A 57,671-nucleotide genomic window follows, 5' to 3' on the forward strand; every position below is an offset into this window, starting at 1 on the left:
TAAATTGGTAGCGGAAATCGGTATCGGTACCATCGCCGCTGGGGTAGCCAAAGCCAACGCTGATGTTATCCAAATTTCTGGCCATGATGGCGGTACGGGTGCATCTCCCTTAAGTTCCATCAAACACGCTGGATGTCCTTGGGAATTGGGGGTTACAGAAGTACACCGCACCCTAGTTGAAAATCAACTGCGCGATCGCGTCTTACTCCGTGCCGATGGTGGTTTAAAAACTGGTTGGGATATTATCATGGCGGCATTAATGGGCGCTGAAGAATATGGTTTCGGTAGCATTGCGATGATTGCCGAGGGTTGTATCATGGCGAGGGTTTGCCATACCAACCAATGCCCTGTGGGGGTTGCCACCCAACAAGAAAGACTACGTAAACGTTTTTCTGGAGTACCCGGAGATGTGGTTAACTTCTTTTACTTTGTAGCGGAAGAAGTGCGCTCTATCCTTGCTAAATTAGGCTATCGCACCTTAAACGAAATTATTGGACGGGGTGACTTATTAACCTATCGTCAATCTGCCCAACTGGCTAAAACCAAGGCTTTGGTATTAGACTGTTTAACCAATCTCCCTGATGTGAAAACCAACCGTGATTGGTTAAACCATGGCGATACCCACACCAACGGGAATGTTTTGGATGATGAAATCCTCGCTGATAGTGTCGTTACCGATGCCATTAGTAATCATGGCAATGTCACCAAAGAGATTAAGATCATAAATACTGATCGCTCCGTGGGTGCCAGAATTGCGGGAGTAATTGCTAAACAATACGGCGATTACGGCTTCAAAGGACAACTAAACCTTAATTTCACTGGTAGTTGTGGACAGAGTTTTGGTGCTTTCAACGTTCAAGGGATGAACATTCACCTCGAAGGGGAAGCCAACGACTATGTAGGTAAAGGTATCAACGGCGGACAAATTGTAATTGTGCCTCCTAGCAATGTCACCTTTGAGGCTTCAGAAAACGTCATCCTAGGTAATACTTGTTTATATGGTGCCACGGGGGGAGAGTTGTACGCCAATGGACGGGCAGGAGAGCGTTTTGGGGTGCGTAACTCCAACGCTACTGCCGTAATTGAGGGTGCAGGAGATCACTGTTGTGAATACATGACAGGGGGCTTAATCGTTGTCCTCGGTAGTGTTGGGCGTAATGTGGGCGCTGGTATGACTGGCGGTTTAGGTTACTTCCTCGATGAAGAAGGCAATTTTGAAGCTAAGGTTAACCCTGAAATTGTCTCTATTCAGCGCATATCTACCCCAGAAGGAGAAGCTCAATTAAAAGAGTTAGTTACTAATCATGTAGAGAAAACAGGTAGTAAAAAAGGTCAATTAATCCTTGATAATTGGTCAGAATATTTACCCAAATTCTGGCAGGTTGTACCTCCTTCGGAAGCGGAAAATCCTGAAGTAAAGGCTCAAAAAGAGTTAACTCAGGTGTAATTTAAATGGGGTGGGCAATGTCCACCCTGATTATTTTTCATTCACAAAAAGACAATCCCTCTTTAATGCCTTTGGGAAATAACTAGTTTCATTTTTTATTCTCAATATCTAATCTGTAGGGTAACAGATGCCCTCACTTCCTGTTCGCCAGCTACCACAGGAGTTGAAGGGGCGCTAGATAGTGCCGCTCTGTCGCTCATACTTTCCATCATCAAAGGACGAGGGGTATTTGCCCCATTGATATTGATTGTAATGACTTCTTGAGGGGTTAAGTTTAAGGCACCCAGGACAGCCTGAGATTGTCTTTGAGCATCATCGGTGGCTTTTTGCAATGCTCGACTTTGGGCTTGATTGATGGCGTTTTCTGTGGCGGTAAAACTAACACTATCGATACGTGTAGCACCAACATTCACGGTTTCATCTAAAATAGTACCCACTTGGTCAATACTTGTTTCAAAGCTAACTAAGTTTGTGGCAGTATAGTTAACTAACTGACGGCGATTATCGTCATATCTATAATTAGGACGTAGTTGAATACCTGTAGTCTGTAGCTTTTCTACATTGTTAGAACGTAATATTTCCAGTAAGGCGGTAGTACGTTGGGCCACTTCTTGCTGAATTTGGGCTGGATTTTGCCCTTCTATTTCTACTCCCATCTGCACTGTAGCGATGGTGGTGGGGATAGATTCGATTCCTTGCCCTGTCACTGTGATAGTTTTGACTATTTGTTCTTGAGCAATAACTGGAGATGTTAGCATTAGGGTTGAAATACCTAAAGACAAAAGAGTTTTGTTTATGGGTTGAATAAAAAACATAATGTTATGGTTTGTTTGTTATGGTGTTGGTTTAATGGCTTTTCCATTCCCCTGATAAGATTAAGATTCCTTTATAAAAGTTGATCTTATCTTGGCTCATAAAATAAGTCCATGCTTGATCTATCGGATTGTTATTATGATCATACACGGTTACTTTTTCCCTTTGATAATCATTCCAATGAGGCTCTCTATTTTCTTGGTAACCTTCTAGTTGGTCTATTTTTTCTAATGGTGATGAGTCGGGAAAGGTGAGCAAATATCCTTTTACTTTATTTTCACTTTTAATCATAGCTGGATAACCTAAAGATAAAGAATATATATCTCCATGAGTCCAGCATTTTTGTTCTTTAATGGTTTTCAGTGCACAGTATAGATAGTAATTTACTTCTTGGGGTTTGAGAGTACCGTAAACAAAAACGTTCATATTGTTTTAGTGTAATTTGTTTCCTCATATTTCATCCATTACATATTAGCCAATGATTTTTAGAAATCAACCACAAAGTTTGAAAAATACCTATATCAATAGATGCTTTGCTATATAATGATTACCTACTGATTTGCAAAGGGGATTTTTTGATGAGTCAAGGGCGGATAGTCAATGAGTCTGATTATATTTTGGAGGCTACTAATCTATCTAAAAGTTTTGGTGGTTTAAAGGCGGTTGATAAGGCTAGTATCCAAGTTGATAGGGGTACTATTACAGGGTTGATTGGGCCTAATGGCGCTGGAAAAAGCACTTTATTTAATCTTCTTTCTAATTTTTTGGTGGCTGATGAGGGAAAAATTATTTTTGATGGACAGGTTATTAATAATGTGAGTCCCCATCGCATTGCAAGAAAAGGCTTTATTCGCACTTTTCAGGTGGCAAGGGTTTTATCTCGGTTGACGGTGCTGGAGAATATGTTATTGGCAAGTCAAACTCAGAAAGGGGAAAATTTACTGCGGGTTTTTGTGCAACCTCATAAAATTAGACAACAGGAAAGGGAAAGCAAGGAAAAGGCGATCGCAATTTTGGAGTCCGTAGGCTTGTTAGAAAAAGCCCATGATTATGCGGGGGCATTATCTGGGGGGCAGCGAAAATTATTAGAAATGGCTCGAACTTTGATGACTAACCCTAAATTGATTTTATTAGATGAACCAGCAGCGGGGGTTAATCCTACTCTGATTAATCAAATTTGTGAACACATTGTGACATGGAATAAACAGGGCATTTCTTTTTTAATTATTGAGCATAATATGGATGTGATTATGTCTTTGTGTAGCCATGTTTGGGTGTTGGCAGAAGGTGCAAACTTAGCTGATGGTACCCCTGAATTTATCCAGTCTAATGAACAAGTTTTAGAAGCATATTTAGGAGGATAGGGAAAGGAATGGAGAATTTAGAATGAAGAATTTAGAATGACAAGTAATCAAAAATCATTGCCTATTCTGCATTTTCATTACTCCACTTTTTCATCAAAGTCTAATTATGTTGATATTCAATCATGGCAACAGATACTCGTTTATCCTTCAATGTGTTGATAAAGCGATGATTTTCTTGCCATCCTAGTCGATTAAACTGATTTAATTCTCCTTCGGATAAAGCCCAAGGAGGGCCGCCAGGGGCTTCTTCGGTGTCTCGAAGATGGGTCAAAATCAGGAGAGTAGCGGAGGGTTTTGCAAGGGATGAAACGGCTTCCATAACTTGATTTCGCACATCAAGGGGAAGGGCTTGAATGGTGCGACATTCCCAGACAAGGTCAAACTGTTGTTGCCAGCGAGGAGGAAGCTCAAAAATATCAGCGGTAGCATAATCAACGGGGCTATCAGGAAATCTTTGCTTACACCAATTAATAGCAGTGGAGGAAACATCAAAGGCTATTACATCATATCCTGCTTCTGTAAGGGCTTGGGCATCGTCTCCTAACCCACAACCGATGACTATTGCTTGGGGTTTTTCTTTTCCAGTGAGGGGATTATTTTCTAACCATTCTATTAACTGATGACTAGGTTTTTGGGTTGCCCAAGGAATTTGCTCTGGATTGTGATGGGCTTGGGCGTACAATTCCTCAAACCATCCTGATGGTTGATTTTTCTGGAGATGTTTTTCTACTAGGTTTTTGATTTCCATGGTTATTTGTGTTGGGTGGTGATGATGCCATGGGAACACATTTTTGTTATCCACATTTCAAGGTTTGGATCGTTTATTTCTTTGCTAATAGTATCTTTAATCTGGTTAGCCTGTTCTTGATTTTTGCAGAGGGCAAATACGGTGGGACCTGAGCCTGACATCATGGCACCAAGGACATTTTGGGTTTTAAATTTGTCAATCAGGTTTTTGACTTCGGGATATTCGGGCAAGACGCTTTTTTGTAAGTCGTTGTATAGCAGTTTGCCGATTTGTTTTGAGTCTTTATGGGCGATCGCCCGTACCAATTCCCCTGAGTGGACGGCATGGGTGCGCTGACTGACTCCATGGCTATCTTGGACATAGAGATCATGAAATTCTTCTCGGTAGGTTTTGTAAGCCCAAGGGGTAGAAACGCTGATATTACTATATTTTGCCAAAATCACCCAAATATTATCGAGGTGGGGCAACGGCTCAATTTGTTCTCCTCTCCCTGTGGCGATCGCACTTCCCCCTGCAATACAAAAAGGCACATCAGAGCCGAGATAGGTTGCCAAGTCTCTTAATTCAGGTTGGGTTAAGCCTAAACCCCATAATAAATTTATCCCCACCAAAACCGCTGCCGCATTAGTTGAACCTCCTGCCAATCCTGCACACACAGGAATGTTTTTCTCGATATGAATATCGACCCCCCCAAAGTTACTGGCTTGGGTAGGATAATTTTTTTGCATCAACTGCACTGCTTTATAAGCTAAATTGCTGTTATCGAGGGGGACTTGGGGATTTTGACAAAAAACTCGGATTTCTTCTTTTCCATTGGCTCTGATGTCGATAACGTCCCCTAGGGCAACACTTTGCATGATCATTACTAATTCATGGTAGCCATCAGGACGATCGCCTATAATTTCTAAATGAAGATTTATTTTCGCAGGGGCAAATAATGAATAAGATTGCATAACATGAACACTCGACAAAGTTAATAAATAAATTTTATCAAGTCATGGTATTTAATGTATAAAGCAAAAATCACCCCGTGAACTAATCAAGGGTGACTTTCAAGATATATTATGGGCAGAGCGAGACTCGAACTCGCACGACCGAAGCCGCCACATTTTGAGTGTGGTGCGTCTACCAATTTCGCCATCCGCCCTTGGCATGACGCTCACTATTATAACCAACTTTTTGTTCTTCTAGCAAGTTGTAATATTCAGGAGTGCTAGACCAATTTTGGATTGCCTTCGCTCTTAGTATCGGTAAAGGGTGAGTTAGTTGGGCGGTTTGCATATCCTGAAGCATTTCGCCGATGTCCGTATTACTCATCTGTTGATAGTCCTTTACTTGCTCCATAAAAGCATCTAAATTGAGCTTAGAAGCCAAAGAAGGTGAACCCCCTGTTAATTTCATTAATACCGACATGACAATTTTAGGATCTTGAGCCACCAACAACGCTGCGCGATCGCAGGTAAACTCCGCACAACGTAACCATTGCAACAACTGACTTTGCATCGACTGAGCCAAAATACTACCCCAAGTAGGCAACAACCCCGTGGCCAAAACGATTAAATTCGCAAGGGTGAGATATACCCCATGTTCACATTTCAAATGTCCCAACTCATGGGCAATTACCGCTTCCACTTCCTCATCAGTTAAAATTTCTAACAAAGATGTATGAATAACCATAAAAGGCTTTTTACCTCGGATAGCAAGGGTATAAGCATTGGGGACAGGATTTTGTTTTAAATAAAGTTGAGGGGCTTCTATATCAAGGATAGAAGAGGCATTGAGCAAAAGCTGATGGAGATGAGGGAGTTGGTTTTCACTGATTAAAATACTAGAGGCGATATTATTCATGTAAAAAAAATCTTCTGCCACCGAGCCTAAAATTCCCCTCATGGCGATGTCTAGCCCGGGTAACTGCTTTAAATTGGTAGTGGCTTGTAAGTCGAGGGGGTGTCTAAAATCATCTGCTTTTAAACCTATTAATTGAGTTTTCATAGTCATCTTGGCGGTGGGTTATTTTTCTTTTATCTTAACGAAAAGAAGCCATAAACAAGCCGTTATCAAAAGAGCTTTATTGACATTCACACCACGATATATAATAAGCAAATATATTCTGAGAAATAAAAATAGTTACTATCTCTATCCATGGCGGAATTATCACAGGCTATTTCTAGTCATTCTGAGTCTTTAAAAATTACCTTTGCACCCCTATGTGTCGAGGATGTTTATAAATTGGCTGATTCTCCCGAAAATGGAGCCGTAGTTTTAATGAGTGGCACTGTGCGCAATCAAACCGAGGGAAAAACTGTTAAATATTTAGAATATCAAGCCTATGAACCCATGGCCATTAATATTTTTTGTCTAATTTGCGATCGCATTTATAGCCAGTGGAAAGACACAAAAACCATCGTCATCCACCATCGCACGGGTAAACTAGCCATCGGAGATATAAGCGTATTAGTCGCCGTGGGATGTCCCCATCGCACAGAAGCCTTTGAAGCCTGTCGCTACGCCATCGACACCCTCAAGCATAACGCCCCCATTTGGAAAAAAGAACATTTCGCCGACGGTGCCACCAGTTGGGTAAGCATTGGGGCTTGTGAAGAATTTGCACACCAACGAAACATTATTTAATAATCACTATCCGCCACACATATTCCCTTACACTGAATACCATTGGTAGCTGTTCTCTTGCAATGAGGACAAAGAATTTCCTCCTCCTGCTCATTGTTATCTGTAGAATGAATTTCTTGATTTTCTTGGTTATCAATCATTATCAATTGTAAAGATTTGTATCTATTTTCATTCTAGGATAGAGTTTTGCGAAGACGCAACCATCACACTAGGGAAATATCCACCCCTAAAAATGATAAGGATATTCAAGGATGAAAAGTTCTATTGATTGGAAAATTTAGACTCTAACTCAGACTTATCATTAATAATTTCAAAAACCTGTTTCATGTTTGTTAACTCAAACAACATAGTAATTTGTTCACTAAGAGACATGAGAAACAAGCGTCCATTAGCACTTCGTATGCTTTTTAGTGCCTGTACCAAACCTCCCAAACCCGAACTATCCATGAAAGTTACTTTCTTAAAATCCACCAGAATATAAATTATTCCTTCATTAACGAATTGATTAATATTTTGACGAAATTCATTCGCTTTTACACCATCAAAAATTCCTTCAGGCTTTAAAACTTTGATTTTAGGTAGCATTTTTAATTTATAGACACTCTCTATGAGTATTCTAACCAAAATTAACCGCAAAAATCCTTAATTTTTCAGTCCTGTGGTGCCAATACCTTCTATAAACTGTTTCTGCCCCAAAATAAATAGGAAAATCACAGGGATGGTGCTGATAACCACCGCCGCCATTAATAGTGACCAATTACTGGTAAATTGTTCTTGGAAAGATGCAAGGGCTAACTGCACAGTTTTTAATTGAGGATTGCTGGTAAATACTAGGGGCTTAAATAAATCATTCCACTCACCGATAAAGGTGAATAAAAACAGGGTAATCACCGCCGGTTTGGCAAGGGGTAAAAGAATATGCCAAATAATTTGCAGTCGATTGGCACCGTCTAATTCTGCGGCTTGTTCGAGTTCAATGGGTATGGTACGAAAATATTGTCTCATCAAAAAAATGCCAAATCCGTTGGCGGCACTAGGTAAAATCAAAGCCCCATAGGTGTTGATTAAATGTGCATTTCTGAGGATTAAAAAGATCGGAATTACCAATAGTTGAATGGGAATAACTAAGGTGGCAATAATAAGCAGAAGAATAAAGTTTTTGCCTCGAAATTCCATTCTAGCTAAAGCATATCCAGCCAAGGCAGAAGTAACTATTTGGGAAAAAGTAACGGCGATCGCCACTAGAGCCGAATTAAAAAAAGCCAAAACAAAATCTCCCATCTCCCACGCCTGACGATAATATTCAAAAGTAAAACGAAAATCTTGATTCCCCGTCGCCCAAAAAGAAGTATATAAAACCACAAAAAGAGGAGATAAAATAACTATCGCCCCCACCGATAAAATAACAAAACTAATAACTTTAGAAAAACGATTCACCAAAAAATTAATCATCTCAAAAAATTAATCATCTCAAAAAAAATCACTACTGCCAAAAAAATTAAACAAACCTTCTGTTTTAAAATATTAATGTGCCTTGCTCTTACCAATAACCCCTAATTAATCAACACCAAACCAGCTAAAATGAAATATAATCACTGTGGACAGTCATTTTTAGATAGTAATGTTTTATAAAAAGGGTTTAAACTTTGTTCTAAGTTTTTTAATTATAGGTTTTGGATGGGCTAATAGTACATCCGCTCAAGAATCAGATAGCACCTCCGACACTAACATATCAAACTCCAGTCGTGACTTATTATTACGCCCCAGCCAACCCCAAGAAGTACGCATAGAAGGCTTAACTTCCATCACCCTAGAACAAGCCATTGATATAGCCCTAGAAAACAATAGAGACTTACAAAGAGCAAAACTAGAACTACAAAGGTCTAATGAATCTCTAAGAGCTGCCCAAGCCAGAAAAAGAGTATTCGTTGATGGTACTGCTAACGTTACAGAAGATGGTAATCAAAGCCAAGGATTTTTAGGAAATACCAATACTTTTGGAGCAGGGGCAGGGGTTGAAGTTGGCTACAGAATCTCCACCGGGGGACGTATTACCGCCACCATCAACAGAGCCCAAGAAGAAATTAGAGTTAGTGAATTAGAAGTCGATAAAATTAGCCAAGATACCGTATTTACAGTCTCCACTTCTTATTATCAATTACAAAACAGTGACGCTCAGGTAAATATTGCCCAAGCCGCCGTAGAAGATTTTACTCAAACCCTCAGAGACGCTCAACTTTTGGAAAGGGCTGGTTTAGGAACTCGTTTTGATGTATTACAAGCAGAAGTGGATCTTGCCAATGCCAATCAAGCCCTCACTAGAGCTAGGGCGGATCAAAGAAATGCCCGTAGGGAATTAGCCAGAGTTATTGGAGTACCTGAAACCGTAGAATATTCATCCGCCGACGAAGTAGAAGAAAGGGGAGAGTGGGATTTATCTTTAGAAGAAAGTATCGTTTTAGCCTATACAAATAGGGAAGAATTAGACCAAATTTTAGCATTAAGGGAAATTAATCAACAAGATAGAGAAATTGCCCTCTCGGAAAAAAGACCTCAAGTAAATCTGTTTGCTAACTATAATTTTAATACTACCTTTGCCGACAGTCGCCCCGTCAGCACCACTGGCTACAATGATGGTTATAGTATTGGTGCCAGACTACAATGGCGTTTTGTAGATGGAGGAGAAAGTAAAGCCAATGCACAACAAGAAGAAATTTCGACCATTATTGAAGAAAATAATTTTGACGATCGCAAAAGTGCCATTAGATTAGAAGTAGAAACCGCCTTTAATGATTTAATGGCAAACCAAGAAAATATCTCCACCACCGAACAAGCCGCTATCACGGCCACAGAAAGCCTTAGATTAGCTAGATTACGTTTTCAAGCAGGAGTAGGCACCCAAACCGATGTGATCAATGCCCAAAGGGCTTTAACAGAGGCTAGGGGAAATTTTTTACAAGCCATTATCGGTTACAATCAATCCCTAAACAGCCTACAAAGGGCTGTAGGAGAATATGGTTTGGATGGTATTTAGGGCTTGGTGAAAAAGTGGAGTCGTGAGGGTAATTGAGAATTAAGAATAATAAAGTTTTACAATCTCCGTATTTATAATTTTCTTTTTATTTATCCTACCCCCATCACGGATTTCCCAATACCTAACCCTTGACTCCACTACTGGCATCGCTGGGAATAATATATTTTTGTAAAAGGATAAACAAAAGCATCACAGGGGCGATGGAAATAATGGAACCTGCGGCAATTAAACGCCAGTTGAGATCAAGGGAACTAGCAAGGGTTGCCACCCCTAGAGGTAAAGTGTAGTGAGAAGGGCGATCTAGGACAATTAGGGGCCATAAAAAATCACTCCATGCCCCAATAAACACAAAGATAGCAAGGGTAACGATGGCAGGACGAATGGCGGGTAACATAATGTGCCACCAAATACCTAACTCAGTGCAACCGTCAATCCTTGAGGCTTCTTCTAATTCTTTGGGTACTCCTTCAAAGGCTTGTTTTAACAGAAAAATACCGAAAGCTGAGGCAAGGTTGGGTAAAATTACGCCTAAATAACTATTTCTTAAACCAAAGTTAACGGTCAAAATATAAAGGGGAATCATCACAATTTGAAAGGGAATCATGATGGTGGCGACTATGAGGATAAAAATAATTTTTTTTCCTTTAAAGTCTAATCTTGCGAGGGGATAGGCAGCCAATGAACAAAACAAAAGGTTAAAGGTGACTGTTAAAACGGCAACGATTATACTGTTTAAAAGATATGTTTCAAAGGGATAGTTTTGCCAGACTGAAATAAAGTTTTCGAGGGTGAATTGCTCAGGAATAAAGTTGGGGGGGAAACTGAAAATGTCTTCCCCTGCTGATTTGAAAGAAGTCCCTAACAACCATAACAAGGGGAAAAGCATGGCGATCGCAATGAGACTTAAAATCAAATAATAAATAATAATTTTAATTGTTTTCTTCATTCTTTTTAATAGATAAGGTTTCTTAACTGATAGTAAAATTTGTTATGTGTTGCCTAAAATACTCAGCCTAGCTACTATACATAAGGGCAAGAAATAGCCTTATATCTATAAGTAAGTAGGCATAATTAAATCGATTTAGGCAAGGGGTTTAAACCCCTTGTTTATAAGAGTCTTAATAAAATAAGAGCTATAATTAATTGCGCCAACCTACTTAGTAAATAGAAATTTAAGTATCTTTTTTATTTATTGTAAGCAGAATCATTGATTATTAATCCTTAGAAAATTATTACTGAAATAAGGTTACTTCCTCAAATCAATTTGATCAATTCAAGTAATCTAAATATTCTTAGCATAAAGATATTTCCTCCGCACAATAGAGGTAAAGATAAAACAAATATTAAAAATTAAGTAAATTTTGACCCAAAATAATGAATTTGAGTTAAAAGTTAAGGTGAAAAGGATTTTAATTAGGCTATAAAATTAATATGAAGTTAAAAGACAGAGTAGCAATAGTCACTGGAGGCTCTAAAGGAATTGGTAAAGGAGTCGCGGAGGTATTTTGTGATGAAGGTGCGAAAGTGGTAATTGTTGCCAATGGAGCTAAAGACGGAGAAGAAACTGTAGCTCAAATAAAAGCCAAGGGTGGAGATGCTACTTTTATGAAATGTGATGTTTCCAATGAAGAAAATGTTCAAGCAGTTGTCAATGAAACCATTGAACTATACACTCACATCGATATATTAGTAAATAACGCGGGCATTGGTACTTATAAATCAATCTTAGACTGTACCAGTGAAGAGTGGGACAGATGTTTAGCCGTTAACCTCAAAGGATATTTTCTCTTCTCAAAATATTGTATTCCCCATATGCAAGCTATTGGGAAAGGTTCTATCATTAACATGTCTTCTGTTCATGCCCACGCATCTGCTAAAGGTACAGCCCCTTATTGTGCCTCTAAAGGAGCAATTACTGCCCTAACTCGTAATATGGCTCTGGATTATGGTCCTGTTATCAGGGTAAATGCGATCGCCCCTGGATGGGTGCTAACCCCCCTTATTGAAGATTTATTCAACAGCTATGATGATCCCATCGCAGTAAAAAAAGAAATAGAAGAGCGCCAAGTAATGAAACGAATCGGCACCCCAGAAGACATTGGTCATGCCTGTACCTTCCTTGCGAGCGATCAAGCCTCTTTCATCACAGGAACCCAACTTTTCGTTGATGGAGGACTAACCGCCATCCTAGAAGATTGGTAATAACTAACACTTAGAATCTACACCACATCACTCTTCTCTCTCCATCAAATATTGAGTGAGATTAATAATAATCTCACTGTCTCCAGTTCCACTCAAGCTACCAAAAGAAAACCTATTTATATTTTCTAACCCTTAAAAAACTATCATGTACACCCACGGCAGAAAACAAGACTGTAGAATATCCCTCGACTACACTTACAAAGGAATGCGTGTCGCATTTCTAGAAAATGATTTCATTAGAGTTGGTGTTTTAATAGATAAAGGTGGTGATATTTTTGAATTTACCTACAAACCAAAAGATATAGACTTCCTTTGGCAATCCCCTATCCCCATGCGTAGCCCCTTCGTTTCTACAAGTGCCCTAGCCGAAGGAGCATATCATGACTACTACTATGGTGGGTGGCAAGAAATTTTACCCTCCGCAGGATGGTCATCAGAACCCTACAAAGGAACCTATCAAGGATTACACGGAGAAGTATCCCTATTACCCGTATCCGCTCAAATAGTTACTGATACCCCAGAGTTAATCACATTAAAAACCGAAGTTACTCTCTATAGATCACCCCTAAAATTAGAAAAGCACCTATCCTTAAAAAAAGGCATCCCGGCCCTATTCATTAAAGAAAAACTAACCAATACCTCACCCCATGACTTTGAAATTATGTGGGGACATCACCCCGTTGTCGGAGAGCCATTTCTCGACTCCAGTTGTGTCGTTCAGGCCCCCGCCAAAAAAGTAGAAGCCATGGCATATCATCCCAATGGTTTATGGGAAACAGATCAAGAATTTGATTTTCCCCAAGCTAAAAATCGCCGCACAGGAAAAATGCAAGATGTCACCAATATTTTAGGAAAAGACTCAAAATCTGTGGATGTCTTATTTTTAAAAGAGCTTGAAGAAGGCTGGTATGGTATCAATAACCATAACCTTAACCTCGGCGTAGGAATGGCATGGGACCACAACTTATTCAAATACATTTGGATGTGGCAAGTCTATGAAGGTCATGACGACTATCCTTGGTATGGTAGAACCTATAACCTAGGAATAGAACCATTCACCAGTTATCCCCCCGCAGGTATTGATACCGCTATTAAAAACGGTAGTTCCTTAAAAATGAATCCCCACCAAATAATCGAAACAGACTTAGTCACCGTTGCCTACGAGGCTACACAAATAAAAAAAATTACCCTAGACGGTGTTGTTCATGTCTAACACTCACTTGAATAATCAATGAATACCTAATAAATAATTATGAAAATAGGAATTATCGGAGCATCCAAAGGAGTTGGTTACAGTCTTCTAACCCTTGCCCTAGAAGAAAATCACCAAGTGTCAGCCCTTCTCAGAAATCCAAGCAAGATTACCATTGAAAACCATAATCTCAATATTATTAAAGGAAACATTCGTGACCCAGAAGCGGTTCAATCCATCGTCAAAAATCAAGATGCAATCTGTATTTGTATTGGTATTCCTCCCACCCAAAAACCCGTAGATGTCTTTTCTATCGGTGCAAAAAATGTCTTACAAGCTATGGCATCAGAATCATCTCATCAGAAATTAATCTCCGTCAGTGGTATAGGAGCAGGAGAAACAAAAGGACATGGAGGCTTTTTATACGATCGCATCTTAAACCCCCTACTACTCAAAACAATCTACCAAGATAAAGATCGACAAGAAGAAATCATAAAAAAAAGTAACGTAGATTGGTTAATTGTTCGCCCTGGCTTCCTCACAGACGGTCAAAGAACCCAAAAATATCAAGTAATTGAGGATTTAACAGGAATTAAAGCAGGAAACATCTCCCGTTCAGACGTAGCCGACTTTATCCTCAAACAACTAACAAACCCCACCCACTTTGGCAAAACCCCCCTAATAACCTATTAGAATATTTCGTTTTTTAAAGAAAAAATAAAAAAATATTTTGTATTAGAAAAAACACATTAAAATTTAGTATCAGCATAAATAAAAAGGAATTCAACCATATGAATCTAGAATTGTCCTTGTATGTCAGTAACGTCAACAACACCTTCGGGGTTGGACCAGTCGTTTTAATTAGTCTTGATGGAGACTTAAACATCGCCTCCGCAGCCCCAAACTTTGAAGCCGGTACATTTTATTCAAGTATCTTAGAATACGATGCTACCACGGGAGAATTTATCAGAGACTTTGTACCCCAAGGCACAGAAGTAGAGTCAGACTTTGGGGTATTTGCCCGAGCCTTTGCCCAAAGATTTCAAAATCAAGAATCGATTTTCTTTTCCTCTGGTATCACCTTCAAAGATGGCATTCTCTACGCCAACGATCAAGGCTATCAAGTGAATGCCAACGATCCCGAAAATACCCGATATGGCAGAATTGTTAAATATGACGCCACCACAGGAGAATTTTTAGGGGAATTTATTTCTGGTTTTGACCTAACTGCGAATGGTTTGAACTTCCCAGAGGACTTATTATTTGGATCTGATGGAGACTTATACATTAGCGGACTCGGTGGCGGTGGAGTTCAAAGATTTGATGGTGAAACAGGTGCTTATAAGGAGACTATTCTTGAAACAAATCCTTTTACTGACAGAGACTTAATTGCTGCTGGTTTAAATTTTGGACCTGATGGTAATTTATACATTAGTAGCGTTCTAAACGATAACAGCATCATACGTTACAATTTAGAAACAAAAGAAGTTGACCAGTTCATTTCTCCCGAATTTGCCCCTCAAATTCCTTCCGGGTCTACCTTTACCCCTGATGACAGACTATTCCTCAATGGTACTTTTGTCAGTCTTGATGGTAGTCCTGTAACCGTTCAACAGTTTGATGCACTCACTGGACAAGCAGAAGGTTTTTTTGTACCCCCTACTAATAATGGAGGGTTAACTTCTGCTTCAAGAATGGTTTTTGATGGGGAAGGAAATTTGTATGTTAGTGACTTTAATGGTAGTCAGATAGTTAAATTTGACTCCAATGGAAATCCTGTGGATGGAGGAATATTTGTTCCTTCTGGTAGCGGAGGTTTGAATAATCCAGGAGGTATTGCTTTCTCCGAGCCTTCTGTAGCCTTAGTTCCCGACAATGAAGTTTCTTTGCTTGAGACCCTCTTTAGTAGAACCTCAAGTTCTGGTGGTAGTTCATCACCATCATTAGTACCTGCTGGATTTGACAGCTCTTTTGAAGCAGAAACTACTCCTCTAGTGGCTAGTAGTAGTTTTCTTGGCTAAATCATAACTACTCAAAATAAAGGGCAAACTTTAAAAAGTTGCCCTTTATTTTTACTAATAGTGTTTGGTTTTATTAAATTACTTTTGATTAATATGTAAAACGCTATCTCTTATCATTTCCGCTTCATCAGAAGCTAACCACGAGGTAAATTGTCCGATTTGCTTTGGCGTAATCCAATTAGGTTCACTATAGGCTTCCATGACCTTAGTTTTAACCATACCTTGAATAATAACTTCATTAATTCTAACTCCGCTTCCCTTCATCTCTGCCATGACGATTTTTGCCATCATTAGTTGTCCTGCCGCCGTTATACCCACTGGACTAACATTAGGTAAGGGAACTTCTGCCGCTGTACCCCCTAAAAGAGTATAGGAACTTCCTTCAGTTTTTGCTAAAACAGGTAGAAAAGTTTTAGCACAGAGAAAATGAGAAGTTAGATTACTATTCAAGTATTGTTCCCAAGTAGCTAAATCAAGCTCTGTTAATGGTTTATTTCCTGTCCACCAACTCCCAAGAGACACTAGTACACCGTCTAAATGTCCAAATTTCTCTAATAATTCATTTTTGAGCTTTTCTGCTCCTTCCAATGTTCCGATATTGCCCACCATTGGAACAAATTTGTCTGTTGCTAAATCTCCTAATGATTGGGCTAATTTATCCAAAGATTCTTTTCTTCTCGAAGGAACAATAACTGTCGCTCCTTTTTCTAAAAATACAGGTACAACCCCCTCACCAACATTTCCTGAACCACCTGCAATTAGTATGATTTTGTTATCTAGGTTTGCCATTTTTTTTCTATTTATTCTATAGCTTTCTTTAATTATCTTATAGCTAATCACTATTTGTTACTACTAAATTTTAAAGAAATTATTAAAAATAAATTTTAAAGAAATTATTAAGATTATTGTGGTAATATATTGGCATTGAAAATGTTTTAAGTTTTAAATAAATTGAAATAAGTACGTTATGACACTTAATACTAAAAGTACTGTTGCTCAAGATATACAGAGAATTCATTTTGTCTTGACCTACGCTATAGGAAATAGTATAGATGAATGCTTAGAATTACAAGAGAATAATTGTGATATTGATGAGCAAAAAAAAGAGGGATTTATTAATTATTTGAAAAGTTTAGTTAATTTGTTTCATTCTCATCACACAGTAGAAGATGATAAGATTTTTCCCTTTTTTAAAAGTTCTAATTTTTCGATGCCCTACGAAAATTTAGCAAAGCAACATGAGGATTTAATACCTTTATTAGACAGTTTAGAAAGTTCCATTGAGCAATTAAATAGTGATTTCAGTAATGTAGAGAATATTGAATTTGTTAAGATATGTTTGCAACATATTCAGAGTGCTTGGGATGAACATTACAAATTAGAAGAGGAGTATTTGAATGATGAAAATATTGCTCAGTTAATTAGTTTAGAAGAACAAGGAAAATTATGTCTTGAGTTTGGTCAATATGCAGGAAAACATATTAATCCTGATTATTTAGTAATTCCTTTTATTTTATTTAATTTACCTACCCAGGAAAGAGAAGTTATGGCAGAGGTTTTTCCTCCAGTGATTACTCAGGAATTAATTCCTAATCAATGGAAGGATAAATGGCAATCAATGAGTCCTTTTTTACGGATTAATAAAGATTTAGGGTAGAAAAAAATTATGTCAGTTAACTTAAATCACCAAGAATGGTTAATAAAGCAACAGGTAGCAAAATTTGCGGATGCTGTTAACCTCAGAAATAAAAATTTATTTACTTCTTTATGGCTACCTGACGGAATCTGGAAATTGAATCCTCCGATGAATATGACGGTGACAGGTAAGGATAATATTGGTAATCTTTTTGCTGATTTGCTCGATAAATGGGAATTTTTTGTACAGATGGTACACACAGGAGTTGTGGAAATTCAAGGTGAAAAGGCGATCGCCCGTTGGTGTATGAGCGAAATAGGGAGAAGTCATCAAGGAAAAGGATTTCAAAACTATGGAATCTACCAAGACCAACTTATTTGGCGAGATAATCAATGGTTATTTTTAGAGCGAACCTATCATTTTTCGTACATAGAAGAACCACAACTCCTAGGAAATGCTTTCCCGTTGCCCCAAGTTTTTTAAGAACTGAAAGCATCAATACCTTGAACAGTGTCCATAAAATCTCGCATTCCTTTAATCTTTCCATTTTCTACCGTCCACACTGCAACCAAATCATTTTCATATTCCTTTCCTGTCGAAATTGCAACCCCTTTCATCTTGCCGATAACTATGACCTTATTCTTATCGGCGAGAAACTCCTGTAATTCAAAGCCTTTAACCTGCACAGTATCATGCATTACTTGAAAAAATTTCGTTACTTCTTCCTTTCCTTTCCATTTGCCACCAAAAGGAACAACATTTCGAGGATGGGGCATATCCCACTCCGCATCATCCGTAATCATACTAAGAACCGTTGGGATATCTCCTTTACCTAGAGCTCCATAAAAGTCTTGAACAACTTTCAGGTTATCATTTTTATTTTCTATTTTATTTGAATTAGTCATAATAAATAAACTTTTGAATCAGTAATACTTCAGATCTTTCTAAAAGATAACACAAAAAATATAGCTTGTTTTCACCATAAATTTTGTAAAAAATAAATAATTGGGTTCTTACTTTCAAAGTAACCAGTAAACTTTTATAAAATTGAAACCATAATAGAATATTGAGTGTATAGAATAGAATATTTATAGGTAAAGATTAATTTCAAAGGAAGTTTTTCCTTACAATGTTTTACAGATTACAACCCTACACCTAATCCTTGAGAGAGAAAACATAACTATCAAACCTATGAAATAAAGTCTTTTTTTAAAGAGTAAACTTGACCATGTTTCTTTCAATAAGTCCATAGGATTCATGCAGATCTTGCAGGTAAATCACTTGCAATAAAGTGATACAAAACTTATTTTTTCTTAACGTTTAAATAACATTGTCTTAACATTTTTTTAATGCGAAAAAAGAAAAAAACTGTTCTATCATTATAGCCAGAGTTGTAGATAACTTTCAGCATTCAATATTTATCAAAAACGAGGTTAATATGTCCGAACAAAAATCAGCAAATAGAGAAACCTGTGAAAAAATGTTTTCATCTATGTTGGCTCAAGATTGGAATTCTTTTCAAGACTGTTTAACAGATGACGTATTCTACCGTATTGGTTCAGGAGAGGAAATAAAAGGCAAAGAAAATGTCGCCAAAACTCTTCAAGGACTGTACTCTCAAGTAGAAATGCAAGCTCCAGACGTCAGACAGGTTCTTGATTTACCAGATTCTGACCAAGTTATTTTTGAATTTGAAGCACACTATAAATACTTAGCAGATAATTCAATTTTGAACTTTGCCTGTACAGACGTTCTCAGAATGAAAGACAACAAAGTGAATGAATGGCGTGTTTATGTTGATATGAAACCTTACTATGATAAACAAGCATAAAAGGTAAGTAAGTATGAATATGCTCAGATTCTTTCCTCCCCACTGAAAAGAAATCTGAGCGAAAGTCCAAGTAATATTTTGAGATAAAGTTAGAGTTTATGACATACAACAATGCAGTATTAGATGATCAAGAGCTACAAGCAGGATTAAAAAGTATTAATCCTAAATTTGGTGATTTTTGTACTCGAGTAGCAGGAGAGGCTTGGGGTTTACCGCTGATAGACCAAAAAACCAAAGCTTTAATAACCATTGCCATTGACGTCGTCAATCAAGATCAGACAGGACCAGGTAATCCCTTTGGAGCCCACGTAAACATGGCCATGAAGCAAGGAGCAACAAAAGAAGAGATAGAAGAACTACTACTTTTTATGTGTGTTTATGCTGGTTTTAATAAAGCAGCAGGTTGTTTTGGGGTACTAGAAGAAATGTTTGCTGAGTAGTTTTGATTGTCAATCATCATGATTTGAAAATGGAGTAAAAAATTAAACGATGCCGCAAAAAAAAAGAACCAATTACTATAAGGATCTATCCGCTAATTACTCTCGTCCTGGTTTAATTTCCCCTGAATTGGGAGCTAAATTAGTCGCTGAAGCTGAAAGAATAGTCAGCCTTAAAGAAAGTACCTTACCTGAAATTGATGCTGATTATACCTTAGAGCAAATTGAGCAAGAGAATAAAGATTGGTGGCCAACCCACTGTGAGGCTCTTAGACAAGGAAGGGGAGACATTCTGACGGAAGAGTACAGAGAAGATTTAATTTATTTTTGTCAAGATGGTCCTTATTATGGTTTAGATGAGCAAAAAGAGAGGGAGAAACACTGGTGGGCATTAATTGCTCAGCCAGGTGTAACCATGTGTTGGCCAATTGTGATGTTCTCGGGAGAACATACTTTCTTTGAATGGAAATGTATTGATTTAGAAACTAATGAAACCCTTGCCAAGGGCAATGTAACTTGGGTTCGTCGGGGTCATCGGGGGGCGTGTTATCTCAAAACTGAGCAGTTAACTTTTTATCGAGATGTGTTTGCCCCTGAGTCATTAATTGAGTTAATCACTACGGCTTAATTTCAGGTCAATCTAAAAAATAAAGAAGAAATAGTTTCTAGTAAATTTTGAGGATAAAATTAATGGTATCAATGGATTATTCAAGTCGAGATCAACAAGGTAAAGTTTCTTTTTATGTACTGCTTTGGAAAAGAAAGGGTATATCGGTAGAATTATTTGATAATTATTGGAAAGATGTTCATGGTCCTGTGTGCGCTCGTTTACCAGGACAGCATCAGTATTGGCAGTTTCATGTGGCTCATAATGAAGGGGGCTTCTGGTATATGCCCGATGATCCCATCAATACATCCGCTCCCGAAGAACAGTTTGATGGAATTGCAGAATTGACCTTTACTTCCCCTACCCAAAGAGAAACTTGGTTTAAGGCCGCTGGTATCTTGATGGATGATGAGCATAATATATTTAGTAAGGCGATCGGGTATAATACGAACCCAGGTAATTCCATTACTTATGTGGATAAAATTCCTGATGGTTGTCCTAATGGAGAGCAAGATATACTTAAGTATCATGTGATGATACGCAAGGCTGACGGGGTAGGGGTTGCTGAATTTAGAAGGTTTATGAAGGAACGTTTGGTTCCAGTTTTCTCTAGTAGCCCTCAAATTACTAAATGTCGCCTGCATCTATTTGAGGAAATTGATAGTTCTCGTCCTTCTGCAGGACAAGTAATTCATAGCGAAATACCCGGTCAACAATATCATGCTGCTTTAGAGATTGCTTTTGCCAATCAGCTAGATGCCGCTTTATTTTTAGAATCGAACTCCTATCAAAATTTAGCTCAAGAATCTCGTCCATATATTAAGGATTTTAAACCTTTTCCCCAAAGAACTGCGTATACTTTTGTTCATGATGACAAGATAACTTTGGCAGGACAAAGAAGTTCTTTTGTTGCTGATTTAATTACCCGTATCGGTGCTTCTAATCAGGTTAAACAAAATATTATTAGTTTGATGATGGGGGATGGAAAATCGGCGTATGGGGATGGGGGCAGTACTAGCGAAATTATCCCCGGAAAAAGAACTGAGTTAGTTCAGGCTTTATTTTCTCGGGGAGAGGCTTTTGATTCTCAAGGATTTATCGAATTTTTTACAGATGCACCAGTATATCAGTTTGGTAATTTTGAGCCTTGCCTAGATAAGGGTGCTATTTTTGAATCCGTTAAGTATTTCTTTAGCCAAGTTTCTGCTCTGTATCATGAAATCAAAATGATGTGGGAAGTGGGCAGTACGGTTTTTGTAGAAATGGACGTGACTTATTGGCGTAAGGATGGTAGTGAAGTTACTTTACCTTGTTTTGATATTTGTCGCTTTGAGGGAGAAAAGTTGGCAGAGTTGAGGATATTTATGGATGCCAATCCTGTGGGAGATTCGAGTATTCCTATTTCTGATACTTCTTCCGTGATGACTTTGGCTAACCAACAACGTTATCAACCAGCAGATATAATGAAGCGATTCTTCATTGAAAATCCTCTCGGCAAAAAAAGAGTTTTACAAGGTCATACGCCTAAGTGGGCGATCGCAGGACCTCGTTGGTCGGCAACTGACACCCGTACCCCCTTCAACAGTGGCACCAATAACCCTCCATCAGGATTATTAGAAACTATGCCAGGACGTAAAACAGAAATCGTCACCGCCTTATTTGCCCGAGGAGAGGCTTTTGACTCCCAAGGATTTACCGAGTTTTTTGTGGATAATCCTGTGTATCAATTTGGTAATTTTGAACCTTGCCTAGATAAGGGTGCTATTTTTGAATCCGTTAAGTATTTCTTTAGCCAAGTTTCCGCCCTATATCATGATATTAAAATGATGTGGGAAACGGGAAACACAGTTATTGTGGAAATGGATGTTATGTATTGGCGTAAAGACGGGAGTTTAGTGACTCTACCCTGTGCTGATATTTTCCGCTTTGAAGGGGAAAAAGTTGCTGAACTAAGGATATTTATGGACGCTAACCCTGTGGGTAATGCCAGTATTCCCGTTAGCGATACTTCTTCTATCATGACTCTCAAAGAAGGTTCTCGATATAAATCAACTGATGTGATGAAGAAGTTTTTTACCGAACATCCCCAAGGACAAGAAAGAGTCAGACAAGGGTTTGTACCAAAATGGGCGATCGCCGGTCCCCGTTGGTCTGTCACTCCCGAAAACCAATATATTCCCATTTCTAACAATAACGGTCATGATAACGGTAATAACAATTTTAATTGGCAACAACTGAGAAATTACCTTAAAGGATTAAATATAAGTGACTTAGTCCAAATGTTGTCATCAGAGGAAAACCCCTGAGAGCAACAGGAGAATCCACCACAAAATGAACCAATCTCACCTCAACCACACTCCCTCAATATGATAGAAAGAATTTTTCACTTTAATATCAACTGTAGCAACCTTGAGCGTGCTTTGGACTTCTATAAAAAATTAGGGTTTCAAGTAATTCTCGATTTTGGAGAAGGGATGGAAAGTAAAGAGATGGCTGAAGCCTTTGGTATGGAAGTCGCAGATATCAGAGGAGTTCATCTCCGACTAGGCAATAATCCTAGCGCAACCCGTATAGATCTTTTGGAATTTAAAAATCCTACTCCCACAGGACAACCATATCCCCATCTATATCACACAGGGATCGCTCGGATGTGTCTAAAAACCACTGATATTGAGGCTGACTATCAAAACTTAAAAAATCAGGGTATTGAATTTATTTCGGAACCCAAATTACTGCCCGGTACTACTGTAAAAATTGTTTGCTTTAAAGATCCTGACGGTACTTTTATCGAGCTACTAGAAGGAGATTTTTAGCATAAATGAACTCCCACGATTTTCAGAAAGGATTAAGAATTGTTAAATTCTACCCTTCAAAATATGGGAGTTCACTAGAATTCCAACAATAATACTTTTCAACCGTAAACATAAAGAGCTATTTTCTAAAAATGTCTAAAGGAAAAATTGGTGTAATTATAGAAGAACATTTCGACGCAACTGAATATAAGCGTTTTAATGAATTCTTCCCCGAGCATGGTTATGAAGTAGAATATATTTCTCATTTATGGGGTAATGAGTCTCTCAAATTTGGCTCTAACCCTGAAAATGATGTTATCGAATTTCACGCCACTGTCACCACAGAAATTAATGATGTTAAGCCTTCGGACTATAAAGGTGTTATTTGCATCGGAGCTTATGCCATGGATCGATTACGCTATCAAGTAAGCGTAAAAAAGGGTCAAAAAAATATAGCTCCAGCGGTAGAATTTTTAAGAAAAGCTGTAAATGAAAATCAGGTTAAATTAGGAACAATTTGCCATAGCCTTTGGTTATTTTGTGCAGATCCTGATTTACTAAAAGGTAAAAAAGTCACCTGCGCCCATAATATTATTTGTGATGTGGAAAATGCAGGGGGTGATGTGGTCTATGAAGGAGATGTTACTGCTGATTTAGTTATTGATGGCAACTTAATTACAGGAAAACATCCAGGAGTTGTTGATCAATTTTTAGACGCTTTTTTAGCAGAAATGGACAAGCAATAAATTTGCAAAAAAATATCCCATGAACTTAATTTTGAGATAGCCTTACTTTAAGTTAAACATAGAATTATCAACCTGAAACTAAAACGAAAAAATGACCCTTTCCATTAATTTTCCCTTCTCTGATTTAATCGCTGGCTATGTTACTAGCCATGATTCCTCCAATGACTCTTTCACCCTCAAAACCTCCGATGAAAGAGAATTTAAAGTGAAAATCAGTGCCATGGCTTATGCAAAATTAATTCAAAATTTTGATGAGGCCTATCCTGATGCCACTGGTAATATGCGTTCAATGTTAGAAGTTGGGCGCTTTTTGTTTGTTTACGGTGTTTTTTATCCTGATAGTGAGTATTTTGATGCTAAACAAATCGTTTTTGCTGGACGCAAGAAAAATGATTTTGTCTTTGAGAAACAAAATTGGTGGGTAAACCAAATCAATGCTTTGGGTAAGTTTTATCTTAAGGCTCAATTTGGGGAAGGAGAATTTAATTATCGTAATTATAGAACTTCTCTTTCCATTAGTGGGATTCAGTCAGAAACCAGTTTCCGTCAAGAAACTGATACTATCTCCCGCTTGGTATATGGTTTTGCTACCGCTTTTATGATGACAGGGAATGATAGCTTCCTCAAAGCAGCCGAAAGGGGTACTGAATATTTGCGGGAACATATGAAATTTGAGGATCTCGATGAAGGGATTGTTTATTGGTATCATGGTATTGATGTTAATGGCGATCGCGAAGAGAAAATTTTCGCCTCAGAATTTGGTGATGATTACGACGCAATCCCTGCCTATGAGCAAATCTATGCCCTAGCAGGACCCATCCAAACCTACCGTTGTACGGGCGATCCCCGCATCATGGATGACACGGAAAAAACTATCAAACTGTTTAACGAATTTTTCCTTGATAAAGGGGAACATGGCAGTTACTTTTCCCACCTAGACCCCATCATGTTAGATCCCCTCAGTGACACCCTAGGACGCAATAAGGGACGGAAAAACTGGAACTCCGTGGGGGATCACGCTCCTGCCTATCTTATCAATCTCTGGCTCGCAACGGGTAAACAAGAGTATGCAGATATGCTCGAAGACACCTTCGATACCATCACAAAATACTTCCCTGATTTTGAAAATAGCCCCTTTGTACAGGAGAAATTTTATCAAGATTGGACTCCCGACAAAACTTGGGGATGGCAACAGGATAGAGGAGTTGTAGGGCATAACTACAAAATTGCATGGAACTTGATGCGGATGCAAAGTCTCAAGTCAAAAGATGAATATGTAGAACTTGCTAAGAAAATTGCCGACTTGATGAATGAGCATGGGAGCGATCGCCAGCGGGGTGGATGCTATGATGTAGTAGAAAGAATAGTAACCAAAGGAGAAAAATACCATCGTTACGTATGGCATGATCGCAAACCTTGGTGGCAACAAGAACAAATGATCCTCGCCTACTTCATCCTTGCAGGGGTACTAGATGATCAAGACTATCACCGCCTTGCTCGTGAATCCTCCGCCTTTTATAATGCGTGGTTCCTAGATTTAGAAGACGGTGGGGTATATTTCAACGTTCTTGCCAACGGTATCCCCTTCCTCGCAGGGGGTAACGAAAGAGGCAAAGGAAGTCACTCCATGAGTGGTTATCACTCCTTTGAATTGTGCTACCTCGCCGCCGTTTATACCAATCTTTTGGTAGTTAAACAACCTATGGACTTCTACTTTAAACCTATCCCTGGCGGATTTGAAGATGATATTCTCAGAGTATCCCCCGACATTCTTCCCCCTGGTAGTATCAAAATTGCCAAAGTAGAAATTGATGGTGAACCCTATAACAACTTTGATGCCGATGCCTTGACGGTAAAATTACCCAAAACTGATAGCCGAGTCAAAGTAAAAGTAACCATAGCCCCCGCATAAATGATTTTGATGACAGGTATTTTGCCTGTCATTTTTTCTTATTATCAAAAATCTTTCTTGTCCAACAAACTATTAGACCCAGCATAATGGAAATAAATATTACCCAAAAAGATAATCTACAAATAGCCACTATAAAGGGAGATATTGATTCCTCCGTCGCCTCCGAAGTCACAGAAACCATAGTTCCTTTGGTTACCGAAAATGCCAAAATCATCCTTGACATGACAGAGGTGGAGTATATGTCCAGTGCAGGATTGAGGATTTTACTTTCTACCCACCGACAGGCTACCGCCAAAGAAGCAAAATTAATTTTGGTAGGACTATCAGAAGACATCAAAGACACTATGTCTGTCACGGGATTCCTCGACTTTTTCACTGTCAGTGATTCCATTGATGATGCCAAAAAACAACTAGAAGGTTGATGATTTACTCAAAATTATCCCCATAGCAAAAATTAATAACAAAAACAAAAATGCAAAGAATTGATGTCCACCCAACCCATACTCATGGGCAATTTAAACTAAGAAGAGGAAATCCCGCCCCTTTTGGAGCAACCTTTGTACCGGGGGGAGTAAATTTTTCTATTTTCTCTAGTCATGCCACCTCCTGCACTTTGGTTTTATTTGAAAAACACGCCCCAAAGCCCTTTGGAGAGATACCCTTTCCCGATGAGTTTAGAATAGGCAATGTTTACTCGATGATTGTCTTTGATCTCGACTATGAAGACATTGAGTATGGCTACCGTATGGATGGACCCAATAGTTTCCAAGAAGGTCAATGGTTTGATGAAAGTAAAGTATTACTAGATCCCTATGCCAAAATTATTGGCGGACGGGATGTGTGGGGTACTCCCCCTGACTGGGATGATATGTACCATCACCGAGCGCGCATAGCCTTTGATGATTTTGATTGGGAAGACGATCGCCCCTTAGAAATTGCCCCAGAGGATCAAATTATCTATGAAATGCACGTCCGTAGCTTTACCAAACATGAATCTTCAGGGTTGAAAGAAAGCCATAGAGGCACTTTTGCTGGAATTCGGGATAAAATTCCCTACCTCAAAGAATTGGGAGTAAATGCCATCGAACTGATGCCTGTCTATGAATTTGATGAATTTGAAAATAGTCGTCCTAGCCCCACCACAGGGGAAACCCTCTATAACTACTGGGGTTATAGTACCGTAGGCTTTTTTGCTCCCAAGGCAGGATATGCGGCTACGGGTAAATTTGGCATGCAGGTGGACGAACTCAAAGCCTTAGTCAAAGAATTCCATAAAAATGACATGGAAGTAATCCTTGACGTGGTCTTTAACCACACTGCTGAAGGCAACGAAAGGGGCCCGACTATCTCCTTCCGAGGCATTGATAACAAAACCTATTATATGCTCACCCCTGAAGGCTACTATTATAATTTTAGCGGTTGCGGTAATACCCTTAACTGTAATAACCCCATCGTCCGTGGTATCGTCCTCGACTGTCTCCGTTATTGGGCTTCAGAGTATCATATTGACGGGTTTAGATTTGACCTTGCCTCTATTTTAGGTAGAGATCCTTGGGGCGCCCCTTTGGCAAATCCTCCCCTCCTTGAAACCCTTGCCTTTGACCCCATTCTGGCAAAATGCAAATTGATTGCCGAGGCTTGGGACGCAGGAGGTTTATATCAAGTGGGCTCATTCCCTGCCTATGGAAGATGGGGAGAGTGGAACGGTAAATATCGAGATACCATTCGTAAGTTTATCAAAGGTGATACTACTGTAGGGGAAATGGCTCAACGGTTACAGGGTTCTCCAGACCTCTATGCGGGGGCTGGTAGGGCACCTGCTACTTCTATCAACTTTATCACTGCCCATGATGGTTTTACCCTTATGGACATGGTTTCCTATAACGGGAAGCACAACGAAGCTAACGGGGAAAATAATAATGATGGTAGTAATGATAATGATAGTTGGAACTGTGGTTGGGAAGGGGAAACTGACAACGAATATATTAACGCCCTTCGTCATCGCCAAATCAAAAATGCGATCGCCCTGTTGATGGTATCCCAAGGAGTACCCATGATATTGATGGGAGATGAAATGGGACGCACCAAATACGGTAACAATAATACCTATTGTCACGACAACGAGTTAAACTGGGTTAATTGGGATTTACTAAAGAAAAATGACGATATTTTTCAGTTTGCCAAAAACTGTATCAATTTCCGTAAAGCCCATCCCGTCTTGAGAAATACTTGGCATTTCCAAAACCGTGACTATATGGGTAGTGGCTATGCCGATATTTCTTGGCATGGTACCCAAGCATGGAACGCCGATTGGTCGGAGGATGCCAAAGCCCTCGCCTTTATGTTGTGTGGTAAACACGCTAAAGGTGGCACCGTAGAGGATAATTACATCTATGTTGCCATGAACGTTTATTGGGATGCCCTCTGGTTCGAGATTCCCCAACTTCCTCCAGGACTTCAATGGCACGTATTTGCTAATACGGCGATGCCTTCCCCCGAAGATAGTTGGACTCCCGGTTCTGAACCTGTATTACAGGATCAATACGGTATGCTTGTGGGCGATCGTTCCACGGTGATTCTGGTGGGCAAATAATTGACAAACCACCCTCTGTGACCCAAAATTAACCAAATTTTAATAATAACTACAGGAGTTTTAACCCATGGCTTTAGATTTGACTTTAACTATTGATAATGATGTAGCAAAAATTACCCTCGTGGGAGAATTAGATGGTAGCAATGCTAGTGATTTTAAAACCAAAATTGAAGAAGCTGCCGCCTCCGAACCAAAAAAATTAGTGCTTGTGATGAATGATTTAGAATTCATGGCCAGTGCTGGTTTACGAGTCTTAGTTTTTTCTAAGCAAAAAATGGGAGCTGGAGTTGATGTTTATGTAGTTGGTGCCGATGAAATGATCACCGAAACCATCGAAAAAACTGGTTTACATCACAGTTTAATTATTCAGGAAACCTTTGCATAATTAATTTATACGAAATCCGTACATTAAAGTAAAAGTTCAATTTATTGAACCATCAGCCCTTATTCATTAGACACTGGAAGATGATCAACTTTATCAACCGGATTTGCTATTATTATCCATGGGGAAAGAAAGATTTTTAATCCTACTTTCTCTATGGTTTTAACAGTTACTGACAATAGTTAATGTGGGTTGGACAGAACAACTCTTAATATAAATGGGTTTTCGGCTTTAGGTTCTTGTTTATCCCTATTTAATGAGATTTGTAAAGTAACGGAGTTTGCAGTAAAAAAACCATCTCTACTTCTATAAAAGTCATGATCGAAACATTAACCGTTCCCGCTCACTTAGATTCCCTCAAACCCATTGCAGAATATGTCATGAAAGTTGCAAAAATGGCAGGGTTAGACAAAAAATCTATGTATAAGTTACGATTAGCGGTAGATGAGTTAGCGACCAATATTGCTAATTATGCTTATGCCGATGATCATGACGACAAAAAAGATATATCATTAGAATCAAATATTTCTCAAGATTCTTTGATAATTACCATTAAAGATAATGGTATTCCTTTTAATCCCATCAATAAAATAGATGCGGAAATGGAGGTAGTGCAAAAACCCATAGAAGAACGCAAAATAGGTGGTTTAGGAATTTTTCTTGCCTTTGATGGGGTGGATGATTTTTCTTATCAGAGGGTTGCTCAACAAAATATTAACACTTTAACTGTGTATCATCACAGGGATTAAGTGTAACCTATTAAAAACAATACTTTTTTCATAATGGCTGTTAATCAAAGGATTCAAGATTTTTTTCAAGAAATTGTGTGCCAATACCCCCAGAAAATAGCACTTTTGACCCATGATGAGCAGTTAACCTATGAGCAGTTAAATATAAAGTCTAATCAGTTAGCCCATTATTTGAGAACTTTGGGTATTGGTTCTCAAGAGGATATGTTGGTGGGGGTATGTTTGGAGAGGAAAGCCAGTTTAATTATCTCCCTATGGGCTATTTTTAAAGCAGGGGCGGGGTATGTTCCCCTTGACCCCTATTATCCTCAAGATCGTTTAAGGTTTATGGTGGAAGATTCTGGGTTGTCGGCCATTATTACAGAAAGTGCCTTTACCCATTTATTCTCAGGGGATGGGGTTCATTTAGTGAATGGGGATGAAGATAATTTTTCCTCTTTTTCTGTAGAGAATCCTTCTCCTAGGTCTTTGGAGCATAATTTAGCTTATGTTATTTATACTTCAGGTTCTACGGGTATCCCCAAAGGAGTAGAAATTGAACACCGCAATACGATCGCATTTATCCAATGGGCGATCGCCTTTTTTAGCTCCGAAGAATTAGCAGGGGTATTGGCCTCTACTTCTGTTTGTTTTGATTTATCCGTATTTGAAATCTTTGTACCTTTGAGCGTGGGGGGTACCGTTATTTTGGTGGATAATATTCTTCATCTGCCTGATTCTCCCCATAGAAATAAAGTTACCCTCATTGATACCGTACCTAGTGCGATCGCCTCTTTAACTAAAATTAAAGGTATTCCTGGCTCCGTAAAAACCGTTAACTTAGCAGGGGAAGCCCTTACTAATAATATTGTTCAGGAAGTTTATAAATTTGATCATGTAGAAAGAGTTTATAATCTCTATGGACCTTCTGAGGATACGACATATTCTACCGTCTCCCTCATTCCGAAAGGTTTTGATGATGTTCCTCCCATTGGAAAACCTATTAGTCAAACCCAAGCCCACTTACTTGATAGCAACTTACAACCCGTAGAAAAAGGCATTATTGGCGAGATTTATTTAGCAGGGGCAGGAATTACTCGCGGATACCGTCATCGCCCCGATTTGACGGCCGAGAGATATTTAAGCAATCCCTTTGAGGAAGATAGTACATCAAAAATGTATAAAACAGGGGACTTAGCAGTTTATTTACATGATGGACAGTTGAAATTTATCGGACGACAGGATCAGCTAGTTAAATTTAGGGGTTTTAGGGTTGAATTGGGAGAAATTGAAGCTGTATTGACCAAGTATCCCCTTGTAGAAAGATCAGCGGTAACACTACATCATTTTACCGATGATGACCAAAGATTAATTGCTTACCTGACTTTAAAAGAAACCAGCAATCGCAAAGAAACTTTGACAGATATTCGTGAATATTTAACTCAAAAACTTCCTCCCCATGAGGTGCCAGGAGGATTTATGGTGCTAGAAAAACTACCCGAAACTCTCAACGGTAAAATAAATCGTCGTGCATTACCCACCCCAGAGCGTCACTTACTTTGGGATAATTCTCAACATTCTACTTATGCGGCTCCTCGCAATGGTATCGAAGAGAAATTAGTACAGATGTGGCAATCTGTTTTAAAAATTGACTCTATCGGCATTGAGGATGATTTTTTTGATTTAGGAGGTAGTTCTCTCAGTGCGATCGCCCTTATCCACGATATAAACACTGAATTTAATACTAATATCTCTTTAGGAGTATTCCTAGAAAGCTCAACCATTTCCTGCTTGAGCAAAAACATCGAACAGAAAAACGACTTATCCTTAACAGAACAAAGACATCAAACCCTAGAAATAGATACAATCCTTCCAGACGATATTTATCCCCAAACTCCCTTTAACTATTCCAAAACCTACCATAGCGCCCTTCTCACTGGAGCCACAGGCTTACTAGGTTCTTACTTATTAGCAGACTTACTGAACAATACCAATTATCAAATTTATTGTCTGGTTAGGGCAAAAGACCAAGAACAAGCCTTACAAAGAATTCAAGCCAAACTAGAAAAAAACGATCTTTGGCAACCTTCTTGGCAATCCAGAATTATCCCCCTAGTGGGTGACTTGGCCAAAACATCTTTGGGTTTAACTGACCAACAAGTAAAGTTTCTTGGTCAAAACCTTGACCTAATTTATCATTGCGGTGCTTGGGTAAATATTGTTTATCCATATTCCTCCATGAGAGGTGCAAACATCGAGAGTACCAAAGAAATTATTAAATTAGCTTGTCAATATCACCCAAAACCTATTTTTTATATCTCTACCACCGATGTTTTTTCTTCCCACGACATCAGGAAAATATCCTTCAATCAACAGCCAGACGGGGATGATCTGTGTGGGGGATATGCTCAAACGAAATATGTAGCCGAAGAATTATTGCAACAAGCCCAAAAAAGAGGATTGCCAGTAACAGTCTTTCGTCCTAGTAATATCATTAATCATCGTGAGTCGGATCCTAACATTGTTACAGAATTTATACCCCGAATGTTCCAAGGTTGTTTACAATTAAATTTATTCCCCCGAATAAATGCGATCGTTAATTTAGTTCCTGTTGATTATGTGAGTCGAATGATAGTACACCTATCTAAAGAATCATCATTTTTTAATCAAACATTTAATATTGTTAATCCGAAACCAGCCTATTTCTCCGATATTTTGCAGTGGTTAAAAAAGAAAAACTACCAATTTTCCATTGTTGATCATCAAGAATGGGTTGATACTTTGGAAAAGATGGTTAAAACGGGAATAAATAACTCTTTGACTCCCTTTGTTAGTTTGCTTCATTTTGAGAATTTTTTACAAAGATCCCTCGGTTCTTTTGAATTTGAAGATAATCAAACTTTACAAGAAATATACTTACAAGTACCTTGTCCCCCAGTAGATGAAAAACTTTTAGATATTTATTTCAATCACTGTATATCCCATTCTTTAACTCAAATCGATGAAATTCAAAAAAGAAGAAACTCCTAAAAAATGTACGGCTATGAAAAGGTTTAATCGCTCCCTTGGTCAAATTACCATGACTAAAACAATCATTGGCGTGGGAGCTATCACACTTATTTTTAATGGGATAGGATATTTTTATCTTCGTCATCTAATTAGGGATAGTATCCTTGGCTATGTGACCAGAAATACGGACATTGTAGTTCAAAGAGAAAGTCAAATTTTTATTGAAGCAGAAAAAAATAATCAAATATTAAAAGATAGACTGATTCAAGAGATCAACACAATTAACCCTGATAATCTCCAACTTTTCGATGAAATAGTCGAAAGAAGAGAAGACGGTACCATCAGAAATGTTCTTCCTCTAAATACATTAGATACCCCTGGAGTGTTTTTGGGTACCAATGTTGATATTGATGAGGAAATGAGAGATAGAGTTGTTAAATTTTTTGATAATGTGCGATCGTATGGTTTAGCATGGCAAAAAACTTTTGTAAATACTTATATTCACATTCCCGAAAATGGCATTGTTATTTATATGCCTAATTATCCGTGGACTGAGGAGGCAGAAGCTGAAAAAATTATCACCACCGACGAATCTTTTCAAATTAGTACTCCAGAAAATAACCCCGAAAGAGAAACTGCTTGGACAAGAATTTATTATGATGCAACTCAAGCTGACTGGATGGTTTCCAGTGTTACTCCTATCGATAACGCTCAAGGTGAACAAGTTGGTAATATCGGTCATGATATTTTAATTGGGGAATTACAAGAAAGAACCATTAATGATGCTATAGAAGGTACTTATAATGTTATTTTTGACCAAAAAGCAAGATTAATTGTTCATCCTCAACTACTAGAAAGGATTCAAGAAGCGGAAAGTCGAGATAATGTTACTGAAGCGGAATTAGATAGTATTGGTAATACCTATGATTTAGATTTTTTCCTGAAATTAATGGATGAAATTGATCCTGATCAAAAAATTAATGGCACTGTTAAAATCCATAATCAAACTAACAAGGAATATTATATTGTTAGCCAAATAGAAGGTCCTGATTGGTACTGGGTAACGGTCGTACCAGAATCTTGGGTTGGTAATCAAGTCTTTATTGTCACTAGAACTTTAATTTTGGTTGGTATATTATCTCTGACAGTAATCATTTTGATCATTTCTTCTTTAATTCGGAATGATATTGAAAAACCGATTAATGATTTAATGTATGCGACAGAAACTGTCGCCCAAGGAAATTTAAAGTATCAAATGAGTATTAACCGTCGTGATGAATTAGGTCATTTGGGTTATTTATTCAATCAGATGGCTGAAAAATTAAGAGACTCTTTTGATTCTTTAGCAAAAACCAACGAAGAGTTAGAAATTAGGGTCAAAGAGCGTACCCAAGAACTAGAAGAGGCGAAGGAGTTAGCAGAGGAAGCCAATCAGGCAAAAAGCTCTTTTCTGGCAAATATGAGCCATGAGCTACGTACCCCTCTCAATGCCATTATTGGTTATGGAGAACTTTTGCAAGAGGAAGCAGAAGAGATGGAAGAAGATGATTTTGTGGAGGATTTAAAGAAGATTCAGGGAGCAGGAAAACATTTGTTGGGCTTAATCAATGATATTTTAGATATTTCCAAGATTGAGGCAGGAAAGATGGAGCTTTATCTTGAAGAGTTTAAAGTATCTTCTGTTATTGCGGATATTATGTTGACGATTCAGCCTTTGATTGAAAAAAATAATAATACCCTTGAAGTCAATTATCCTGATGATTTGGGTTCTATGGTGGGTGATGTGACTAAAATTCGTCAAAATATGTTCAATTTATTGAGTAATGCCAGTAAGTTTACTGACCATGGAGTAATAACCATGACCATTAATAAGTATCAAATAGAGGGGCAAGATTGGATTTTCTTTGAAGTTAAGGATACTGGTATTGGTATGACCCCTAAGCAACAAGCTAAATTATTTGACGCCTTTTCTCAGGCTGATGCTTCTACGACGAGAAAATATGGTGGCACGGGTTTAGGATTAACTATTACTAAAAAATTCTGTGAAATGATGGGAGGATATATTGATTTGGACAGTGAAGAAGGAGTAGGAACGACTTTTACTATTCACTTACCTGCAGTGGTTCAAGATATTAAAAAGTCTGAGGTAAATGTGGAGGAAATTATTAATCAATCTGTAGAGGGGAACGAACATTATAAACATATCTTAATTATTGATGATGATGTTACTACCCACGATGTGATTCAGGGTTATCTCAAGAATGAAAACTTTACCATTACTGCAACTATAGATCCTGAACGGGGCTTAGAGTTAGCTAGAGAATTGATGCCTGATGTGATTATTTTAGATGTGATTATGCCTAAAATGGATGGCTGGTCTGTTTTAACAGAATTAAAAGCTGATCCTGAGTTGACTCATATACCCGTGATTATGGCTACAATTGTTAGCGATCGCAGCATAGGTTATACCTTGGGAGCGACAGACTATATTACTAAACCTTTGAATCAGGTCAAACTTAAAAATATTCTCAATAAATATCAGTCTTCCTCCGAAAATATAGTTATGGTTGTGGACGACGATGAAGGCACAAGAAGAATGATGCGTCGTTTACTAGAGAAAGAAGATTGGCAAGTCATAGAAGCTGAAGATGGTGAAGATGGTATAAAAAAAATAAAATCACAAATTCCAAAGTTAATCTTATTAGACTTGATGATGCCAAAAATCGATGGATTTCAATTTATTAATATTTTACGTGAAAATCCAGCGTGGAATGATATACCTGTTATAATTGTTACGGCAAAAGATCTTGATGATGAAGATCGCCAAAAGCTTAATTCTCACGTACAAGATATTATTCAAAAAGGTGATTATGACCGCCAAGTTTTACTTAAGGAAATGCGTCGTTTGATCAGTCATGTCACTACTAATTAACATCTCAAATATTACATAATCTTGATTTCTTAATAACCTATTTAATAAAATTTATGCACAAAATTCTATTAGTTGAAGATAATGAAATGAATAGAGATATGCTTTCCCGTCGTCTTAAACGCAAAGGCTATGAGATTATTATTGCTGTAGATGGAGGAGAGGGAATCGCAAAAGCTATTTCAGAAAAACCAGACCTAATCCTCATGGATATGAGTTTGCCTGTTATGGACGGCTGGACAGCCACAGAGCATCTCAAGCAAAAAGAGGAAACGAAAATGACTCCCATCATTGCTCTGACTGCCCATGCCATGGCAGGAGACTATGAAAGAGCGATGAAAGCAGGGTGTGATGATTATGATACAAAACCCATTGAACTACCCCGTTTATTGAGTAAAATCAAGGCTTTTTTAGATTAAAATAACAGCTTAAAATTGTGACAAAAAAATGAGTAAAATATCTAAACATATTAAAGAAATTACTGAACTTAATCCTTCCATTATTGCTAGTCTTCGTCATGATTTAAGAACCCCTATTAATGCCATTTTAGGATATAGCGAAATGTTGCTCGAAGATTTGAGCGAATTAGAAGAAGAACAAGAGATCACTCTTAATCAACCAATAATAAAGCAACTAAGCATAATTCAAAGAAATGGAAAGGAAATTTTATCCATTATCAACCAACTATTAAAACAGGAAAATCAATCCTTTACAAAAGAAGATTTTTCTCAAAAAATGTCTCTACTTAGAGCAAATACAGATCCCTTAATTGCTATTATTGAAAACAGCTGTGAACTGATAAAAGCTGACGAAAACAACAATAAAGAAGACCTTGCCAAAGACTTAGAAAGGATCTATAAATCATCCATCCGTCTAAAAAACTTTTTAATTGACTTGGAAAAGTTTGAGTTTATTATTCCTGTGGAAAATCCTGATGACATCAGTAATATTCCAGTCCAAGAATTTGTAGACACCCGACACCCAAAAATAGTAAAGATAGCCAAAAAACAACCTATTACAGGGCATATTCTCGCCGTTGACGACAACGAAAACAACCGAGAATTACTATACAGTCAATTGACCAGAGAAGGTTATGCTGTTAGTACCGCCATAAACGGTAAACAAGCTCTAGAAATGATTGCCCAAAAAGAATATGACCTCATTCTACTTGATTTATTAATGCCCGAAATAGACGGTTATCAAGTCTTAGAAACCCTCAAACAAGATCCTCAAAAAAAATATATCCCCGTCATCATGATTTCCGCTCTAGATGAAATGGATAACGTCATCCGCTGCATTGAAATAGGTGCCGAAGACTATCTACCCAAACCCTTCAACAAAGTTTTATTACGTGCTAGGATAAAAGCATCCTTGGAGAAAAAGAACCTGCGCGATAGAGAAATTCAATACTTAGAGAAATTAAACAAAGAATTGGAGAAAGGTAGGGAAGTGCAACTTAACTTTTTACCCTCCCAACCTCTAAAAATAACCAACTGGGAGATAGCCACCTTCTTTAAACCAGCCCGGCAAGTAGCAGGAGATTTTTATGATACTTTTACCTTACCCAACGGTAATAGCGTTTTAGTTTTAGCTGATGTCTGCGATAAAGGAGTTGGGGCCGCTCTATTTATGGGACTTTTCCGTAGCTTAATTCGCATTTTTACCCATCAACATCGCCTCGAAGGAGAAGCAAGAAATATTTTAGCTACTCATCAACCCTTAGAAACATCATGGATAGGAGAAGACGATGATATTAACCTCATTCATCTTAACGCTCTTCAAGCCGTGAGTATTACTAATAACTATATTGCTAACAACCACGGAGACTTGGGAATGTTTGCTACCATGTTTGTAGGTATTTTGAATCCTGAAAATGGCTTAATAACCTATATTAATGGTGGTCATGAGTCCCTCTATGTTAAAGATAGTCAGGGTAAAACTAAACTACTACTAAAATCTACTGGCCCGGCAGTAGGGATGATGCCAGGAATGAAATTTAATTTTAAACAATTTTATTTAGAGGTTGGAGATACTCTTTTCGGTAATACTGATGGTGTAACCGATGCCCGTACCATTGATAAAGAATTCTTTCGCACTAAGAGACTAGAGGATTTGCTAGATAAACCCTATGAATCCGTGGAAATATTAGTCAATACCATTAAAGACACAGTCATTAAACATATAGGAGAAGCAGATCAATTTGATGACCTTACTATGTTAGCAGTACGTCGTCTAGCTTAAGAACTTTTCACTTAGTGAAATAGATTGTAGTTTACTTTTGCTGCTAATTTTGGAGGAATTGAGTCGTTGTTTTAATACTTTTGTCAGTGACTATTAGGATTAAGCAAAAATTCTTGTAGAATATAACCTTAGATCCTCAAAATTTAATAGTAAATGGAAATAGTCAAAATTGGTATTATTGGCGGTAGTGGTTTATATAAAATGGAAGCTCTCGAAGACGTTACAGAAGTGAGTTTAGAGACTCCTTTTGGTAAACCGTCTGACAATATCATCATCGGCACATTAGACGGTACTAGAGTAGCCTTTTTAGCTCGTCATGGTACAAATCATCATCTACTACCTACCGAGTTACCTTTTCGGGCAAATATTCATGCCATGAAACAATTAGGAGTTGATTATATTATCTCCGCTTCCGCTGTTGGCTCATTACAAGCAGAAATAAAACCCCTTGATTTTGTAATACCTGACCAATTTATCGATCGCACTTCCCAACGTACTGCCACTTTTTTCGGAGAAGGCATTGTCGCCCACATTGGTTTTGGAAATCCCGTCTGTAAAAAATTAGGAGATACCCTCGCCCAAGCCATTAAAAAACTCAATTTTCCTGATGTTGACCTCCATCAAGGTGGTACTTATGTATGTATGGAAGGACCTGCTTTTTCTACCATCGCCGAATCAAATTTGTATCGTAGTTGGGGAGCGAGTATTATTGGCATGACCAATTTAACCGAAGCAAAACTTGCCAGAGAAGCAGAAATTGCCTACGCTACCCTTGCCCTTGTCACTGACTATGACTGTTGGAATCCAGACCATGACCATGTTACTGTGGAAACAGTGATTAATAACTTACATCAAAACGCCACTAATGCCCAAAAAATAATTAGGGAAACGGTGAAGTTAGTCACAGCGAATCCCTTTGAATCCGAAGCTCATTCTGCCCTCAAAACTTCTATTTTTACTCCCCTAGATAAAGCCCCAGAGGCAACGAAACAAAAGTTATTACCTATACTCAGAAAATATCTTTAGGTAATGGATAATTGAGCATTGAGAATGAAGTCTTTTTACAACTTAATCTTTTGTATTTTTGATTAAAATTATTGTTCACCTAAACCAAAAATCATATTTAAATTCAGCAATACCATGATGAGAATTTTTAAAAATTTACTTTTTGCCAAGCCCAAAACCAAAGGATTACCCCCCATGGAAAAAACAGGTAAGGGTATTCAAATTAAAAATGAAGCGGAAATTGCAATTATGCGACAATCTGCCAAAATTGTGGCAACGGTATTAAAGGAAGTTCAGGAAATTGCTCAGGCGGGAATGACGACGGCGGATTTAGATGAGTATGCGGAAAAACGCATCAGGGAAATGGGGGCAACTCCTAGTTTTAAGGGTTATCATGGTTTTCCTGCTTCTATTTGTGCTTGTATCAATGAGGAGGTTGTCCATGGTATCCCTAGCCCGAAGAAGGTAATCAAGATGGGGGATATTGTGAAGGTTGACACAGGCGCTTTTTATGATGGTTTTCACGGGGATTCTTGTGTTACTTTTCCGGTGGGTAAGGTAAAGCGTAGTACCCGTAAACTATTGGAAGTGGCGGAAACTGCTATGTATAAGGGCATTGAGCAGGTAAAAGCTGGTAATTATTTAATGGACATTGCCGAGGCGGTGCAAGATTATGTAGAAGTCCATGGTTATACGGTGGTGGAGAATTTTGTAGGCCATGGGGTAGGTAGAAAACTTCATGAAGAGCCTTCGGTATTTAATGTGCGCACTGATGATTTACCCAATGTACGGTTAAAGGCAGGGATGACTTTGGCGATTGAACCTATTATTAACACTGGATCTAAGTATACCAGATTAATGGGCGATCGCTGGACGGTGGTGACAAAGGATAATCAGTTATCGGCCCAATTTGAACATACTGTGTTGGTTACCGACACTGGTTATGAAATTTTAACCGATCGCACTTTAATATAAATAGTAAGTATGTTTTAGAGGGGTTAAGAGTTATTTACCCCACTTTAGTTATCCTTTCCTGCCCCATATTTCCACATATCTAGGTAACGATGATAATAATAAAGTTGTTGCTCATTCATGGTTGACTCTAGAGATTTAAAAGACTTAGCAAGGGGGTATAAACCGGTAAAAAGTCCTAGGTTAGTAAAATGTTTAAACCAATCGGCGAAAACAGGTAAACCCACTTGGGGTAAAAGGGGTAAAACCAGAAGGGGATTAACGAGGGGTAAGGTTTTGGCTAATCCTGAAAATTGTACAACATCTTGTAAAAATGGTTTTAAAACATCGTCTCCCATTCTATCCATCACTTTGAATACTCCACTCATTAAATCGTTGATTTGATTGGGGGAATAGTTTTTATCAATACCCACACTCATGGTTTTTTGGAATAACCAAGTAACGGATATGTTGGGTTGGTAGGGTTGAATTAGGTGTAAGTCTTTTGGGCTTAAACTGTCGGTTTTTAGGGCTTCGTTTATGGCTTCATTCAGGCGGGGAAGATGACGCATCATACTGCCAAAACCGCCAAAACTGACGGGGGATTGGCTACCGCTACTGTCTCCGATGGCTAATATTCTTTGCCATGGCATTTTCAGGGGGCTGTTACTATAGGAAGGGAAAAACCCGAATAGAAAACGTTTAAAGGCGATCGCCCCTAGGTCAATATTTTGATATTCTGGTAATAGTCTAAGATACTCTTGGGTTAAATCCGTTAAACTAATTCTATCAGGGTGGGCATCCACATAGGTAAATAAATAGGTAGTGCGTCCATCCTTGGCTGGAAAAGCCTCCCAAAAATACTGACATCTATTTTCAATGGGGGAAATCGTTGCAATTAAATCCCCTGTATCATTCTTTTCAAAACCATCACCGCAACTCCCCACCACTAAACACACCCCTTCGGGTTTTTGCCCCTGTCTAGCCTGTTTCGCAATGGGAGAAAAATGCCCCATGGCATCAATTAACAATCGACTAGATATAGTTTGATTATCTAACTCTATTTTTACTCCATCATCATAAATAGTGGCAGAAATAAAAGGTTTTTTTTCTAATAAAATTCCCCCTAATTCTAAAAATTTATCTTTAACTTTTGCTAGTAATAATCTAGGACTAACTCCTATATTTAAAACATCTTTTACCCACAACTCATAACCTTTATAAAAACTAACCCTAGCGGGATTATATTCAGTGAATATGATTTCTTCTAACTCTTTCTCAGTTAGTAAATCTAACTCCATTAAACAACTTAATTCATGGCGAGAGATATTCCATTCTTGCTCCCTACCTTGTAAAACTCCTTTTTCAACCACAGCCACTTTATAGCCTTTTAATGTGAGGGTTGTGGCTAAAAATATGCCTAAAGTACCTCCACAAATAACTACATCAAAGTCTGTTTCGTTAAGAGATTCTTTCTCCTCATAAATTACTTTATTAATAGACTCATTATTGTTACGAAAATTATGCCAAAATTGATCTGCAAAGCTAAGATTTTTTTGATTATTGCCAAGAATATTTAAGTTCATGATTGGTACAGTGAAATTTATGATAAATAATTAATTATGTAAATGCACAATAGACTAAATTTTTCTTACTTTATCAATCTTAACCATTGCCCATTACCTATTCCCCATTGCCCACCTCACTTCAACTAAATAACTTTTCCCATAAACCCTATGGATGATTGACAGGGAAGCTCATAAAAGTTGATATTAACAGTAGCATCAATTATTAAATACTTTATATGACCATTATCACTATCAACAATCAACATATTGAGAAATTAGACTTATCCCCCGTTAGTACCATGGTAGAGGAATGGGAAAAAGGAGAAGGGGTATTATCCGCCGAGCAACAAATTAAATTTAAAATTGATTATACCTTGCCTGAAAATGACCCTAGGGAGTTATCCGAAATTCCTGAAATTCGCCTTTGGTTTATAGCCCTCAATGCCCGTTACCCTTGGTTTCCTATCCTTCTCAATTGGCGTGAGGGGGAGTTAGCCCGTTATACTGCTATGGTTGTACCCCACGAGTTTAAACGGACAGAGGGCATACAATATAATCCTGAGGCGTTGGATATTTTTATAATGGGCAAAGTTTTTACTCTCCATCAATGGTTAAAATCTCAGGGAGTGACTGGTAATTCTCGTTTAAAGGCCATGGCTCAAATTTTTGGCTATGATTTAGATGATAGCTTTTTTGCCCTTCTTGGTTAAGATGAAACATTTTTTGATTTTACTAATTAGGGGGTATCGTGCTTTTATTTCCCCTTTGTTTCCTCCTAGTTGTCGGTTTCAGCCCACTTGCTCGGCCTATGCCCTGGAGGCGATCGCCCTTCATGGTACAATTAAAGGGAGCTATTTAGCTATAAAAAGGATCTTAAAATGTCATCCTTTTCACCCTGGGGGATATGACCCTGTACCATGTTCCCATGACCATGATGTAAAATGAGAAAATCTTGCTCAAAATAATAAATAGACCATAAAAGCAAGATTTTTTATAATATAAATTAAGAATAAAAATAATAGCAACCAAACTATAACAATTAACTATTTTCTCCTAGTTTCTGTAGTGAATAATTAGCAGCCTGAGATACTTGTTGATGGGCATCTTTCGCTAAATATTTTAGGGCAGAAATGCTCTTTTCTGTATTAAAATTACCTAAAGATTCAGCCAATCTTTGACGAATTAACCAGTCTTCCGATTGAGCAAAATCTAAAATGTCTCCCACACAATCTTCGGCTTTAATTTCGCCCAAAGCAGAAATAGCTGCTTGTTGTAGTACCGTTTCCCCACTTCTGAGGGCTGCCAATAATACTTGTTTTGCCCGAATATCTCCCAAATTGCCCAAGGATACCGCCGCACTAAACCTTACTAGCCATTGGGTATCTTCATAAAAAGCCCTTACCAAAGCATCAAAAGCCCTGATGTCATTCAGGTAGCCCAAAGCGCCTGCCGCATCCGCCCGAATACCGTAATCAGGATCACTTTCTAATAATTTGACTAGAATAGGGTAACATTCCTCAGTTTTCTTTACCCCCAAGGCAAATACAGCCATCGAGCGCACGGGCAACACTTCATCATCAAGGACTTTTTTAATTAAAGGTACAGCATCCTCAGCATCCACTTGTCTTAGGGAAGCCAGTGCCAATAAACGATCCTTTGAATTACTACTTTCTAGGTTATCCGATATTTCTTGTAAATTAACTATACTCATTTTTGCTCAATATTTCTTTACATTTTAATTATAGTTGAAGAAAATATGATCGTTATCGGGAAAACCGTCTAAGGGAATTGATAATGGATAATTAATAATGCTTACCACCTCTCAACACCTACCCCCCATTTATTGATATGATCTAAGTATTGTAATGGTAAAAAAATAGCTTCAATGATTAGACAAGGTGAGTTGGTAGAGATTGATATAGAAGATGTTAGTAGTGATGGTAATGGGGTAGGAAAAATTGATTCTCAGGTTGTTTTTATTCCTCATACGGTTACGGGCGATCGCATTTCGGCTAAACTGATAAAAGTAAAGAAAAAATATGCCGAAGGAAGACTAGAAAAAGTTATCACCCCTTCACAACATCGTATTCGCCCCCGTTGCATCGTGGCAGATAAATGTGGAGGTTGTAAATGGCAACATATAGATTATCAACATCAGTTAGAAATTAAAAAAAATCAAGTAAAAGAAACCCTTACTCGTATTGGCGGTTTTACTGATTTTGAAGTAGAAGACATTTTGGCAGATACAGAATTAGCCTATCGTAACAAAGCTAGTTATCCCTTTGGAGTATCCCAAAACGGCACTCTGAAAGCAGGTTATTACCGAGAAGGTAGCCATCAAATAGTTAACCTCAATCAATGCCCTATCCAAGATGAAAGACTAAACCCCCTCCTTGCAGAAATTAAACAAGATTTACAAGAGTTGGGAATCCCTGTCTATGATGAGACTACTAGAAAAGGCATCCTCCGCCATCTTTGTTTCCGCATCGGTAAAAACACAGGAGAAATTCTTATTACCATTGTCATCAGTAAACCCAGTAACTTTAAATTAGCAGAACAAGCTCCTTTATGGTTAGAGCGTTATCCTAATGTAGTAGGGGTAACATTGAATTATAATCCTAAACCTAATAATGTGATTTTTGGTGAAGAAACGGAATTATTAGCAGGGAGATTATATCTTAAAGAAGAATTTGCAGGATTAACCCTTACCCTACGCACGGAAACTTTTTTCCAAGTTAATACCACCGTGGCAGAGTCACTTTTTCAGTGGGTAATTGATACCCTTGATTTTCAGGGAAATGAGACAGTAATTGATTTATATTGTGGTATTGGTACTCTTACTTTACCCATTGCTAAAAAAGTAAATAATGTAATTGGTATTGAGTTTGATAAAGTTGCCATTGAGTTGGCTAATCACAATGCTACTATCAATGACATTGAGAATACCCGATTTGTGGTGGGTAAATCGGAGGTGATTTTTCCTGAATTAACTATTACTGCGGATGTAGTGATTTTAGATCCTCCCCGCAAGGGTTGTCAACCAGAGGTAATAGAAAGTTTAGGGAAGATGAAACCAGCCAAGATAGTTTATATTAGTTGTCATCCTGCCACCCTTGCCAGAGATTTGAAGTTGTTATGTGAAAATGGGGATTATCATATTGAGAAGGTAAAATCTGCGGACTTTTTCCCCCAAACTACCCACGTGGAAACCGCTGTTATTTTAACCCTTAAATAATGAGGGTGGGCTGAATAATACCAAATCCGTGAATCAAAATATACCTTAGTTCAATTCATTGAACGATAAACTGTTAGCCTTGTAATTTATTGCAAGGCGGGGATGGCATACTCTACCATTCGGATTTGGTATAAGGTATGAGGTGATGAGAAAATAGGGAGATAAAAATTTATTCCCCTTTGCCTCTTGTCTTCCCATCGAAATACTTTTTGAGAAACTCTAATTATTTTCTTCTTTCGTCTAGTTTTTTATAAACTTCCCTAATATCAACATTGTGATGGGCGAGGGCGACGAGGGTATGGTACAACAAATCGCTGACTTCCCCTGCTATTTCGGCGGGGTTGTCGTCTTTGAAAGCCATGACTACTTCGGCGGTTTCTTCACCAATTTTTTTGAGGATTTTATTATCTCCCCCTTGGAATAGGCTACAGGTATAGGATTTTTCTGAGGGGTTATTTTTGCGATCGCAAATTACCTTATATAATTCTGTAAGGGTATCTGCAGGAGGTGCAGATTTGCTATGATCAACTTGGTGAAAACAACTTCTTTCCCCTGTATGACAGGCTATATCGCCAATTTGTTCGATGGTGAGTAATAAAGCGTCACTATCACAGTCATAACGGATGGCTTTTATTTTTTGAATATGTCCAGAGGTTGCCCCTTTGTGCCATAATTCTTGACGAGAGCGACTCCAATACCATGCTTCCCCAGTATGGAGGGTTTTTTGTAAAGATTCTCTATTCATCCATGCCATCATCAATACTGTACCATCTAAATGATCCTGTGCGATCGCCGCTACTAATCCTTTTTCGTTGTAGGCAATTTCATCGAGGGGTATTGATTGTTGGAAAGGCATCGATAAGTTAGTTGTCATAGTCTTAAAAATATCAGCAATTAAACTATTATTATAACAGAAAATAATACCCTACTCTTTTTTTAAAATATACTTAGATAATCCTGAACAATTGTTCATTTTTTTTGTCATAAAAAAATATTTAGTAGTTTATTAATCTATGGATTTTTTATTTTTAATCAAAGAATTATATGTTGGTATATCGACAAGATAAGGAATTTTTTTATTTTTATTTTTGTTATACTCTGTATATTCTCCTAATAATTTGCCTTCATTTTCCCTAATAAAAAATAAAGCATCTCTATTATATTGGGCTTGAATAAAATTAGGATTTATTGTTAATAATTTGTCATAAAGGGCGATCGCCTTTTGTAAATAACCTAAATCAGCCTGTAAAATAGCTAAATTGAAATAAGGTTTTTCATAGTCTGGCTTCAAGCGAAGACAATTTTTATAAGCAGTAATACATTCAGAATGATTCCCCAAAGTTTGATGAATATAACCAAGATTATAATAAGCTTGATATAGATTAGGATTAAGCCCTAAAGCCTGAGAATAGTCATCTATAGCATCTTCATAATCCTTTAACTTCAGGTAAACAAACCCTCGATTATAATAGACTAAAAAAAAGCTAGGATTGATTGTTATACAAATTCGATAATCATCTAAAGCCCCTAAAAAATTTCCTAATTGTGTCTTGATAAAAGCTCGTTTATAGTAACCCAAAAAACTAACAGGATTAATTCTCACCTCCTCTTCATAATCTTGTAATGCCAAATCATATTCCTGAAAATAAGTATGAGCAAAACCACGCCAATGATGGGCTAAAAAATGATTAGAATCAAGTTTAATAACTGCCGAAAAATCATCCATTGCCCGACGATAATGCCCTTGTTTCCATAGTGCGACACCCCGTAAAAAATATAAATTAGGGGTAGCTTCCCCAAGAGTTAAGGCTTGATTATAAGCATGAATAGCCAAATCAAACTCCCCTTTTTGATCATGAAAAGTGCCTAATCTCGTATATTTACTTATTTGTTTTTTCTTTGCCCAGAGTAAATATCCTTTTAAACCCCCACCGTAAAATAAATCAGAAATGGAAATATAATCTTTTGTTATATATTTTTTTATATATTCTTGAGGCAAAAAACCAGCTAATATCAAGGGATAATCTTTTATATCAGATTGAAAATCATACACAGAAACAAAAAATACAATTAATTCATAATTATTAACTTCCTCTTGAGTTAGAAACCAGTGAATATCATCACTTTTTAAGGCAGTTTTTACTAAAATATTAAAATTATAATTATCTTGGATTACAAAACTATTATTAATTCCTTGTAAACTACTACTACGTTTTTCTGATACTATTAAATCGTGATAACGATGTTGTAAAAAATTTTCTCCTAATCTATCAAGAAAATGTTTAGACAAGACATTATGATAGTCAGAATTATTTTTTTTATCCTTAAGTAAAACTTCTAATTTATTAACAATCGTCGTAGTATGAAAACTCCTTATTGTGTCAATTTCTGTATAGCAGTTATCAGATTGACAAGCACAAAGAGAATCTATTTTTAAACGATGACAGAAATCTTTTTGTTGCTCCTGAAGAATAAAATTATTATCCATTTTTCTGTCACTACCACCCCATTTGTCAATTATTTGTTATTACCGAATATTACTTAACGTTTTTATTACCTATATAATTATAATCTGCTCAGATAATCATTAAAATAATATCCTGTATTTATCCAGATAAACTTTATTTAGATACAGTTTAAAGATTAGTGTCTTTTTTGTTCATTGATCATTAGTGTAGGCAAAATCTAATTATAATGAAAAGTGGAATTCTCCATACAAAATCTATTTTATTCCATGAATATCACCTGTTCTCGCCCTTATTGTAAACATCCGATAAATAGTTTTGGCGAATTAAAAAATGCCTCTCTACTAAAAACAGTACAACAAAAATATTGTATTAGTTGCGGTATGCCATTGATTTTGGCAGGAAGATATTTACCCACAAGATTACTTGGAAAAGGGGGATTTGGGGCGGCATATTTGGCGGTGGATAGATATAGCCCCACCATGAGAAAATGTGTGGTGAAGCAGTTTCAGCCAGAGGGAGACTTTGGAGAGGCTGAGTTGGCAGTGGCTTTGGAATTGTTTGATAGGGAAGCCCTTGTGTTAGATAATTTGGGTAATCGTCACCCCCAAATTCCTGATTTATTTGCTTATTTTCCTTTAATTGTACCGGGTACTGTTAATGGTAAGAAACAAGGGGAAGAGCAATATTTTTACTTGGTGCAGGAGTATATTGATGGGCAAGATTTGGAACAAGAATTATTACAAAAGGGTGCTTTTTCTGAACAGGAAATTACGGAAATTTTAAAAGAAGTTCTCAAAATATTAACCTTTGTCCATGAGAATGGCTCGATTCATCGTGATATAAAACCATCAAATATCATGCGTAATCGTGAAGGATTGCTTTATCTTCTTGATTTTGGGGCGGTGAAGATGGTAACAAGTCATACCCCCAATCCTCAGTCAAAATCTACTGGTATCTATTCTATGGGTTTTGCACCCCCTGAGCAAATGGCCGGGGCGCAGGTGTTTCCTTCTACGGATTTATATGCTTTGGCGGTAACTTGTGTCAGTCTTTTGACGGCGAAACCAACGACGGATTTATATGATGCTTATAGTAATACATGGCAGTGGCGCAAGTATGTTACAGTTGGCGATCGCCTCGCTCTCACCTTAGAAAAAATGTTGCAACATAACCCAGCCAAAAGGTTTCAGAGTGCCAAGGATGCTTTGAAAATTATCGACCCCCAAGGACAAAGAGCCGTGAATGTTTCTTCTGTTGCCCCTCAGCCCACCGTAAAACCCCCCGCAACCACAAATACAAGTCCCTCTACGTATGAACCCAAACCTATCAATGTTGAGCCTATAGAGCCTACAAAACAAGGTATTCAACCTGTGGAAAAACCACCAAAACCTGTAAAGGAGAAAAAATCCCGAGCTCCCTTACCTGTAGCTTCTATCCTAAGAGGAGTAGGTTTTTGGGCTTTTGAGGGGGTATTAGTGGCGATCGCCATTACCAGTGCATTAGCTACTTTTTCCATGGGAGTACAGATGGGGGTTTTAGGAGGAATAATGGGTTTATTAATTCTTTTACTCTGGAAAAAAGTTATTGAAAAATGGGATTTACTATTTGTAGCAGCAGCTAGTATGGCTTTAATTTACTTTATTCCTTTGCTTCATAGTTCGTTATTCACCCTGTTAAATTTACCCTTATTAGCTCTATTTATCTTACCCCCTATTAGTGCATTAATAAGTATATTTGTTATTAGTATATTATTATTTATTTTGTCACTTTTAAGAAAGTTTGTTTAACTCTAAAAAGTCCCCTATGGCTTTTAAATAGGTGACGCTATCTTCTAACATGGGAAAATGTCCAGTCGCTTTGATGGCATGGTATTGAATATTTTCAGGATTAAGAAGAGCGGCAGCTTTGCCCATATTAGCAGGAATTATTTGATCTTTTTCCCCTGATATTAATAGGGTAGGTACAGAAATATTTTTATATGCTTGGGGTATGGTTTCTACGGATTTTTTACTAACAGAAGTATAGATGGTATTTAGGGCAGCTTGATAGTCTGCCATCAAGAAGTCTTCTAAAAAAGCGATGCTCATTTCTTTGGGAATGGGGCGATGCAAAAATCTGGCCATGAAAAATTTTTCGGCTAGGGGAAATTTTAAAAACCAGTTGTAACGGAATTTAACTACATATCCTCCCACTTGATGAAAAATTAAGAAAGCGAGAGCATTGTAAGTAAAAATACCATTACAAGTAAGAATGGCTTTTTCTACTTTTTCAGGTGCCATGGAAAGGAAAAAGGTGGCTATAGATGCGCCCATGGAGTGAGAGTTAAGATATACTTTTTCGAGGTTAAAAACTTCGAGGAGGGCGAGTAAGTCTTGGACATATTCTTCTAACTCGTAGGATTGGGGGTTGTGGTTCGATTTTTCTCCCTGAGATTGACCAAATCCTCTCATATCATATAATAAGCAGTCAAAATAAGGTGCGATCGCCCTTGCTGTAGTACGCCAGTAACGACAAGAGCCACCCCATCCATGAATAAAAACCATTACGGGTTTAGGGTTATTATCTCCCTGTTTTATCCATTCGTAATAGTGTTCAAATTCTCTGATTTTAATAAAACCTGTTTCTATGCTGATATTCATGGTTAATAATTGATAATGGATAGAGACAAAAGAAAATAATTGTCTATGGCTTATAACGCCAACTCCCTCGATGTTTTCTAATTTACCCTCTCCCATAGGAAAAAAGGAGATTTTTTTTAGGCCAAAATCTCCTTGAGTTGATGTTGTTGCCAGAGGGTTTGATACAATCCTTTTTGGTTAAAAAGTTCTAGGTGAGTGCCTGTTTGAACGATTTTCCCCCTATCCATAACAAAAATTCGATCGGCATTTTGCACGGCAGCTAGTTGATGGGTAATGAAGATAACGGTTTTACCTTCTTCTTGTTTCAGGTTTTCGAGAATTTGGGTGGCAGTTTTGTTATCCACGCTGGAAAGGGCATCATCTAGGATTAATATTTTTGATTCAGCAAATAAAGCCCTAGCTAATGAACTTCTTTGGCGTTGCCCCCCTGAGAGGGTGATTCCCCTTTCTCCTACTAGGGTTTGGTATTGTTGCGGGAAGGTGATAATTTCGGGATGAATTTGGGCTTGTTTGGCGGCATATTCAATCTCTGGCATTTCACCAATGGGGTTACTATAGGAGATGTTGTCTTGGATGGTGCTAGAAAATAGGAAACTTTCTTGGGGTACATAGGCGATCGCCCTGCGCAAATCTGTTAAATTAATTTTAGTAATATCAACCCCATCAATAAATAACTGCCCTTCTTCAATTTCCAATAGACGAGGAATGGCATTGGCAAGGGTAGATTTTCCTGAACCTATTAAACCCACAATGGCAATGGTTTCACCCCCCTGAATTTTGAAATTGAGATTATCAAGGGCGGAAAAATTAGCCTCTGGATAGGTATAGGTGAGATTAACCGCTTCAATGTCTCCCCTCATGGTTTGCGCATCCATGGAAACAGCATCAGCATCGGTTTGAATTTTTGGTTCAGCTTGTAAAATAACTTCTAAACGCTCGATACTTACTTCACCCCTTTGATAAGTGGTAATGGTAAAACCGAGGAGGGCGGTGGGAAATACTAACCTTTCTACATAAATGATAAGGGCGATAAAGTCACCCACGGTGATTAATCCCGCATTAATATCGCTCGTACCTAACCAAAGTAACATTAATAAACTGATACTGGCGATACCTTGAATGACGGGAAATAAGATATTTCTGGTTCTCGCTAACCCCAAATTTGCTTTGAGTAAATTACGATTTTTTTCCCCAAAAGCTCTTCTTTCGTTTTCCTCTTGAGCATAAATTTTGATAAGGGCAATACCGCTCATATCCTCTTGGATTAGTTCGCTAATATCTGATAGACTTTCTTGGACGTGGAGTTGCTCTTGGGCTAATTTACGGCTAAACAGTTGTACGGTGATTAACATGAGGGGGTAAACGGCGATCGCCACTAGCGTTAATTTAACGTTAATCAACAACATAGCAGGGAGAGTCAAACCATAGGCAAAAATAGTATTAACCAAACTTAAAATAGCAAACCCTACCAAACGGCGAATATTATCTACATCGCTAGTGGCACGGCTAATCAAATCCCCTGATGTGTTGGTACTAAAATAAGAAGGCTCCAATTTGAGAAGATGTTCAAAAATTCTTTGCTTTAAATCAAACTCTACCTGTCGGCCAATACCAAATATCATCATGCGGGAATACATTCTCATACCCCACATCACACAGGCTAAAATCACTAATATAATTACATAAGTGATTAATTGATTAAAGGTAAAACTTTCTTGCAAATCATCAAAAATATTACGAATTAACCAAGGTATGGACACCCCGACTACATTCACCGCAAAAAGGGCAAACATACCCAAGTACATCATTTTACTGTAGGGTTTTAGATAAGAATATAAAATTTTCAGTCTGGGGTTTGCCATTGGGAAAGAAAAATAATAGTGTAAAGAGTCATTTACATTTTAACATTCCCCCCTGTAATTCTTCATTACTTATTGCCTCGGTTGCTATAATATGCTTACAATACTCAAGGAAGTGACTCTCCTAAAACTTAGTTTTTACCTCTAATGATGAGGAATTAAAAGGCTAAGTTCTTCGGGGTGGGCGCGAAGTCAACAGATTATATTGTGAAGGATAGATATTGTGGCGTTTAAAATCGGTTTATTAGGACTAGGTACTGTCGGAACTGGTACTGCAGAAATTATATATAATCCCCAAGGAAGACATCCCCTCCTAAATGATATTACTATTGCCAAAATAGGGGTTAAATCTTTAGACAAACAACGAACTATTGACATAGCCCCAGAAGTTCTCACCACAGATTTAGAATCTATAGTTAGCGATCCTGATATTGATCTTGTTGTGGAGTTGATTGGGGGTTTAGAACCCGCTAGGAGTCTTATTTTAAAGGCGATCGCCTCTGGAAAGCACGTTGTTACCGCCAACAAAGCAGTTATCGCTCGTTATGGTCAAGAAATTTTTGAAGCGGCGAAACAAGCCAAAGTATATGTACTATTAGAAGCGGCCGTGGGTGGTGGTATTCCCATCATTGAACCTCTCAAGCAATCCCTTGGGGCAAACCGCCTTGAAACCATTATCGGCATCATCAACGGTACAACCAACTATATCCTCACGGAAATGACCGAAAAAGGGTCAGATTTCAAAGATGTATTACAAGAAGCCCAAGCCCTCGGTTATGCAGAAGCTGATCCCACCGCCGATGTAGAGGGTTATGATGCGGCTGATAAAATATCCATCCTAGCTTCCCTTGCCTTTGATCGTCAGGTTAAAAGGGAGGATGTTTACAGCGAAGGTATTACCTCCATTACCAGCAGTGACATTGACTATGCTGATAAACTCGGTTATGTGATCAAATTATTGGCGATCGCCCAGAAATCCACAGAAAATCAAGAAAGCCTAGAACTAAGAGTCCATCCCACCCTCGTCGAAAAATCCCACCCCCTAGCCAACGTTAACGGGGTATTTAACGCCATTCTTGTAGAAGGACAACCCCTCGGACAAGTTATGTTTTACGGGCCAGGTGCAGGTTCAGGCCCTACCGCAAGCGCCGTTGTTGCCGATATTCTCAATATTGTGGGAGTCTTACAAAGTAACCACGGGGCCCACTCCTTAGATCCCCTTCTCAGTTGCTCTCCCTCCCAGTCTGCAACCATTGCACCTATCGATGATGTTTCTACCCGTTTTTATGCCCGTTTCCTCTGTGCTGATGTACCAGGGGTCATAGGTCATTTAGGTACTGTATTTGGCGATTTTGGGGTAAGTCTTGCTTCTGTGGTACAGATTGGCTTCCAAGATAATCTAGCCGAAATTGTGGTAGTTACCCATAATGTGAGGGAAGGTAATTTCCGTAGTGCTATCAAAAAGATACAAGAGTTAGAGGCGATCGAAAAAATACCCAGTATGATCAGAGTTTTATAAAAGGGTTTAATTTTTTTAACAAGGAGCTTAAGCCCCAATCCCTTGCCCCTTGCCTAACACGTTTACCGATATAGACTTTTAGGGTGGGCATTGCCCACCATTAATTATTTTTAAACCAGCAGCTGATTACCCATCGTATTATTCGCTATCCTTCTCAATAATTCCTCCCCCCAAGAGCATATTCCCATGGTATAAAACCGCTGCTTGTCCTGGAGTAATGCCAAATTGAGGCTCCGAAAATATCAATTTAACTCTGTCATTGTCCAAAGGTACTACATTCACAGGTTCAGGGGTGCTACGATAACGAATTTTGACTTCTGCTTGAATGGGTGCAGAAGGTTGGGCAATGGATACCCAATTCATGCGCGCAACGGTACATTCTTTTTTCCCCCCCTCATCACGGGTAGCCACTATCACACGATTCATTACGGTATCTAGCTTCACAACGTACAAAGGTTCAGAATAAGCGACCCCTAAGCCTTTTCTCTGCCCGATGGTATAGTGATGCACTCCATCATGTTCCCCTAATATATTACCCCTAAGATCAACTATTTCCCCTTGTTTGGGTTTGATATATTGGTCTAAAAAGTCTTTCATCGAGCCATGGGCTTCTATCAAACATAAGTCTTGACTCTCAGGTTTTTCGGCGGTACTCAGGTTAAATTTAGTCGCCATTTCCCTTGTCTGAGTTTTAGTCTGATTACCGAGGGGAAATATCAAATGGGCTAATAATTCTTGGGTTAAGTCATAAAGAAAATAGGATTGATCTTTATTACCGTCAACTGCTTTGAGGAGTTGAAAGCGATCGCCCTTACTGTCATACTGAATCCTAGCATAATGTCCCGTGGCAATCTTATCAATACCAAGAGTTTCCTTTGCATATGCCAACATGGGCGGGAATTTAACCGTGCGATTACACTGGGAACAAGGAAGGGGTGTAACACCATCTTCATAACCAGATATTACATAATCAATAATATGAGTTTGAAATAAATCACGGGTATCTACCACATGATGGGGAATTTCTAGCTGCTCACATATAGAAGCCGCATCCACCATGCCTTCGGAACAACATTGGCCCTTACCTTTCATCAACCATAGGGTTAATCCTTCCACATGATAGCCTTGATGGTGTAAGGTTGCCGCCGCAACGGAACTATCTACCCCCCCAGACAAGCCTACAACTACCTTATCCATAATAATTTTAATATAACAATACTTTCTTACTTATAATATAACGCTACTGGTAATGGCTAATGGGTAGTTAATTATTTTGTTCTAGCTATGATTCTTAATTATTCAAACTTCCTTTAAACTTCATCAACTCATAAAGTTTAACCCCAATTTGATATTCATATTGACTGAGTAAACGCCCATAAATATAACCCGCTTTGCCATCAAGGAATCCTAGTCGGATAATATAAAAGAGAATAAAACGCAATAATGGCTTAAAAGGTAGCCTTACCCATATTTTTTTGAGAAAACGCTTTCTTTGTACAGCATCACCAAATAAATTTGCTCCGATGGTGCCATCATCATTTTGCCCCGTGAGAAAGTTGTAATATACCCTTGCTTCCCAGTTGGAGTAACGATTGTGACGGGCTAACCATTCGTAAATGTCACGAAAATCGATGTGAAGCATATCATTGTGTAAATAGCCGACTTTACCGTCCAAAATAACGTGTTCGTGGACTTCGTTATCCCCTGTGTTTTTTATTTCTTCGGTATTTAGGTTTTCGTAACGTCCTAATTTGTGTCTGAATAACCGTAAATTCCAATCGGGATATTTACCACCGTGTCTAATCCATTTACCAAGGAAAAATACTTTTCTGTTTAGGTAGTAGCCTTGGTAAGTATCATCTTCAATTTTCTTGGCAATTTCTGCCCAAAGTTCGGGGGTAATTCTCTCGTCACAATCAACAATCAACACCCAATCGTTTTTGAAAGGTAAGTTTTCCAATGACCAATTTTTTTTCTTTGGGGACTTACCATTGTAATGGAACTGTACTACTTTCGCTCCTTTTTCTTCGGCAATGGCAATGGTGCGATCGCTACTTTGAGAATCAACTAAAAAAACTTCATCAGCATCAGCAACACTATCCATACACGCCTGAATGTTCTTTTCTTCATTTTTGGCAGGAATCAGAACAGATACAGGAATTTTTTTTTGTTCCACACCCATAACACCGCTTTATTTGTCTTTCAATTTGTTTTACACATCTTATCTCAATATCATCGAAAAAACTTTTTTTTTACAACTTATTCAATATTATTTGCAATAATATCCACTTTTCTTTTATACTTATTGATTATTATTCTTAAATAGTGTGTGAAGGAGATTAACTATCAATGTCAGTAAAATCTTGGCAAAAACTAAATGCGATCGCGCAGTGCCATTTTATGATCGCCCTAGCCTCTTCCCTCAGTCTTGCTGTGGCAGAAGAAGCAAGAGGTAATGAAAATATATATCAGATAAACTCATTAGAGACTAATGAAAATAGTGTTAATTTTTTATCACCAACAGATAATCAACTAGGACAAGTAACTTCTGTTAATCAACTAAGTGACGTATCCCCCACCGATTGGGCTTACGAAGCCCTTAGAAGTCTAGTAGAGCGTTACGGTTGTATTGTCGGTTATCCCGATCGCACTTTCCGTGGCAACAGAGCCTTAAGCCGTTATGAATTTGCCGCTGGTTTAAACGCCTGTATGCAATCTATTGAGCGTTTAATCGGTACTGGTGGAGTAGGTGATGAAGATATTGCCGCCCTCAGAAGACTAATAGCAGAATTTGAAACCGAACTGGCAACCCTAGGAGCAAGGGTTGACAACCTCGAAGGAAGAGTGGCTTTCCTAGAAGATCATCAATTCTCTACCACCACCAAATTAAGCGGAGAAGTAATCTTCACCCTTGCCAATGCCTTTGATAACAACTCCGATAATTTCCAAGGCACAGGAGTAGATAGAGATCAAACCATGTTTGCCAATCGAGCGCGTCTTAACTTCGATACCAGTTTTACAGGAAAAGATCGTCTCCGAGTTCGTCTGCAAGCCGCGAACTTTGAGCGTTTTGGTAATAGTAATATGTTGCGTTTAGGTCATGACACTAATACAGATAATAGCTTTGAACTTGACACATTAGCCTATCGTTTCCCCGTAGGTGATGCTATTACCGCTCATGTAGGAACTAACTCCCTAGACGTTGACGGTATCTTTGATGTTCACAATCCTTTTTTAAGTGGTGGTAGCACGGGATCATTAACCAGATTATTACGCCGAGATCCTCTCACCCTCAGAGGACCTGGGGGCGCAGGAGCGGGAGTTAATATCAAACTCAGTGACAGCTTAAAATTAAACGCTCTTTACCTTGCCAGTGATGCGAATGATCCAACGAGGGGTAATGGCTTATTCGATGGGGGATTTAGTACAGGGGCTCAGTTAAGTTATACTCCCTCTTCTAATCTAGCCCTTGCCTTCGCTTATCTAAGAACATATGAACCTGACAACTCTGTAAACCTTGCTAGTGGCACCAGTACGGGAACAACAGCGAACCCCTTTGATGGACGTGGTGCTAGTTCAGATCGCTTCGGCTTACAAGGAAATTTTCGTATTTTGCCTCGGGTAAACTTGAGTGCATCAGGTAGTTATGTATCTGCGAATAATTTAAATCGCAGTGGAATTTTAGGTGCAGCTACGAATAGAGATGATGCGGAGTTGTGGACCTGGGCGGCTAACGTTTCCTTTTTGGATGTAGGTAAAGAAGGAGCAATCCTTTCCGTTGGTGGTGGTATGCCTCCTCGCTCTCAATTTGAAACGGATACTTCTTATATGGTAGAGCTACAATATCGTTATCCCATTAACCGTAATATCATTGTTACTCCTGGGCTATATGCGGTATTTAATCCTAACCATGACAGTGCCAATGATACTGTTTATGTGGGTGCTTTACGTACTACTTTCCGTTTCTAAATTTACTTGCTGGATGGAAATAGCACCATAACATATCGATTTATCCAGAGGGCGTAATTAGTTTTTACGCCCTTTTGTTTGCGTCATCAAAGGGAAATTAATTGTTAGTGCAGAAAAAAAGGAAAATGTTTAAGCAAAAATACTCATCCCAGTGTAAAATGTATGATTTAACACCGCCAAAATTCAACATATCCGATAACCTGTAAACTAGATACAAGATTAAAAACCCTAAAATCATCATGAATAACAACCCCTCAGCAAACAAAATTCCCCACATCGTCATAGTCGGTGGTGGCTTTGCTGGTTTATACGCCGCTAAAGAGTTGGGCAAGGCTCCGGTAAAAGTTACCCTTGTGGATAAACGTAATTTCCATTTATTTCAGCCCTTGTTATATCAGGTGGCAACGGGTAGTTTATCCCCGGCTGAAATTTGCTCTCCTTTGCGCTTAGTGGTGGGTAGAAATCCTAATACCCGTGTTGTCTTGGATGAAGTGGTAGATGTTGACCCTGAGAAAAAACAGGTCATCATGAGAGAGGGAGTATTGGACTATGATAAGTTGATTATCGGTACTGGGGTAAGTCATCATTATTTTGGTAATGATCAATGGGAAGAAGAAGCCCCTGGTTTGAAAAGTATTGAAAATGCCCTTGATATTCGTCGCAAAATTTTTCTCGCTTTTGAGGAGGCAGAAAAGGTATCTTCTCCCGAAGAAAAACAGGAATGGTTAACTTTTGCCATTGTGGGTGGTGGCCCTACGGGGGTTGAGTTGGCAGGGGCGATCGCAGAAATTGCCCACAAAATTATTAAAAATGACTTCCAAGAAATTGATACTACCAAGGCAAAAATTCTCTTGATTGAGGGCATGGATAGGGTTTTACCTCCCTACTCCCCCGATTTATCCCAAAAAGCACAGGAATCTTTAGAAGAATTAGGGGTAACTGTGTTAACCAAACGCATGGTAAATAACATCGAAAATAACACCCTCACCATGCGCCATGGAGAAGAAACAGAAGAAATAAAAGCTCGTACTATCCTTTGGGCCGCAGGGGTAAAAGCATCGGGAGTGGCTAAAACCATCGCCGAAAGAACTAACGCCGAAACCGATCGCGCTGGTAGAATTATGGTAGAACCAAATCTAAGTTTGGCGGAATGTCCTGATATA

General features: G+C 38.3%; 53 protein-coding genes and 1 tRNA gene (2 of these 54 cut by a window edge). 34 read left to right on the plus strand and 20 right to left on the minus strand.

Annotated elements, in window-relative coordinates:
- Positions 1-1,447, plus strand: the end of a protein-coding gene (gene gltB, locus AA637_RS10580; RefSeq protein WP_446682724.1) for a glutamate synthase large subunit. Its footprint begins 3,188 nt before the window's first position; 1,447 of the gene's 4,635 nt are visible here — the last part of the coding sequence; its start codon lies off the left edge, out of view; the stop codon is at positions 1,445-1,447.
- 101 nt (positions 1,448-1,548) lie between these two features.
- On the opposite strand, the gene AA637_RS10585 is transcribed toward gltB, so the two are convergent.
- Both AA637_RS10585 and AA637_RS10590 read right to left on the minus strand, forming a co-directional pair.
- Positions 1,549-2,205, minus strand: coding sequence for an SIMPL domain-containing protein (locus tag AA637_RS10585; RefSeq protein ID WP_446682725.1), 657 nt, complete (start codon positions 2,203-2,205; stop codon positions 1,549-1,551).
- 88 nt (positions 2,206-2,293) lie between these two features.
- Positions 2,294-2,686, minus strand: a complete 393-nt coding sequence (locus AA637_RS10590) for a gamma-glutamylcyclotransferase family protein (RefSeq protein WP_446682726.1) — start codon at positions 2,684-2,686, stop codon at positions 2,294-2,296.
- Positions 2,687-2,838: 152 nt separating this feature from the next.
- Between AA637_RS10590 and AA637_RS10595 the strand changes: the two genes are divergently transcribed.
- Entirely contained in the window at positions 2,839-3,624 is a 786-nt protein-coding gene (locus AA637_RS10595; protein WP_446682727.1) for an ABC transporter ATP-binding protein, read from the plus strand.
- A 100-nt stretch (positions 3,625-3,724) separates the two neighbouring features.
- Here the strand turns inward: AA637_RS10595 and AA637_RS10600 are convergent, their stop codons facing one another.
- The 4 genes from AA637_RS10600 to AA637_RS10615 form a co-directional block, all read right to left on the minus strand.
- A complete protein-coding gene (locus tag AA637_RS10600; protein WP_446682728.1) occupies positions 3,725-4,372 on the minus strand; it encodes a class I SAM-dependent methyltransferase in 648 nt (215 codons plus the stop codon).
- Positions 4,373-4,374: 2 nt separating this feature from the next.
- Complete coding sequence (gene ispE, locus AA637_RS10605; protein WP_446682729.1) at positions 4,375-5,325, minus strand: 4-(cytidine 5'-diphospho)-2-C-methyl-D-erythritol kinase; 951 nt, start codon at positions 5,323-5,325, stop codon at positions 4,375-4,377.
- 112 nt (positions 5,326-5,437) lie between these two features.
- A tRNA-Leu gene (locus AA637_RS10610) sits at positions 5,438-5,519 on the minus strand.
- Positions 5,498-6,364 (minus strand): M48 family metallopeptidase, encoded by an 867-nt coding sequence (locus tag AA637_RS10615; protein ID WP_446682730.1) that lies wholly within the window; start codon positions 6,362-6,364, stop codon positions 5,498-5,500. Before AA637_RS10615 ends, AA637_RS10610 begins: the two co-directional genes overlap by 22 nt.
- A 150-nt stretch (positions 6,365-6,514) precedes the next feature.
- Here AA637_RS10615 and AA637_RS10620 point away from each other — a divergent pair, with 150 nt between their 5' ends.
- Complete coding sequence (locus AA637_RS10620; RefSeq protein ID WP_446682731.1) at positions 6,515-7,003, plus strand: molybdenum cofactor biosynthesis protein MoaE; 489 nt, start codon at positions 6,515-6,517, stop codon at positions 7,001-7,003.
- Here the strand turns inward: AA637_RS10620 and AA637_RS10625 are convergent.
- The 3 genes from AA637_RS10625 to AA637_RS10635 all read right to left on the minus strand — a co-directional run bounded on the left by AA637_RS10625 (position 7,000) and on the right by AA637_RS10635 (position 8,455).
- A complete protein-coding gene (locus AA637_RS10625) occupies positions 7,000-7,143 on the minus strand; it encodes a hypothetical protein (RefSeq protein WP_446682732.1) in 144 nt (47 codons plus the stop codon). The two genes, AA637_RS10620 and AA637_RS10625, sit on opposite strands and share 4 nt — an antisense overlap.
- Positions 7,144-7,264: 121 nt before the next feature.
- Complete coding sequence (locus AA637_RS10630) at positions 7,265-7,588, minus strand: STAS domain-containing protein (protein WP_069789841.1); 324 nt, start codon at positions 7,586-7,588, stop codon at positions 7,265-7,267.
- Positions 7,589-7,645: 57 nt separating this feature from the next.
- A complete protein-coding gene (locus tag AA637_RS10635; protein ID WP_446682733.1) occupies positions 7,646-8,455 on the minus strand; it encodes a carbohydrate ABC transporter permease in 810 nt (269 codons plus the stop codon).
- A gap of 169 nt (positions 8,456-8,624) precedes the next feature.
- On the opposite strand from AA637_RS10635, the gene AA637_RS10640 reads away from it, so the two are divergent.
- A complete protein-coding gene (locus AA637_RS10640) occupies positions 8,625-10,037 on the plus strand; it encodes a TolC family protein (protein ID WP_446682734.1) in 1,413 nt (470 codons plus the stop codon).
- 121 nt (positions 10,038-10,158) lie between these two features.
- Here the strand turns inward: AA637_RS10640 and AA637_RS10645 are convergent, their stop codons facing one another.
- Entirely contained in the window at positions 10,159-10,983 is an 825-nt protein-coding gene (locus tag AA637_RS10645) for a carbohydrate ABC transporter permease (RefSeq protein ID WP_446682735.1), read from the minus strand.
- Positions 10,984-11,468: 485 nt separating this feature from the next.
- Here AA637_RS10645 and AA637_RS10650 point away from each other — a divergent pair, with 485 nt between their 5' ends.
- The 4 genes from AA637_RS10650 to AA637_RS10665 all read left to right on the plus strand — a co-directional run bounded on the left by AA637_RS10650 (position 11,469) and on the right by AA637_RS10665 (position 15,452).
- Complete coding sequence (locus AA637_RS10650) at positions 11,469-12,239, plus strand: SDR family NAD(P)-dependent oxidoreductase (protein ID WP_446682736.1); 771 nt, start codon at positions 11,469-11,471, stop codon at positions 12,237-12,239.
- A 205-nt stretch (positions 12,240-12,444) separates the two neighbouring features.
- Positions 12,445-13,452, plus strand: a complete 1,008-nt coding sequence (locus tag AA637_RS10655) for a DUF4432 family protein (protein WP_446682737.1) — start codon at positions 12,445-12,447, stop codon at positions 13,450-13,452.
- Between the two features lie 39 nt (positions 13,453-13,491).
- Complete coding sequence (locus AA637_RS10660) at positions 13,492-14,124, plus strand: NAD(P)-dependent oxidoreductase (RefSeq protein WP_446682738.1); 633 nt, start codon at positions 13,492-13,494, stop codon at positions 14,122-14,124.
- Positions 14,125-14,222: 98 nt separating this feature from the next.
- Entirely contained in the window at positions 14,223-15,452 is a 1,230-nt protein-coding gene (locus tag AA637_RS10665; RefSeq protein WP_446682739.1) for a Vgb family protein, read from the plus strand.
- Positions 15,453-15,530: 78 nt separating this feature from the next.
- Here AA637_RS10665 and AA637_RS10670 read toward each other — a convergent pair whose 3' ends face one another.
- Positions 15,531-16,241: an SDR family NAD(P)-dependent oxidoreductase gene (locus tag AA637_RS10670; RefSeq protein ID WP_446682740.1), complete on the minus strand. Its 711-nt coding sequence runs from the start codon at positions 16,239-16,241 to the stop codon at positions 15,531-15,533.
- Positions 16,242-16,419: 178 nt separating this feature from the next.
- On the opposite strand from AA637_RS10670, the gene AA637_RS10675 reads away from it, so the two are divergent.
- Positions 16,420-17,109, plus strand: a complete 690-nt coding sequence (locus AA637_RS10675) for a hemerythrin domain-containing protein (protein ID WP_446682741.1) — start codon at positions 16,420-16,422, stop codon at positions 17,107-17,109.
- 9 nt (positions 17,110-17,118) lie between these two features.
- A complete protein-coding gene (locus tag AA637_RS10680; RefSeq protein WP_446682742.1) occupies positions 17,119-17,571 on the plus strand; it encodes a nuclear transport factor 2 family protein in 453 nt (150 codons plus the stop codon).
- Here AA637_RS10680 and AA637_RS10685 read toward each other — a convergent pair.
- Entirely contained in the window at positions 17,568-17,993 is a 426-nt protein-coding gene (locus AA637_RS10685; protein ID WP_069789851.1) for a nuclear transport factor 2 family protein, read from the minus strand. The two genes, AA637_RS10680 and AA637_RS10685, sit on opposite strands and share 4 nt — an antisense overlap.
- A 533-nt stretch (positions 17,994-18,526) precedes the next feature.
- Between AA637_RS10685 and AA637_RS10690 the strand changes: the two genes are divergently transcribed.
- The 17 genes from AA637_RS10690 to map all read left to right on the plus strand — a co-directional run bounded on the left by AA637_RS10690 (position 18,527) and on the right by map (position 39,275).
- Positions 18,527-18,919, plus strand: a complete 393-nt coding sequence (locus AA637_RS10690; protein WP_069789852.1) for a nuclear transport factor 2 family protein — start codon at positions 18,527-18,529, stop codon at positions 18,917-18,919.
- Positions 18,920-19,017: 98 nt separating this feature from the next.
- Positions 19,018-19,359: a carboxymuconolactone decarboxylase family protein gene (locus AA637_RS10695; protein WP_069789853.1), complete on the plus strand. Its 342-nt coding sequence runs from the start codon at positions 19,018-19,020 to the stop codon at positions 19,357-19,359.
- A 49-nt stretch (positions 19,360-19,408) separates the two neighbouring features.
- Complete coding sequence (locus AA637_RS10700) at positions 19,409-19,984, plus strand: hypothetical protein (protein WP_446682743.1); 576 nt, start codon at positions 19,409-19,411, stop codon at positions 19,982-19,984.
- Between the two features lie 71 nt (positions 19,985-20,055).
- Complete coding sequence (locus AA637_RS10705) at positions 20,056-22,269, plus strand: nuclear transport factor 2 family protein (protein WP_446682744.1); 2,214 nt, start codon at positions 20,056-20,058, stop codon at positions 22,267-22,269.
- Between the two features lie 60 nt (positions 22,270-22,329).
- On the plus strand, positions 22,330-22,776 hold the full coding sequence (locus AA637_RS10710; protein ID WP_446682745.1) for a VOC family protein: 447 nt from the start codon (positions 22,330-22,332) through the stop codon (positions 22,774-22,776).
- Between the two features lie 131 nt (positions 22,777-22,907).
- The gene (locus AA637_RS10715; RefSeq protein ID WP_446682746.1) at positions 22,908-23,501 is read left to right on the plus strand and encodes a DJ-1/PfpI family protein; all 594 of its coding nucleotides are present in this window, start codon (positions 22,908-22,910) and stop codon (positions 23,499-23,501) included.
- A 91-nt stretch (positions 23,502-23,592) separates the two neighbouring features.
- Positions 23,593-25,413, plus strand: coding sequence for an AGE family epimerase/isomerase (locus AA637_RS10720; RefSeq protein WP_446682747.1), 1,821 nt, complete (start codon positions 23,593-23,595; stop codon positions 25,411-25,413).
- A gap of 86 nt (positions 25,414-25,499) precedes the next feature.
- Positions 25,500-25,835 carry an STAS domain-containing protein gene (locus AA637_RS10725; RefSeq protein ID WP_446682748.1) on the plus strand — a complete coding sequence of 112 codons (336 nt, stop codon included), beginning with the start codon at positions 25,500-25,502 and terminating at the stop codon, positions 25,833-25,835.
- Positions 25,836-25,885: 50 nt separating this feature from the next.
- The gene (glgX, locus tag AA637_RS10730) at positions 25,886-28,006 is read left to right on the plus strand and encodes a glycogen debranching protein GlgX (RefSeq protein ID WP_446682749.1); all 2,121 of its coding nucleotides are present in this window, start codon (positions 25,886-25,888) and stop codon (positions 28,004-28,006) included.
- Between the two features lie 67 nt (positions 28,007-28,073).
- Positions 28,074-28,391: an anti-sigma factor antagonist gene (locus tag AA637_RS10735; protein WP_069789861.1), complete on the plus strand. Its 318-nt coding sequence runs from the start codon at positions 28,074-28,076 to the stop codon at positions 28,389-28,391.
- Between the two features lie 314 nt (positions 28,392-28,705).
- A complete protein-coding gene (locus tag AA637_RS10740) occupies positions 28,706-29,137 on the plus strand; it encodes an ATP-binding protein (RefSeq protein WP_446682750.1) in 432 nt (143 codons plus the stop codon).
- A 33-nt stretch (positions 29,138-29,170) separates the two neighbouring features.
- On the plus strand, positions 29,171-32,146 hold the full coding sequence (locus AA637_RS10745; protein WP_446682751.1) for an amino acid adenylation domain-containing protein: 2,976 nt from the start codon (positions 29,171-29,173) through the stop codon (positions 32,144-32,146).
- Positions 32,118-35,057 carry a response regulator gene (locus tag AA637_RS10750; protein ID WP_242411899.1) on the plus strand — a complete coding sequence of 980 codons (2,940 nt, stop codon included), beginning with the start codon at positions 32,118-32,120 and terminating at the stop codon, positions 35,055-35,057. The genes AA637_RS10745 and AA637_RS10750 overlap by 29 nt, the downstream gene beginning before the upstream one ends.
- 53 nt (positions 35,058-35,110) lie before the next feature.
- Positions 35,111-35,473: a response regulator gene (locus AA637_RS10755; RefSeq protein ID WP_069789864.1), complete on the plus strand. Its 363-nt coding sequence runs from the start codon at positions 35,111-35,113 to the stop codon at positions 35,471-35,473.
- A 28-nt stretch (positions 35,474-35,501) separates the two neighbouring features.
- Positions 35,502-37,295, plus strand: a complete 1,794-nt coding sequence (locus tag AA637_RS10760) for a SpoIIE family protein phosphatase (protein WP_446682752.1) — start codon at positions 35,502-35,504, stop codon at positions 37,293-37,295.
- A 153-nt stretch (positions 37,296-37,448) separates the two neighbouring features.
- Positions 37,449-38,321, plus strand: a complete 873-nt coding sequence (locus AA637_RS10765) for an S-methyl-5'-thioadenosine phosphorylase (RefSeq protein ID WP_446682753.1) — start codon at positions 37,449-37,451, stop codon at positions 38,319-38,321.
- A 117-nt stretch (positions 38,322-38,438) separates the two neighbouring features.
- On the plus strand, positions 38,439-39,275 hold the full coding sequence (gene map, locus AA637_RS10770; protein ID WP_446684573.1) for a type I methionyl aminopeptidase: 837 nt from the start codon (positions 38,439-38,441) through the stop codon (positions 39,273-39,275).
- 44 nt (positions 39,276-39,319) lie between these two features.
- Here map and AA637_RS10775 read toward each other — a convergent pair whose 3' ends face one another.
- A complete protein-coding gene (locus AA637_RS10775; RefSeq protein ID WP_446682754.1) occupies positions 39,320-40,837 on the minus strand; it encodes an NAD(P)/FAD-dependent oxidoreductase in 1,518 nt (505 codons plus the stop codon).
- Between the two features lie 218 nt (positions 40,838-41,055).
- On the opposite strand from AA637_RS10775, the gene AA637_RS10780 reads away from it, so the two are divergent.
- Together AA637_RS10780 and yidD are read left to right on the plus strand one after the other, a co-directional pair.
- Positions 41,056-41,529, plus strand: a complete 474-nt coding sequence (locus AA637_RS10780; RefSeq protein WP_446682755.1) for a CRR6 family NdhI maturation factor — start codon at positions 41,056-41,058, stop codon at positions 41,527-41,529.
- A gap of 1 nt (position 41,530) precedes the next feature.
- A complete protein-coding gene (gene yidD / locus AA637_RS10785; RefSeq protein ID WP_446682756.1) occupies positions 41,531-41,764 on the plus strand; it encodes a membrane protein insertion efficiency factor YidD in 234 nt (77 codons plus the stop codon).
- A gap of 94 nt (positions 41,765-41,858) precedes the next feature.
- Here the strand turns inward: yidD and AA637_RS10790 are convergent, their stop codons facing one another.
- Positions 41,859-42,530, minus strand: coding sequence for a HEAT repeat domain-containing protein (locus AA637_RS10790; RefSeq protein ID WP_069790392.1), 672 nt, complete (start codon positions 42,528-42,530; stop codon positions 41,859-41,861).
- A 174-nt stretch (positions 42,531-42,704) separates the two neighbouring features.
- On the opposite strand from AA637_RS10790, the gene rlmD reads away from it, so the two are divergent.
- The gene (gene rlmD, locus AA637_RS10795; RefSeq protein WP_446682757.1) at positions 42,705-44,054 is read left to right on the plus strand and encodes a 23S rRNA (uracil(1939)-C(5))-methyltransferase RlmD; all 1,350 of its coding nucleotides are present in this window, start codon (positions 42,705-42,707) and stop codon (positions 44,052-44,054) included.
- 223 nt (positions 44,055-44,277) lie between these two features.
- Here rlmD and hisIE read toward each other — a convergent pair whose 3' ends face one another.
- Together hisIE and AA637_RS10805 are read right to left on the minus strand one after the other, a co-directional pair.
- Positions 44,278-44,910 carry a bifunctional phosphoribosyl-AMP cyclohydrolase/phosphoribosyl-ATP diphosphatase HisIE gene (gene hisIE / locus AA637_RS10800; RefSeq protein WP_446684574.1) on the minus strand — a complete coding sequence of 211 codons (633 nt, stop codon included), beginning with the start codon at positions 44,908-44,910 and terminating at the stop codon, positions 44,278-44,280.
- Positions 44,911-45,060: 150 nt separating this feature from the next.
- On the minus strand, positions 45,061-46,542 hold the full coding sequence (locus AA637_RS10805; RefSeq protein ID WP_446682758.1) for a tetratricopeptide repeat protein: 1,482 nt from the start codon (positions 46,540-46,542) through the stop codon (positions 45,061-45,063).
- A gap of 246 nt (positions 46,543-46,788) precedes the next feature.
- On the opposite strand from AA637_RS10805, the gene AA637_RS10810 reads away from it, so the two are divergent.
- Entirely contained in the window at positions 46,789-48,309 is a 1,521-nt protein-coding gene (locus AA637_RS10810; protein WP_446682759.1) for a protein kinase domain-containing protein, read from the plus strand.
- Here AA637_RS10810 and AA637_RS10815 read toward each other — a convergent pair.
- Together AA637_RS10815 and AA637_RS10820 are read right to left on the minus strand one after the other, a co-directional pair.
- Positions 48,292-49,161, minus strand: coding sequence for an alpha/beta fold hydrolase (locus tag AA637_RS10815; RefSeq protein ID WP_446684575.1), 870 nt, complete (start codon positions 49,159-49,161; stop codon positions 48,292-48,294). The two genes, AA637_RS10810 and AA637_RS10815, sit on opposite strands and share 18 nt — an antisense overlap.
- 116 nt (positions 49,162-49,277) lie before the next feature.
- Positions 49,278-51,023, minus strand: coding sequence for an ABC transporter ATP-binding protein (locus tag AA637_RS10820; RefSeq protein WP_446682760.1), 1,746 nt, complete (start codon positions 51,021-51,023; stop codon positions 49,278-49,280).
- A gap of 220 nt (positions 51,024-51,243) precedes the next feature.
- Here AA637_RS10820 and AA637_RS10825 point away from each other — a divergent pair, with 220 nt between their 5' ends.
- Positions 51,244-52,539 carry a homoserine dehydrogenase gene (locus AA637_RS10825; protein ID WP_446682761.1) on the plus strand — a complete coding sequence of 432 codons (1,296 nt, stop codon included), beginning with the start codon at positions 51,244-51,246 and terminating at the stop codon, positions 52,537-52,539.
- A 138-nt stretch (positions 52,540-52,677) separates the two neighbouring features.
- Here AA637_RS10825 and mnmA read toward each other — a convergent pair whose 3' ends face one another.
- Together mnmA and AA637_RS10835 are read right to left on the minus strand one after the other, a co-directional pair.
- On the minus strand, positions 52,678-53,736 hold the full coding sequence (gene mnmA, locus AA637_RS10830) for a tRNA 2-thiouridine(34) synthase MnmA (protein ID WP_446682762.1): 1,059 nt from the start codon (positions 53,734-53,736) through the stop codon (positions 52,678-52,680).
- Between the two features lie 94 nt (positions 53,737-53,830).
- Entirely contained in the window at positions 53,831-54,721 is an 891-nt protein-coding gene (locus tag AA637_RS10835) for a glycosyltransferase family 2 protein (protein ID WP_446682763.1), read from the minus strand.
- A gap of 167 nt (positions 54,722-54,888) precedes the next feature.
- On the opposite strand from AA637_RS10835, the gene AA637_RS10840 reads away from it, so the two are divergent.
- Positions 54,889-56,508, plus strand: coding sequence for an iron uptake porin (locus AA637_RS10840; RefSeq protein WP_446682764.1), 1,620 nt, complete (start codon positions 54,889-54,891; stop codon positions 56,506-56,508).
- A gap of 239 nt (positions 56,509-56,747) precedes the next feature.
- Positions 56,748-57,671 carry the 5' portion of an NAD(P)/FAD-dependent oxidoreductase gene (locus tag AA637_RS10845; RefSeq protein WP_446682765.1) on the plus strand. It continues 459 nt past the right edge of the window, so only the first 924 of its 1,383 coding nucleotides appear in the window; it begins with the start codon at positions 56,748-56,750; its stop codon lies off the right edge, out of view.

The sequence above is a fragment of the Cyanobacterium sp. HL-69 genome (assembly GCA_002813895.1).
GTDB lineage: Bacteria > Cyanobacteriota > Cyanobacteriia > Cyanobacteriales > Cyanobacteriaceae > Cyanobacterium.

Coding starts and splice junctions, on each gene's coding strand:
- AA637_RS10625 (WP_446682732.1), bottom strand. CDS start 7,143: ATGATTGATAACCAAGAAAATCAAGAAATTCATTCTACAGATAACAAT.
- AA637_RS10835 (WP_446682763.1), bottom strand. CDS start 54,721: ATGGGTGTGGAACAAAAAAAAATTCCTGTATCTGTTCTGATTCCTGCC.
- AA637_RS10760 (WP_446682752.1), top strand. CDS start 35,502: ATGAGTAAAATATCTAAACATATTAAAGAAATTACTGAACTTAATCCT.
- AA637_RS10810 (WP_446682759.1), top strand. CDS start 46,789: ATGAATATCACCTGTTCTCGCCCTTATTGTAAACATCCGATAAATAGT.
- AA637_RS10635 (WP_446682733.1), bottom strand. CDS start 8,455: ATGATTAATTTTTTGGTGAATCGTTTTTCTAAAGTTATTAGTTTTGTT.
- AA637_RS10710 (WP_446682745.1), top strand. CDS start 22,330: ATGATAGAAAGAATTTTTCACTTTAATATCAACTGTAGCAACCTTGAG.
- AA637_RS10665 (WP_446682739.1), top strand. CDS start 14,223: ATGAATCTAGAATTGTCCTTGTATGTCAGTAACGTCAACAACACCTTC.
- AA637_RS10690 (WP_069789852.1), top strand. CDS start 18,527: ATGTCCGAACAAAAATCAGCAAATAGAGAAACCTGTGAAAAAATGTTT.
- AA637_RS10745 (WP_446682751.1), top strand. CDS start 29,171: ATGGCTGTTAATCAAAGGATTCAAGATTTTTTTCAAGAAATTGTGTGC.
- AA637_RS10695 (WP_069789853.1), top strand. CDS start 19,018: ATGACATACAACAATGCAGTATTAGATGATCAAGAGCTACAAGCAGGA.
- AA637_RS10630 (WP_069789841.1), bottom strand. CDS start 7,588: ATGCTACCTAAAATCAAAGTTTTAAAGCCTGAAGGAATTTTTGATGGT.
- AA637_RS10645 (WP_446682735.1), bottom strand. CDS start 10,983: ATGAAGAAAACAATTAAAATTATTATTTATTATTTGATTTTAAGTCTC.
- hisIE (WP_446684574.1), bottom strand. CDS start 44,910: ATGCCTTTCCAACAATCAATACCCCTCGATGAAATTGCCTACAACGAA.
- AA637_RS10735 (WP_069789861.1), top strand. CDS start 28,074: ATGGCTTTAGATTTGACTTTAACTATTGATAATGATGTAGCAAAAATT.
- AA637_RS10725 (WP_446682748.1), top strand. CDS start 25,500: ATGGAAATAAATATTACCCAAAAAGATAATCTACAAATAGCCACTATA.
- AA637_RS10675 (WP_446682741.1), top strand. CDS start 16,420: ATGACACTTAATACTAAAAGTACTGTTGCTCAAGATATACAGAGAATT.
- AA637_RS10790 (WP_069790392.1), bottom strand. CDS start 42,530: ATGAGTATAGTTAATTTACAAGAAATATCGGATAACCTAGAAAGTAGT.
- AA637_RS10750 (WP_242411899.1), top strand. CDS start 32,118: ATGAAATTCAAAAAAGAAGAAACTCCTAAAAAATGTACGGCTATGAAA.
- AA637_RS10705 (WP_446682744.1), top strand. CDS start 20,056: ATGGATTATTCAAGTCGAGATCAACAAGGTAAAGTTTCTTTTTATGTA.
- AA637_RS10655 (WP_446682737.1), top strand. CDS start 12,445: ATGCGTGTCGCATTTCTAGAAAATGATTTCATTAGAGTTGGTGTTTTA.
- AA637_RS10600 (WP_446682728.1), bottom strand. CDS start 4,372: ATGGAAATCAAAAACCTAGTAGAAAAACATCTCCAGAAAAATCAACCA.
- AA637_RS10670 (WP_446682740.1), bottom strand. CDS start 16,241: ATGGCAAACCTAGATAACAAAATCATACTAATTGCAGGTGGTTCAGGA.
- map (WP_446684573.1), top strand. CDS start 38,439: ATGAGAATTTTTAAAAATTTACTTTTTGCCAAGCCCAAAACCAAAGGA.
- yidD (WP_446682756.1), top strand. CDS start 41,531: ATGAAACATTTTTTGATTTTACTAATTAGGGGGTATCGTGCTTTTATT.
- AA637_RS10840 (WP_446682764.1), top strand. CDS start 54,889: ATGTCAGTAAAATCTTGGCAAAAACTAAATGCGATCGCGCAGTGCCAT.
- AA637_RS10815 (WP_446684575.1), bottom strand. CDS start 49,161: ATGAATATCAGCATAGAAACAGGTTTTATTAAAATCAGAGAATTTGAA.
- AA637_RS10765 (WP_446682753.1), top strand. CDS start 37,449: ATGGAAATAGTCAAAATTGGTATTATTGGCGGTAGTGGTTTATATAAA.
- rlmD (WP_446682757.1), top strand. CDS start 42,705: ATGATTAGACAAGGTGAGTTGGTAGAGATTGATATAGAAGATGTTAGT.
- AA637_RS10700 (WP_446682743.1), top strand. CDS start 19,409: ATGCCGCAAAAAAAAAGAACCAATTACTATAAGGATCTATCCGCTAAT.
- AA637_RS10775 (WP_446682754.1), bottom strand. CDS start 40,837: ATGAACTTAAATATTCTTGGCAATAATCAAAAAAATCTTAGCTTTGCA.
- AA637_RS10820 (WP_446682760.1), bottom strand. CDS start 51,023: ATGGCAAACCCCAGACTGAAAATTTTATATTCTTATCTAAAACCCTAC.
- AA637_RS10805 (WP_446682758.1), bottom strand. CDS start 46,542: ATGGATAATAATTTTATTCTTCAGGAGCAACAAAAAGATTTCTGTCAT.
- AA637_RS10780 (WP_446682755.1), top strand. CDS start 41,056: ATGACCATTATCACTATCAACAATCAACATATTGAGAAATTAGACTTA.
- AA637_RS10755 (WP_069789864.1), top strand. CDS start 35,111: ATGCACAAAATTCTATTAGTTGAAGATAATGAAATGAATAGAGATATG.
- AA637_RS10650 (WP_446682736.1), top strand. CDS start 11,469: ATGAAGTTAAAAGACAGAGTAGCAATAGTCACTGGAGGCTCTAAAGGA.
- mnmA (WP_446682762.1), bottom strand. CDS start 53,736: ATGGATAAGGTAGTTGTAGGCTTGTCTGGGGGGGTAGATAGTTCCGTT.
- AA637_RS10590 (WP_446682726.1), bottom strand. CDS start 2,686: ATGAACGTTTTTGTTTACGGTACTCTCAAACCCCAAGAAGTAAATTAC.
- AA637_RS10720 (WP_446682747.1), top strand. CDS start 23,593: ATGACCCTTTCCATTAATTTTCCCTTCTCTGATTTAATCGCTGGCTAT.
- AA637_RS10715 (WP_446682746.1), top strand. CDS start 22,908: ATGTCTAAAGGAAAAATTGGTGTAATTATAGAAGAACATTTCGACGCA.
- AA637_RS10615 (WP_446682730.1), bottom strand. CDS start 6,364: ATGAAAACTCAATTAATAGGTTTAAAAGCAGATGATTTTAGACACCCC.
- AA637_RS10620 (WP_446682731.1), top strand. CDS start 6,515: ATGGCGGAATTATCACAGGCTATTTCTAGTCATTCTGAGTCTTTAAAA.
- AA637_RS10685 (WP_069789851.1), bottom strand. CDS start 17,993: ATGACTAATTCAAATAAAATAGAAAATAAAAATGATAACCTGAAAGTT.
- AA637_RS10680 (WP_446682742.1), top strand. CDS start 17,119: ATGTCAGTTAACTTAAATCACCAAGAATGGTTAATAAAGCAACAGGTA.
- glgX (WP_446682749.1), top strand. CDS start 25,886: ATGCAAAGAATTGATGTCCACCCAACCCATACTCATGGGCAATTTAAA.
- AA637_RS10660 (WP_446682738.1), top strand. CDS start 13,492: ATGAAAATAGGAATTATCGGAGCATCCAAAGGAGTTGGTTACAGTCTT.
- AA637_RS10595 (WP_446682727.1), top strand. CDS start 2,839: ATGAGTCAAGGGCGGATAGTCAATGAGTCTGATTATATTTTGGAGGCT.
- ispE (WP_446682729.1), bottom strand. CDS start 5,325: ATGCAATCTTATTCATTATTTGCCCCTGCGAAAATAAATCTTCATTTA.
- AA637_RS10585 (WP_446682725.1), bottom strand. CDS start 2,205: ATGCTAACATCTCCAGTTATTGCTCAAGAACAAATAGTCAAAACTATC.
- AA637_RS10740 (WP_446682750.1), top strand. CDS start 28,706: ATGATCGAAACATTAACCGTTCCCGCTCACTTAGATTCCCTCAAACCC.
- AA637_RS10640 (WP_446682734.1), top strand. CDS start 8,625: ATGTTTTATAAAAAGGGTTTAAACTTTGTTCTAAGTTTTTTAATTATA.